Here is a 56,586-nt window from a genome sequence, read left to right as displayed (position 1 = left end):
TGCTATATGGTCCTTTTTTACGTTGATACTTTTTAACACGAGGATCAGAAAGAATATTTTTTTCTAAGAAGTCTCGTTCGTATGGGATAATTTCTTTTAAATCATCCAAGTCAATAAATAGTTTTTTTAGTTTTAAAGACTCTCTAATAAATCCCTCTGCTTTTTCCTCCATCATTTCTTTTGTGATTCCAGACATTTCTAAAAAAGTTTGAAAAACTGCTTTTTCTGATGGTTGTTGTTGAATCATAAAAGTCCTCCTTATTAAGGCTGTTTGACTAACAGCCTTATAAATTTCTATTTTAGCAATTATTCAGCTAAAAAAATCCTCAATATTACATTCTAAAGACTTGGCTAATTGAGGTAGTTGCTCTGCTTTAAAAGAGTAAGTACCATTTTCATATTTCATATATGTCGAAGCGTTTTTCATTCCTATTTCTACCGCCACTTCTTGCAGGGTTTTATTAAGTTTTTGTCTTTGTTCTTTAATATAACCTAAATTTAATACCTTCAAATAAATCCCCCTTTCAAAATTTCTATTTTAGCAACACCTTAAATATAATATATCATTGCTATTTTAGAAATTCAAGCATATTTTTTCTATTTTAGAAATTTTTTTATTTCTAAAATGGAAACATGATATATTAGAAATGATATCACTGAAAGTGGTGAGCGTTTAATGGACATTGGTAAAAGAATCGTTTCATTACGAGAAAAAAAAGGTTGGACTCAGAAAGAATTAGCTAACCGAATAAAGATAAATGTTAGTGTTATGAATCGAATTGAATCTAATGATAGACCTGTAAAGGATAATGAATTGATTGCTTTGGCAAATGCTTTAGATTGTACAACCGACTTCTTACTCGGTCGCACTGAAAATCCAGAATTTACAAAAAAACCACAAGATGATGAAATAGAATTTCAAGCATTCATTAATGATCCAGAGTTAGGAATATGGTACAAAGAACTTCCGAAATCAGATGAAGATGAACTTCGGAAGCTTCGAATGATTTGGGAAATGATTAAAAATGAACATAAAAAATAGGACATGTCTTATGGCATGTCCTTTTAATCAAATATAAGGTGTAAAAATTAAACATAATTGGATTAAATACCTTTAATTATATATTTAGAAAAAGAAAGTATCCATAAATTATAACATTAAAAATGGATTGTGAATTGTGGATAAGGCTTGCAAATTGAGATGAAATTTCAGTTTAAATACATTCATTTAAGAGCTGAAGTTTTACATATAATACATTAACTATTTGGCTCATACCTAAAAAACAGTAAATACTTAGAAATCACATTACTTTATTGTAACAATATTCAGGAGGAAACTATGGCAAAAAAACAAACCGTAAATGTGTATGCTTATAAAATATCTACACCTGCAATCGATACTGCTAGAAATGTAGCAACTGATGGATATTATAATCATCAATTATTTGAAGGGTTTTTAAATGAAATAATTTCAAATTCAAGAAATAAAATTTTAGAATCTGGGAAATACATTCATTTAATAGGAATTAAACAATCCTCTGATGCTGATGTGCTAGAAGGATTATTTCACACTACTAGATATGGTACTAAAAGTGATATAATTGATGTTTCCAATGATAAAGTAGTAAGTCAGCTAGAACCAATGCATGGAGTAAAAAATATTGTTAATTTTGTAATCCACCGAAAATCTGGTATTCTCCTAATTCAAAATGATCCTTTTAAACTTATCCAAAGAAATAATCTTATTGATTTTCTTGAACGAAATGTAGAATTAGGAAAAAAGCATGTTACAAAATTTAACATTGATTTTAAACCCTTGTTAGTATCAAATTCTAATTTCTATACAATCCAAACGATTTACGATGAAGATTTTTATCAACAGCTTGCCAAAATTGCGAATATTAAAGCAGTTTCGATTAATACTAAAGTACAAAAAGAGAGTGTAAATACGGCTCTTTCAAAATTTACACATAGTGGAGTATCTAGTGACGATTACCTAGATGATGTTACAGATGTTACATATACTTTTAAAAATTCAAGAAGAAATAATGGCGTTAAACACGTAAAAAACTTTATTAAGAACGCATTAGATTTAGAAAAAATTGATACAATTATTGCTCATGGTTCAAACAAAGAAAAAGTGGAATTCAATAAGATTAAACCAAGGAAATATCAAATCACGACAACAATTAATGATAGTAAAGTATTAGACCAATCAAAAATTATCGAAGGCATGATAAAAATAGTAAAAGAGTTTAAAGAATAAAGGAGGTTTTTCAATGGCTAATCATAATGTAATTGTTGATCGTAAAAAAGACAATAAAACTGGTTTTATTACAAATAATATTAAGAATTACATTATGCACTCTACACCAAGAGAACTACTTTTCGATATTGCAACACCTGTAGCTTTATCCTTCATTCTAATTTTTTTACTATATACTATAATGCCATCAGCTAGAGATTTATTAAATAGTATCCATAACATAAATAATACAGTAATAACTATTATTGCTATCTTAGCTGGATTTAACTCAGCAAGCTTAGCAATTATAGCTGCAAGCTCTAAATTAATTAATACCAAATTATTCGATACAAAAGAGGTTAATTCAGTCAAAGAAACCTTTATGCAAAAAATTAAAACTCTTTTATTCAATAACCCTTCTTATAAAGAACTCGAAGCAATTGTTTCATTTTTTGCATATGCAGTTATCTGTCAATTACTTATTCTCATTATCAGCCTATTTATTAATGTAACTTTAACAAGTATTACCCAAGTAAAGTTTGAAATCCTCAATTTAGATAAGAATATAGAGATTATTATTCTTTGTATAATTTCAGGGTTTTGGTTTACATTAGTTTTCCATTCAATATTCCTCTCCATTAGGAATATTGACATGATTGCTCATTTTATTAAATTTTCATCTAACGAGGATTAACCCCTACTTCCAAAAAGTAGGGTTTTGTTTTATACTAAAATAGAACATATGTTCTGTTTTTATTTCGAAGTATTGGAGATGGTAGTATGTATAGCACTAGTCATACTGAGGATTTTGTTAAAGAGTTGTATACAAGCGTTGGGATTTTAGATCCATTACAGCTTAATATTAAAATAATATCTTCAAAGCTTGAAATACGAGTATTCTACTGGCATGAACCTAGTCAGGCAATTTTCTTAAATAATTATCCTTACATTGTTTTAAATTCTCAACAATCCGATCAAGCTATGTGGCAAGACTTTTGTCACGAGTTATGTCATGTACTTTTCCATAGCGGAAATCAACGACGTATTAGAGAAAGTTTCAGGCAATATCAAGAAGCTAAAGCTAACCAATTTATGTATCACGCTTGTATTCCCTCTTTTATGTTGGATGAACTAAATATATTTGATACTACATATGAATCAATAAGAAAAGTATGCAAACTATTCAATGTTGAATATGAATTTGCATCTAAACGCTTAACTAAATATATATTCAACAAGTTATTATGCTAAATTTGCATGGTTAATAGTGTGAATCTTATTTATATTTACATTGAATTGCTAATAGAAAGAGGTGATGGAAGTGGCAAGACAACAATTAAACAAGACCAAAAAAGAACACATCTACTGGTACAAAGAAGGAAAACTAAAGAAATTTGCATATCGTTATCGTTTTTATGATTCGAATGGGAAACGAAGAGAAAAAACAAAAAAGGGTTATGAGACAGAGAAGGATGCTGAATTAGCGCTAATTGAATTAAAAGCAGAAATATTGAAAGGTAACTTACAGCAAGTAGATAATAACAATCTTACCATCCAACAATGGGTAAAGACTTGGTATGCTCGTAACGAATCGAAATGGAAAGTTAGTACCGTTGCTCAATATAAAAACGCAATTGAATATCATATAATTCCCGAGCTGGGGCAATTAAAGATTGCTAGGTTAACAAAATCGAGATATCAAGAATTTTTAGATTTATTGGCAAATAAATATTCAGTTTCTACTGTACGTACAATACATTCCGTTTTCAACAGTATTATTAATGCAGCTGTAGAAGATGAAATTATCCTAAGAAATAAAATATCAAAAGTTAATCTACCAAAATTTAAATCGAAACAGAAAGAGATTAATGAGAATGAAATTTTAAGTGAAATAGAAATTTCAAAATTAATCAAATATGTAAATGAAAATGAAAGTGTGACTCACCAAACTTTGGTTCTCTTGTTAATTTCAACTGGTATGCGTAAAGGTGAAGCTTTAGCATTACGCTGGCATGACATTGATTTAGAAAACAAAGTAATTACAATCATGCGTACACGAGATCATTTAGGCGAACGTTCTGCTAAAACAGAAAATAGTATTAGAAAAATTGATGTAAGTTCTTCTCTGCTTAGCCATTTAAAAAAATATAAGCGATGGGCTAAAGAGAAGAAACTTAGTTTAGGGTTAAAATTAGAAGAAATGGATTATGTACTAATCAACCCTTCTACTGCAGAACCAATCTCTCGTTCACTTCCAAATTACCTGATGGAAAGAGCTTTCGAATTTGGTGCTATTAAACGTGTAACACCTCATGCATTACGACATACTTATGCATCGTTATTAATTTCTAAGGGAATACCGGTAACTACTGTGGCTAAGTTGATAGGCGATACGGTAGAAATGGTGTTAAAAGTATATGCACATTCTCTAAGAAAAAAAGAAGAAGAAGCAATAAAAGTAATTGAGGAAACTATTAACTTTTAATTAATGGTGTGAACTGGGGTACAAATTGGGGTACATGTCTTCTGTACCCTCTCAAGTTACTGATATATATACAACTTTAGAGGGTATACGTCTTACGAAATTCTTAAGAAATTAATGTGTTTTAGTGAACTTTAATATGATCGCTGTAAAATACTTATTTTCGTATCTTACCATATTTTAACTTTGTTTTAGGATAGATTGTAGACTTTATATGGGATTACTATTTTTAGAGGGGATCTCTTTTAAAATCTTAAACAAAATAACCTCGTTCTTTTTTGGAACGGGGTTAAATATAGTTGTTTATGTAAGTTAAATCCTTAAACTCTTCTCATATAACCAATCAGCATAAAAAATTGATACTGCTCATTAATAATGAGATTACCTCAATTCTTTAACGTACGTTTCGTGACACAAAATAGCCCTAAACTTTTCACTTACGAAGCACAAATCGAATCACTATAATACTACTAGTACACAGAAAGGAGTGTTAACTTATGCCAACAACAAAAAAAGAAAGTTTCTATTTTGGATTAATTATGTGTTTTGGAATGGTACTTGTAATGACCATATATAATTTATACCTGAATGGGATGTTTGGGGAAATTACGTTCTTAGAAGGAATATCCGATTTTTTAATCGGGTTTACAATCGCCTTCATACTGGATCTATTTTTAGTAGGACCTTATGCAAAAAAAATCGCCTTGCGACTAACGGCAAATTCATCAAAAAAAGTCTATACTGTCCTTGCCATTTCAACTTGTATGGTGATTGGGATGGCGTTCTTCATGTCAATTTACGGATTAGTCACAACTTATATCCATAATGGTTTTACTAATAACTCAGTTATTACAGAGTATTTCGCTTTATTTGGAAAAAACTTTGTTATGGCATTGCCTTTACAAATTATCATTATGGGACCAGTAGTACGATTTATTTTCATGAAATTTATAAAGCCAAAAACTATTCAAAATAACCTAGTATAGAGATAAACAACGAACCAACTTATTAATCTCTATATTCCATAGTATAAGGAAGAAACCGTTTTGAAATTTTCCACAAACGGTTTCTTTTTATTGATTCAACATGCTGTTTTGCGTCGATACAATAAAAGTCTTGAGAGGCAAGTTCTCAAATATCTATCATATTAACTTGAACTATCAGAAGGAATTTCGAAGTAATCACCTATCTTCTGACCACTATTCGATTTCCTTCCCCCTACTGTTAATACAACAATTCCTCCTAGCAATAATATTACCCCAATCCAAGATGTCGGACTTAAATATTCATTTACTAGAAAAACACCAAGTAATGCTGCTGTTAAAGGCTCTGCTAAAGATAAGGTAACAGCAGAGGAGGAACTTATTTTTTCTAAACCTGCTAAAAATAAAATATAAGCGATACTCGTTGCCGCTAAGCCCATAAAGAGCATCGGTACTAAATTTTGTGACGAAAATACCCATTTGACGCCGTCTTGTGAAAAAGGAATTAACATTAAAGAACAGATCGTAAAAGTCATAGCAACAGCTGGGAGAGTCTCTTCCCGCTCTGTTAACTGCTTACTACAGTTCGTATAAAGGGCAAACATTAGACCGGCACATAACGCAAGTAAAATACCGACAGGATGTACGGTTGCTTCTCCTCTATTAACAAATAATAAAACACATCCTATTACAGCAAGGGATGTAGCGATTCCCCATAGTCTATTCGGTTTTCTTTTCCAAATCGCCCATTCTACTATACCTGAAAATACCGGTGAACTGCCTATTGTTATAACTGTTCCAAGAGCTACGCCAGTAAATCGAACCGATGTAAAAAATAACGATTGGAATAATGCAATGGTTAACGCAGCTAGAATGGTCCATTTCCAAGACCATTTTCGAAAATTTATTTTCCCCATGAACACAAGAATAATTAGCAATATTCCTCCACCAATTGCTGATCGTACAGATGCAACAGCAATGGAAGATATCCCCCCTTCAAGAAACGTTTGAGTCGTTCCTACTGTCCCCCAAAGCATTGCTGCTAGTAACACAAATATGTATGGTAAAATCTTCAAACATTACACCCCTTAAGTACATATTGATTAAACTATGCTATTCTTCCATCTTTCTTTAGGAATATATTTAAACTCTGTCCCTAAACAGTGCTTTCAATTAAAATTATATATAATACTATTAGAAGGAGGTCATCATACATGTATAAAACTGTTGCTGAAACAGCGAAAGACATCTCGATGCCAGAGGAACAAGTTCTTCGCTACATTTATGCTGGCCGAATAAAAGCGGTGCATGACGGAGAACAATTCCTCGTAAACAGCGCCCAGTTCGACACTTATTATGAGCAATTAGAACGTATTAAAGAAGAAATCGAAATTTGGCGAAATACCCCAATACCTGAAGATCCAGATATTAAAGATGAAGACTAATCGATAAACTTTATACAATTAAATAAATTGGAGATCGTTCCAATTTATATTAATAAAAAAACATCTTGAGGAGTTTCTAAACGCCTCAAGATGATTTTATATCGATACGACAAAACCTGCGCGTTTGCCAATAATTTCAGCATAATCTTCTACCATGACGCTTGCCGTCGGATACATACCTGCACCAGGTCCAATTAATGTCAACGTTCCAATGTAGTTCGTTTCCATCGTAACCGCATTAAAAACATCATCGATTGGATAAAGTGGATGCTCTTTATCTACTAACATCGGTGCAACTTTAGCATAAATCGTTCCATCCGGATGCTTTTCAACTTCTGCTACGTGGCGGTAACGAAGACCCTGTTCAGTTGCATCAGCAACTTGATTTGATGTAATACAATCGATTCCAATGACTTCTACATCTGCCCAATTTGGTTGCTCTCCAAAGGCTAAAGAACTTAAAATCATTAGTTTCTTAAAGGCATCTTGGCCAGAAATATCATTATATGGATCCGCTTCAGCATAGCCTAATGCTTGAGCTTCCCTTAAAGCGTCATCAAAGGATAAACCTTCTGAACGCATTTTCGTCAAAATAAAATTCGTCGTACCATTTAAAATACCTTGAATACTTGATACTTCATTGACTAATAAAATATTTTTCATCGTTTTAATAACTGGTACTCCGCCAGCAGTTGTCGCTTCATAACCGACAAATACACCGTTTTGTTTTGCTAATTCTTGCAATTCAAGTCCACGCTTAGCAAACATGACTTTATTGGCCGTAATAACATGACATTTGTTTTCAACAGCCTTTTTTAAATATGTAAATGAAGGTTCTTCATTCACAATCGCTTCAAATACGACTTGGAGTCCTTTAACAGAAAGAACATCGTCGATACTATCAGTTAAAAGGTGGGCTGTTCCTGGCACCCGTTCTTTTGATGGATCACGTACTAATATTTTTGCTACTTCTAATTCCAATCCTAATTTGTCACGAAGTTCTTCACGTTTTTCATTTAAAACATGAAATATTCCTTGACCTACTGTGCCAAAACCTAAGATGGCAGCCTTGATTGTTGCCATTCTATACTCGCCTCCATCTTCACTGTACATCTAAATCGTTGGCGTTTTTCGAGCTTAAAGATTACGGAAAAAGTTTTAATAAAATTTTAACCCTCGCTTTAAAATTACCCTACTTATCGCCCTAGATACGCAATTCGATAGTTTTTTATTGACTCTTCACACGAATGTTTCTTTAATTGTTAAAAACAAACAATTCGAAAAATTTAACATAAGAAAATTTTATCGTATATTGAAAAGGAACTCAAGAAAATTCTCCCCAAGATGGACATTTGTTTTTTTAAGAAGGTCAAACAATAAAAAATCCCCATTATGCAAACGGAATTTTTTCATAAGTATTATTCCAATTATAGGGAATTTCTAAGGATAAATAAATAGGTATCTCTTTCATTAGAGATACCTATTTATTATTATAACATAATTTTATTCTTCGACAATTTGGAACTCTTTCAACATATGATAAAATCTTGCCCCGTGTCCTTCAGAAGCTTCAAGAAAGTATTTTAAATCAAATACAAAACTGCCTTCCCGTCCGTTTGATATAATATATAGTTTATTCACTTTACTATCCCATTCATTACCATCGATAGCAGAAACTAAAAGTCCATTGACCGGCTCTGTGACTGATTCAATTTCTTTAACGGTTTCAAAGGAGCTTTTAAGTTGATCTGCATATTCATTTGCCAGTTGCTCAGGCGTTTTGTCTACAATTTGAGAAATCGTCATAGATACTTCTGGATATTTATCTTCTAAAGGTACTTTCGGAACAATTTTATCCACCCCCCCCTCTTGAACAAGTTGATACCTTTCTTCATCTATATAAATAATATAATCTACCCGTTCTTGAAGAATGACTTCACTTTGTTCTTGATCCCCTTCGATTTCCGTTATTACTTCTTTTTCAGGCACAAAATATTGTTTTATTTGTTCAACAAATGCCTGACCCGTATTCGTTGTGAACATACCAAAGACGAGGACAACTATCGCTGCCGCAACAACTAAACCAAACAAGCGTCGTGTTGATTTTTTTCGCTGTTTCACTTTTTTCTCCTCTTTCTTCTTTGTTGTAGGTATCAATTTGTTTTCTTGTAAATTTATTTGGGACTCGATATAGTTCCATATCTCTTCCCTTTCATTAACTACGTCATCTGTATGGCCTTTTAATGTTTTATATATATCCCGTTCCATTTTTTTATCATCCATTTTTATCCCCCTCCTTATCCGAGCTTAGGAAGCGTTTAAGTTTTTGTTTTCCTTTTAATAATCGAGATTTAATCGTGTTTATATTTTCGTCCATAATTTCAGCAATTTCTTGTTCTTTAAATCCATTTAAATATTTCAATATGATCGGTATCCGGTTATGGTAATCCAACTTCTGAATAGCATCATATAAGTTTTCATATTCAACATAACGACTCATTTCTTCCTTTAGATGACCCTCTTGCTCTAACATGCCGATGCGATCACCAATGCTAATGACATTAGAATTTCGTTTTAAAATTCGATTGCACTCATTCAAAAGAATTTTATAAAACCATGGTTTAAAAGGTTTAGATGGGTCATATAAATGAATATTTTGATAGACACGTATGAACGTTTCTTGTACAGCATCTTTCGCATAGAAATGATTGTTATTCATTACAATTGTGGCCGCCCGGATTGCATAATCAAAATAAAGATCATATAAATTCCGAAAGGCACTGGCGTCACCATTTTGAAATTGGTGAACAATTTCCGCTTCCTTCATTATTCACACCCTTTCTCTTCATTACTGAATGCATTCACTATATATACCCTTGAAACCTTCGAATAGTTTTCGATTATGAAAAGGATTTCTCTTTTATTAATAAAAGATTTGTTTCCCCATGAAAAAAACCTGCAACTTATCGTTACAGGCTTTCCATTTATTAATATTTAAATTGTTGTATAACTTTTTGTAAGTCTTCCTCCATGACGGACAATTCATCTGCAGATGCAGAAATTTCTTGCATGGACGCCAATTGTTCTTCTGTTGATGCAGAGATATTTTGGACACCGGCTAAATTTTCATTCGTTAAGTTTTGAACAATTGTTGTAGAAGCTGCTACAAGTTTTGATTGATTTGACATATGGTGTGTAGCTGTCGTAACTTCTTCCGTACCCGTTGCCATTGTTTTTATCGCTTCGTTTATTTCCTTTTGAATATGGCTAATAATATCCGCGATTTGATTCGTTGCATTTGCTGATTGTTCGGCTAATTTCCTTACTTCATCCGCTACAACTGCAAATCCTTTTCCTGCTTCGCCTGCTCTGGCAGCCTTAAATAAAAAAGCCAGCACAAATGTGCTGACTTCTTTATTGTTAAATGGGAAGATTAAGATACTTTTTTCAAAATGCTTTTAGGAAACTTATTCATAATGATATTCATAAGCAACTTTTCTTCAGCTGTAAAGGCTGGTAAACCGATTGTACGGTATACAAGTTGAAATTGACCATATTCTAAATACCACTCTTTTGCCGGCAACTCTATATGTTGCTGACCGTATTCTTTATACGTCTCATAAACCTCTTTTATTATATATGGATTTTCAATGAAATTCGCCTTTTCCTCCGAAAATGCACTATGCCCATAATGCTCATTCCACAATGACTCTACTTCAGCTAATAAATATTGCAATGCATCGGCATTAACAAACTGTTTTCTTTCATTTAATTCGTATATAAAAAAAGCTGCAACATTTTGAGCACTATAAATATTTCCCATTTAACAACACTCCTTGAATGAAAATTTACTAACCTCGTATAAGAAAACTAAAGTGGCAACGTGTATCGGTTCTTATTAAACCAAGTATAATAAGCAATCTTTATAATGTCAATAAAACAAATAAAATTACTAGGTTTTAAAAAATCAACAGCCCCATGAATGGCATAAATAGCGAAAACGACTTTCACCAATGAATGCTAATTGTCGTTTTCATCATCAACTTTTATAATGCAGCGTTTGTTTCCGTTACCCCTTCAACCGCTTTTGATAATGCTTGATCCAAATCTGCAATAATATCTTCAACAGCTTCTAGGCCGACTGATAGGCGAATGAGCTCTTCTGAAACGCCGGCAACCTTTAACTCTTCAGGTGATAATTGTTGATGAGTAGTTGATGCTGGATGGATAATTAATGATTTTGCATCCCCTACATTTGCCACGTGGGAAAATAATTGAACGTTATCGATTACTTTACTTCCCACTTCTCGTCCACCTTTAATGCCAAATGTAAGCATTGATCCGTAGCCGTTTTTCAAATATTTTTTCGCTAATGAATGCGATGGGAAATTTTCTTTCCTTGGATAGTTTACGTATTCCACGAATGGGTGGCTTTCAAGATATTCCGCAACTTTTAATGCATTTTCACCATGCTTTGTATAACGCAAATGAAGCGTTTCTAACCCTTGTAGGAAGTTAAATGCACTATCAGCACTTAATGTTGGACCAAAGTCACGTAATAATTGAACACGAAGCTTTGTGGCAAATGCAGCCGTAGCCGTGTCAATTCCATAACGTAAACCATGGTAAGACTCATCTGGCTCTGTGAATCCTGGGAATCGACCTTGTGTCCAATCGAATTTACCAGCATCAACAACAACGCCTCCGATTGTCGTTCCATGACCGCCAATCCATTTCGTTGCTGAATGGACAACAACATCCGCGCCAAACTCAATCGGGTTACATCCGTATGGGGATGGGAATGTATTATCGATGATTAACGGAAGACCATGCGCATGAGCAATTTCCGCTATTCTCTCAATATCTAAAATGTTTAAACTAGGGTTCCCAACTGTTTCTGCATAAATTGCCTTTGTCTTATCTGTAATAGCAGCCTCAAAGTTTACTGGGTCCCTTTCATCTACAAAGGTTGTTGTAATTCCATAACGCGGTAAAGTATTTGCGAATAAATTATACGTGCCGCCGTATAATGAACCAGCTGATACGATTTCATCTCCTGCACCAGCTATGTTTAAAATAGAAAAGGCAATGGCAGCAGCACCAGATGATAATGCAACAGCTGCAGTTCCCCCTTCTAGTAAAGCAACTCGTTGCTCAAAAACGTCTACAGTTGGATTCATGATGCGAGAATAAATGTTTCCTGGTTGTTCTAGTGCGAACAATTGGCGTGCATGCTCCGTATTTTCAAAAGCATAGGCCGTTGTTCGGTAAATTGGTACTGCAATTGCTCCTGTTACAGGGTCTGGTTTTTGACCGCCATGAAGCAATTGGGTTTCCGGACGTTGTTGTGACATGTTTCTTCCTCCTAATATAGTATCGATGGGCGATCTTAGTATGAGGAGGACCTTTTGGAAAAACAAAAAGCCCTCTTCTAAAGAAGAGGGCTGCAAGCTGCAATTTTTCCTCCCCTTATCTTTCAGATCTAATCAAAATCTGTAGGAATTAGCACCTTTGCGTATTCACGCTGGTTGCTGGGCATCATAGGGCCTAGTCCCTCCGCCTCTCTGGATAAAGGTATTTGATTCATGTTCCATCGTTGAATTCACTATAAATCATAGTGATTTACTTGTCAATAATCTTTTTTAATTTTTCGAAACTTCTTATAGAATCATAGAGTATACTATAAATACATCTTTATGGAAAGGAGCCTTTTGTTTTTGTTATATCCTATCATTCTCGTCCTTATATTCGGTTATTTCATTGGTTGTTTACATGGATCCAATGTGGCTAAACTTTTATCGGGCGTTAACTTAAAAGAAGTTGGCCATGGTAATGCAGGTGCATCAAACGCAACGTTATCCCTTGGATGGAAGTATGGGGTTCTTGTTGCTTTAATAGATATCGGAAAAGGTGTATTGGCAGTTGTTTTACTTCGAGTCATTTTAACGAATTTTACCAATTTTTCGAGTGGCCAAATTTCAATTTTACTTTATTTAATCGGAGCTGCCGTTATACTCGGGCACAACTTCCCGGTTCATATGAAATTTCGAGGCGGAAAAGGAACAGCATCTCTAATTGGCATTTTCATTGCACTCGATTGGAAATTCGGTTTAATGGCTGTTCTTGCCCTTGTTGTTACTTCCCTACTAACGAATTACCTAATTATTGGCGTATTTGTTTTGTATATCTTTTTTGGCGTAACTGCGCTACTAATCGAGCCAACGATTTGGCCATTTTTAATCGCCCTTACTCTATTCTTAATTGCTCTGTATCTCCATGTGGAAAATGTAAAGCGATTACGTATCGGGTCGGAACCAAAAATTACATCCGCCTTTAAGAAAAACTAAACAGATTCCCATTAGTAGTGAAGGTTCCCCTTTTGTAAATCATGTTAAAATATACTAATATAGCCCTAAAGAGTATTTTCTCTTTAGGGCTATATGTTATAAGAGGAAATACATATTTAAAAGGGGAGGAAAAGGAAATGTCAGCAAAGGATTTATTACGTAGTCATTCATCTGTTCGAAAATATACAGGTGAACAAATACCGAAAGAAACGGTAATCGACTTAATTCAAACTGCACAAATGGCTGCGAGCTCACATTTTGTACAAGCATATAGCGTCATTTGGGTGACAGATGAAGAAAAGAAACAAAAGCTTGGTGAGCTGTCTAATAATGAGTTCCAATTTAAAACAGCAGGCGCTGCATTTTTATTCTGCGTCGATTTTAAACGTCTACAAGTTGCTGGACAAAAACATGGAGTCGACATTGTGGCAGATAGTGCGGAAAATGTAATAGTCGGTGTGGCGGATGTTGGCATTTTTGCCCAAAATTTCGTTATTGCTGCTGAAGATGCTGGTTATGGCATTTGTTATATTGGTGGCGCTCGAAACAATCCAAAAGAAATTAGTGAACTATTAAATTTACCGGACTATGTTTTCCCATTGTTTGCTATGACGATCGGAACTCCGACAAAACGTAACGAAACAAAACCACGTCTTCCAGTTGAAGCGATTTTACATGAAAATGATTATAACGCGGAAAAATACGATACGTTACTAGATGAATACGATGCAACGATGGAAAACTATTATGCAAGCCGTAGTTCGAATCAAAAAATGTCTAATTGGACAAAACAAATGGCTGATTTCTTAGTTGAACAAAGAAGACCGTTCATTAAAGAATTTTTAGCTTCAAAAGGTTTCAATTGGAAATAAATAAACCTTTTTATTAACCAAATTAAAAACCTGACAGATCTAAAGAAATTTGTGGACTTACCCCTGTCAAGTAGACAACTTTAAAAAGACTAAGCAGCCATCTGGTGTCGATATTCTATCGGTGCCAGGTGGTTGAGTCTTTTTTGGAATCGTTGGAAGTTATAAAAGTAAATATATTGTTCAACAGCTTGTCTAATTTCTTCTTCGGAATTGTCGTTTAATAGATACAATCACTCGCTTTTAAATTGTGAGAAAAATGTTTCCATACAAGCATTGTCATGGCAGTTACCTTTGCGTGAATGGCTACCAATCATCCCGAGCTGTTCTACTTTTTGGTGATACTTAATAGATGTGTATTGGAAGCCTTGATCCGAGTGGATGATGCTACGATACACATTTCTTTTTGTCGTTAATTCATGTAATGTGTCCATTACTAATTCTAAATCGTTTCGCTCACCTATTTTCCATGCGACGATTTCGTTGTTATATAAATCTTGTACTGCTGATAGGTATAGAAAGCCACTTTTAGTAGGTAAATATGTAATATCCGTAACGAGTACCTCTTTTTCTGTACGTTCTTTAAATTTACGGTCTAACACATTATCGAATACACGTGAAATACGATTTCCTCACACACGACGTTTTTTACGGATAATCGATTGGATACCTAATTCACTCGATACACTTTTTTATGATTTACCTTGAAACCTTTATCGCGTAAAGCCATTTTCATACGAGGATAGCCGTACATTCTATGTGTTTGATGAATCGTTAAAATGTGCTCCTTTAATAACGCATCATCCTATTTACGTAACGATACCTTGCCGTTTTTCAACCATTTATAATACCCTGAACGTTGTACTTTCGCCATTTCAGTTAGCCACGTCATCGGATAACTGCTTTTCATTTCTTCAATAATTTGATAGCGATCTGGATAAGTGGGCATTCCTCCATTTACAGATTTGGATACTGCTTTTTTAAATATTCAACCTGCGCTTTGTAATAGTCACGTTCTTCTTCTACATTTTTAAAATGGACACGTTTGCCTTTTAACGGATTCTTCACACCCTTTGCCCCTGAACCTGTAGATGGAAGACGGTTAAATGCTTCAATCGATTCTACTTCTTTAAATTTCTTCACCCAAGCCTTTACCTGCGAAACATTGCGAATCTCGTATCTGTCCGCAATTTTTTGCATACTCTCTTCCCCGTTTAGATAGGCCTGTACGATTTCCAATTTCAGTTCATTTGAATACGTATTATTTTTTCTCGACATAGAAAAATCCCCTTTAAGTAAAATGTTATCTACAGCGTACTGTAGTTTTTTTAACATTGTCTACTTAAAGGGGATAATATCATCTGTCAGGTTTTTGTATTAAGGTGCCGCTATTCCTTCTATTACCATCTCTTTTACAGGAAGGAATAATTCACCCGTTGCGTAATAAGTAATCGCAACTTGATCCCCTTCTTGTAAATAAATAACTAAAGGAACATTTTGCGTGCTAACCGTAAAGTTTTGACCAGTATTTAATAAGAATGAAACGACCGTATAATCACCTACCCGTTCTTTATACACCCGTTCAACTTGCCCTGTAATGGTAGCCTCTTCGGAATTGGATGTTCCATCAACGGTACCTCCACCACGACTAAGGGCAGTTTTATACTGCTTTAAAGCATCATTTGGTGTCGTACCATAAGCTGAAATTTCAGGGTTTGCTGCTGATACGATAAAGTAGTTTTGTAAAAATCCATTCGAGTCTAAAACTGGAGCTAACCAGCTTGCTTCACCATAGAAGTTATATAAAATTGGCATTTCACCTTGCCATTCTTTTTCGATAAATTTCTTTTCAATGATATCTAGAGCTCCTTGGGAATCCATATATGATTCTTCCAGACTTCCTGTAAAGTAAGTCGATTCACCTGTACGGGCATTCGTTAATGAATATCCTAACATCGAATCTACCCCTTCTTTAGGGCTTGTAAAATCAGTGAAATAATACATTTCACCCTTTTCATTGAAAACTGGGCTTACATTAGCTTCTGTTCCTTCGTCAGAAGGTATCTTCACGTCTTTTTTACCGAATACGCTATTCCAGAAACCATGAACGTATTTACCAAAATAACTATTTTGAAGACTAACCGATTCAGGAGATACCGCTCCGTCAATAAATTCAGGTACTTCATCTAAAGTTAATACTTCTGAATCTCCTGTCTCTGCGTCAACCATAACAATCCCCTTAACATCAAATCCGTTGCGGGCCGTAACGAACTCACCGTAAGAGCGAATGTAATATGGTTTCCCATCATCATCTACTTCCAACTGAGGTTCTCCATAGAAAATTAAAGTTGGATTTTCAAGACGCATATGACGTTCTAAATTATGATTTAAAAAGGCAGACGGTACATAAGCCATTTCTGCTTCTACAAACTTCGGATTATCCGTCGAATCTGTAGCGCTCATCGTGAAATAACCAGGTGTCGTTTTACCGTTAAACCATTTGAAGAACCCAGAGAATTCAACAGGCGCAATATAAACATATTCATCGTTTACTTTTTGAATTTGTAAATTTCCTAACTGATAGTAACTAGTATTTGGTACTTGCCCAAAGGCTTTTTTCATTTTATTTTCCGCAAATCGTGGCGGTACGCTAGCAGGTGTTTGTGTTTCATCGAACGGTTCAATTTCAACCTGTTCATCCATTTTTGCAGATTCATATTTTTCATTTGCATTCCAAAGAGGAGCAGATAATAAATACCCTAATAAAATTAAGCTAGCTAAAAAAACAATTCCTTTAAAGGTTTGTTCAACTCCAGTAGATAAAACAGCACCTATTAATGCTAAAACTGGTAATATATAGACAAAGATAGTCCAGTGTAGATCAATTTTTGTTATATATAGTATTGCTAAACAAATAATAAAACTTGCTATTAGAACACTGATTAACGTTTTAACTAATTGCTGAGTCGTTAATTGCCCTTTATAAATCTTTTTGGAAAGTGGGACAATGAGAATCGTTGCAATCACAGCAGCTATTAGCGCCAAAATGAGAGTCTGTGTCAATAGAATCACCCTTTCTTATATCTCTTTTACGGAATAGCCCCTTAAATAGTTTCATAAATAATTAAAAAAGGAGTGTTCATTATCGTATTACACAAATGGATAATTGGTTTATTTATTGTTTTCGGGTTTTATTACGTCTTTTTATTAGACACCATTAGCGATCCGTATGTAATGGTATTTAAATTAATACCGATGGTTTTAGTCATTTTGTTAGCTTTTCTATTTAAAGTTGAGCATATTATCCCTTATAAAACATTAATGATTATTGCTCTTATATTTTGTGCCATCGGGGATTATACATTGCAATGGTTTATCATTGGGCTTATTAGTTTCCTAATCGGTCATATTTTTTATATTCGAGCTTTCCTATCAACGAAAGAACAGGCTACTCCTTTATGGGTAAAGGTTATCCTTATCGTATATGGAGTTATTATGTTAATTTGGATTGGCGGAACTTTAATTCAGAAAAATGAGCTTATTTTAGCATGTGCAGTTACGATTTATATGTTTGTCATATTAACGATGGGGTGGACCTCCTTTAGAGCAGGCTCTAAATATGCTGTAGCCGGGGCGATATTATTTATTATTTCCGATTCTATATTAGCTATTAACAAGTTTGTTATAAACGTAGAATTTTCCCATCAGCTTATTATGCTAACTTATTATAGTGCACAATTATTAATGGCTTTGAGTATTCCAAATTATTCCGCAATTCGAAGCAACGTGATACAATAGAAGCACTAAACAATGAGGGGGATTATCCATGAAAGAAACAGTCATTGAACGATTAATTCGCTACGCTAAAATTGATACACAATCAGATCCAGAAAGCTCTACAACACCTTCTACTGAAAAACAATTTGATTTATTAAATCTATTAAAAGATGAACTAGAAGAAATCGGGCTAACAGAGATCACATTAGACGAAAATGGATATTTATTTGCCACTTTACCAGCTAATACGGACAAAGACCTTCCAACAATCGGTTTCCTAGCACACGTTGATACGTCTCCCGACTTTTCTGGAACAAACGTAAATCCTCAACGTATCGATAATTATGATGGTGGAGATATTCGACTAAATGATGAACTTACAATGTCTCCTAGTTACTTCCCAAATTTAAAAAACTATGTCGGTCAAACACTAATTACGACGGACGGTACGACTCTGTTAGGAGCCGATGACAAAGCCGGTATTGTTGAAATAATGACTGCCATGGAATATTTAGTACAACATCCAGAGATTAAGCATGGCAAGATTCGTGTTGCGTTTACGCCTGATGAAGAAATCGGCCGTGGACCTCATAAATTTGATGTAAAAGCTTTTGGAGCGGATTATGCTTATACAATGGATGGCGGTCCACTAGGTGAACTGCAATATGAAAGTTTTAATGCTGCTGGCGTTAAAGTAACAACTCGTGGTACTAGTGTCCATCCGGGTTCAGCAAAAAATAAAATGGTAAATGCGATTACTTTAGCCATTCAATTCCAAAATTCTATGCCAAAGGAAAGCGTTCCTGAAAAAACAGAAGGCTATGAAGGTTTTATTCATTTAATGAACTTCAACGGTCATATTGAAGAAGCAAAACTTTCATATATTATTCGTGATCACGACCGTGAAAAATTCGAAGCGAAAAAGGCCCATTTCCTAGAAGTTGAACAAATGGTGAAAAACAAGTACGGCGAAGATGCGATTACTGTTGAAATTGAAGATCAATACTATAACATGCGTGAAAAAATCGAGCCCGTTAAAGAAATCGTTGACATCGCCTACAAAGCAATGGAAAATTTAAATATCGAACCAATCATTGAACCTGTTCGTGGAGGTACAGATGGTTCTCAACTATCCTTTATGGGTCTCCCAACTCCAAACATCTTTGCAGGTGGGGAGAACATGCATGGTAAATTTGAATTTGTATCTGCTGAAACAATGGAAAAAGCAACAAGAGTGATTTTAGAAATTATCCGATTGTACGAGGAACAAGCAAAATAATACATTTTACGAAGTAAGATTTGTTTTCTTACTTCGTATTTTTATCGATATAATAGTTGGAAAATTCAGTTTACATACTTCGTTAAATCTTGAATAGGAAGTAGGTTGTTTAATTGAAAGAGATTGCTTTAGGTATATTAGCCGCATTATTCTTCGCTGTCACATTTGTCTTAAATCATTCAATGGAATTGGAAGGTGGCAGCTGGCTTTGGAGTTCTTCATTACGTTACTTCTTCATGCTTCCTTTTCTATTAATTATCGTATTTTCACGAAAAGGATGGAAACCACTTACGTTTGAAATAAAGTCCCAACCAACTAAATGGTTACTTTGGAGTTTTGTAGGGTTTGGATTATTCTACGCCCCCCTTACCTATGCAGCTTCCTTTGGACCTGGTTGGCTCGTCTCTGGAACATGGCAATTTACTATTGTGGCTGGTGTTTTATTAGCTCCCCTATTTGTTACAGTTATAGATGGAGTAAATGTTCGTCAAAGAATACCCATTCTATCATTAATTATTTCTTTTGTAATATTAATAGGGATATTCCTAATTCAAATACCACAAGCACAAACTTTATCATTTAAAACGTTTATACTCGGTATTTTACCGGTTTTAATCGCTGCCTTTGCCTATCCGTTAGGAAATCGAAAAATGATGGAAGTATGTGGAGGACGACTCGATACGTATCAACGAGTTCTTGGTATGACTATCGCCTCTTTACCGATTTGGATTTGTCTTGCAATCTATGCCCTAATGACAGTCGGGCTCCCTTCTGGAAATCAAGTTTTTCAATCTTTTATAGTAGGAATTAGTTCAGGAGTTATTGCTACGACTTTGTTCTTTATTGCAACGGATCGTTCCCGTGAGGATCAAGGAAAATTAGCTGCCGTTGAAGCAACCCAATCAACCGAAGTTCTATTTGCCATTATGGGAGAAATGCTTTTATTAGGTATTCCTTTACCAACCCCAATTGCATTAATAGGAATCGTAGTTATTATTTTGGGCATGTTATTACATAGTTATCACACCATGCTCGTTGCAAAAAAATCGGTGCTAAAAGAAAAAGAGGCCGAGCTTCAAAGTTGAAGCCGGCCTTATAAAGTGTCCCAACGTTCAATTAGGGGGGAGAACGTTAGATTAGTATACTGGAGAAAAGCTTACTACATTTAAGTAATAAGTTTTTGTTTATACGATAATGATAATCATTTTCATTTAAAATGTCAACATTTTTACCAATTTTTTAATATTGTTATAACGATTCCCTTTAATATAGCCATTCAAATACTTAAAATTGGCATTTCCATACCGATTCCGTTACCTATATTTGAAAAAATCTCCCATTATCCCTTTTTTCTAATAGACGGGAAAAAGAACTTCTCTGTTCCATCATTTAAAATTGGTTCATGATCCCCCTTACTATGTGTTAAAACTTCATCAAAAAAGACGAAAATGTTATAGTTAATGTAAAAAAGAAGGTGAACGAAATGCCTGCCCTTACCTATGAACAAATACGTGTTTTAAACTCCTTTAGTATTTTTACAGAGGACCCTGAACGCCCATTATTTACATTAGAAAATTTACATAGAGATTTTTATTTAACCGATTTTAGAAATTTAATGATGGGGATCACGCAAGCAAATACAGAAGCTGCTGCCATTTCCCACTTTGGAAGACGGTTTGGAATGTTCATTGCTACCCAATTTCATATGCTAGCGATGTATGATGAAATATGGGATGGTAAAAGGGAAGATATTCGATATAGTCTGATTAATGAATTTGGTGTCAATACCCTCGGTACTTTCATCACACCTAACGATTTCCGTTATGTGGAAGATAATGAACGGGAATATGTCATTGGTAAATTATTATATCAATGCCATGAAGTCATTTTGCAATTACGAAAAACAACTTCCATCTCCCCTTTAACTTTATGGGAAAATATTTTTGGATATATGTTGTGGAATTATTATGAACTGCTGGAAAATCCATTACTTGCTGACCGCGCTTTTGAGGATCTAGAAATTTTAGAAGATACGAAAGTATGGCAACGTTTTTCAAATAAATCGTGGTTTTACCAATATACAGGGGGAAAAATTCCAGCCCAATTAGTAAATAAACCTTTACGGAAAAGTTGCTGTTTTTCAAAGGATGTTCCTGGCTTATTGCGATGTGAGTTTTGCCCGATGAAATAACGAATAAAAAACGCATGAGTGTTATTTTTTTTCAACATTCATGCGTTTTTTCTATAAATAATTATTACTGCTGCACTTTTTATCTTTTCTTCTTGTAAATAACTACCCAATCATTTTCTAACGATTTCATTGCAACCCCTATAAATCCTTCTTGTATAAGCCTTTGTTGAGTTTCTATATCGCCCATCGAAATCGTTACCGGTTCATCTTCATAGATTGGTTCTTCACGTAAGTCTAAAGCAAAAACATAACGTAATTTCCCACCATAAATATATTTTAAAGCAACTATATAAAACCCTTGGGCAAATTTATCTTTTAAACTCGCAATATTATAAGGCATGACGGTTGCCGCTAGATAATCATATTGATTCATATCGATTTGTCGCATAATCACCTTCGCTAATGTTTTTTGTAAACCATACCCTCGATAATCGGGATGGACGTTGGATATTTCTTGATAAAGAACTCGTTTCAAATCTGATTCATCTACTAATCCAATATCATATCCTAAATGTTTTTCATCGATTTTTGGAGCTACTACTGCACGGAATGCGATTAATGTCTCCCCAACAAATGCACCGATGATTAATCCACTACCTTCGAGCATAACTAAAAATTCTTCTTCAGATAACGGTTGTAGAATGTCTTTATTAGGCAAGGCATCATAAACAACCTCTTGCAAATCAAGTACTTTTGGCAAATGACTTTTATCGAGTACTTTCACAAAAAATGGTTGCTTGTCCAACAAGCCTTCATAAATTCTATTCACCCTACTCACCTACTTTGTCCGAATGTTGGGTAAGTTGGGTAAGTATTGCTTCATTCACCTCTACACCTAAACCAGGACGTTCATTTAATTGAATAAATGGAATGATATAGCTTTTCTTTAAATCTCCTAAATCTTGAGAGAACTTAACAGGACCAGTCAATTCCACACTTTTTATAATTTTCTTTGAGAAAGCTACATGGAAACCTGCTGCTGAGCCAATTGAAGATTCAACCATTGATCCAACTTGACATTCGATCCCTGCCATCTCAGCCATATTAGCAAGTTTCATTGCAGGGTATATACCACCGCACTTCATTAACTTAATATTGATTTTATCGGCCGCTCGTTTCGCAATAATTTCTCGCATGTCGTGCATATCACGAATTCCTTCATCAATCATAATTGGTACTGTAGATTTTGCCTTAATTTCCACCATAGCATCGATATCATCTTGTAATACCGGTTGCTCTAACCAATCAATTCCTAACCCTTCCAAATGACGTACAGCTTGAAGGGTATTGGCGCTATTCACCCAGCCTTGGTTCACATCTACGCGAATGGCGATTTCTTCTCCGACGCGTTCACGAACCGCTTTAATTCGCTTTACATCACCAGCAACATCCACACCGACTTTCATTTTAAATGACCGATAACCTTCATTCACCTTTTCTTCGGCTTCATCCGCCATTTTGTCTGGATCATCGATACTTAATACGTGGGTTACTGGGAATTTTTCATGATAACGTCCACCTAATAATTGATAAACAGGAACTCCTAATTTTTTTCCTACTACATCAAAACAAGCAATATCGATAGCTGCTTTAGCAGCAGGTGCTTTGTGTACCTTTTTATCCATCATTTCATGAATTTTTTCAAATTCCATTGGATTTTGACCAATGATAGATGGTGCCAACGTATACTTCAACATAGCATAAGTAGAGTCAGGTGTTTCCCCAGTAATATGTTCATCTGGAACACATTCTCCCCAACCTACAAGGCCACATTCGGTTGTCAATTTTACGATAATTGATTGAATATGAGGGTAAGTAGCGTAACTAATAATGAACGGTTTAATTAAAGGTAAATTTACTGCAAAAATTTCAATTTGTTTAATTTTCATTATTCTAAACTTCCTTTTATCTCTCTTTAGTCGTTATCCTTTTTGCTGCATTGCTTAGTAAAGTTGTTAATACATTTGCTCCTGTAATCAACGCCTCTTTATTGAACGTCATTTTAGGGTGGTGTAATCCAGGTGCTAAATCTGCCCCGATACCGATCATTGTCGCTTTTAAATGGGGACGTAAAACAGTATAGTAATGGAAATCATCGCTCCCTGGTGTGGAAATTGGTTGCTCTAAGCATTCCATCCCTAGCGACTCGATAATGGAAGCTTTCGCCATTTCCATTGCTTCCGCAGAAACTTCTGCTCCCGGCGTTTTATCAACCCAATCCCAACAAATCTTCACTCCAAACATGTCACCTATCGACTTAAACCCTCCCTCGATTCGTTGTTGAATTTCGTCCAAAACTGCATTCTTTTGGGCACGTACATCCATCGAGAAAGTCGCATTTCCAGGAATAATGTTTGTGCTTCCTCCATCCGCGACGATTTTTGTCAGCTTCGCACTATATACTTCAAAAGGATTAATATAAATATTCTTTAACATCTGTTGGATTGCAAAAATAACATCTATTGCATTTTTTCCTTGGTGCGGTCTGGCACCATGGGCATCTATCCCATGAATGGAACCATTCAAAAATAACGCTGCCCCATGGTGAATAGCAGGGGTAATTTTCCCAAGAGGTAATTCTTCTATTGGACGTAAATGAACTCCGAACAAGTGCGATACATCATCTACAACTCCACGTTTGACCATTTCAATTGCTCCACCGCCTGTTTCTTCGGCCGGTTGAAAAATAAATCGAATTCGTTTATTTAAAGGTTGATCCTTTAACTGAAGGAGTGCACCTAAAACGATAGAAATATTCGCATCATGTCCACAAGAATGGTTCGCACGCATTTCTCCATCTACTTCTTGCCATAATGCATCAATATCTGCCCTTATTGCAATCACTTCTTTTCCTTGACCGATTTCAGCAACAAGACCCGTTAAATCAGAAAATAATTTATAATTGACTCCCATTTCATCTAAAATCGATGCAATTTTTTTAGTCGTCTCTACTTCTTTCCAACTAACTTCTGGATTTTCATGAAAATGCTCAAACCATCCATAGATAACTTCTTCGTATGTTCTAACCTGACCCATGTTTTCGCACCTCGATTTTCAATTCACTTATTCTATTATACATAACCACCTTATAAATATTAACCGCTTCTGCCTACCAATCAAAATTAAGAGAAAGGAAGGAGATGATATGTAATAAAAAAACGACAAATTCCTTAAAGGATTTGTCGCCGCCAACAGATTTTATAAATCGGAGAAGAACCCAGGTGGATATTCTTCGTAATGATTTGATTCCTCATCTATACTTTCTTCCATTTCGTCAAATTCTATTTCTAATTTCTCATCCAATAAATAAGTTTCAAACCTAGATAATAATAAATTATTCACCTTGTGCAACACTCCTTAGTTTGAATTTTCAGATATTTTATATCATACACAGTTTACCCTTCAAATACAACAAGATACTGTTAAATATGCAATAAAAGTATTAAAACAATCTCAATTTGCGATAAATGATTTCCACAATGATTTGAACGTAAAAAAATCCCCCTTTTATAGAGGGACTTCAACCATTCCTTTTTATGATTTACTTCCTATTAATTTATTTTTAATACGGATGGAAATGAACTCTAAAATAAGCGCAATAAGTAATGCGAAATAAGTAATCATCCCTACTTCATGTAAATCATAATAGAAGCTTGATGCCATAAACAACTCAAATCCAATACCACCTGCAGCCGCAGCCGCTCCCATCGCGATTGCTACACCATAGTTTGTTTCAAAGCGAAGGAATGTCCAGGACACCATATAAGACGAAGTTTGGGGTAACACAACATGTACGATAATGTGCCACCATTTTGCTCCAGTCGCACGTAATGCTTCAATCATTCCTTGATCAATCTCTTCAAAGGACTCGGCATAGGCTTTTGTTAAATAGGCAATGGTATGTAACGTCATCCCTAAGATTGCCGCCACACTACCTAGCCCCGCTACGATAGCAAAGATTAATACCCATAATACGGTAGGTACCGCGCGAATAAAGGAGTTAAAAGCAATAATGATATTCGAAATGTAGGAAGGCATTAAATTTTTTGCACTTAGTATCGCTAAGAAAAAGGAAATTACTGCACCAATTAATGTAGATAAAAAGGCCAATGCTAACGTAATTAAAATTTGATATAACGCTGCACTTATCGTAACTTGACTTAAAGCTGGCTGTAAAAACATCATTTTTAAATTGTCTAAAGTATAGAAAATAGCCGTTTGTATATCAATCGCGCCATATTCTAAAAAAAATGGTGCTACAATCGTAAATAGAACGAGAAAGCTTAAAATAGAGTGCAACACAAAATTTGAACGATTAAACGTCTTTATTTGAATCTTGCCATTTCGCACCTTAATATTACTCTGCATGGATGAGGTAGCCTGCATTATAAAATGAGCCTCCTAACTTTATTTGAAATAAATTCAATAGTAATAACGACCACAATGATACAAATGGTAATTAAACCTACTGTTTCATAATCGAGTCGTTTATAATACAAATCGAACAAATAACCTATCCCAGTACCCGTTAATAACCCAACAAGGGTAGCACTTCTAATATTTGTATCAATCATGAAAAATAACCAACTGACCATTTGCGGCAAACTTTCAGGAAGTACCCCTCGGAAAACCATTTGGAAATATGTAGCCCCTGTCGCGTTCAATGCTTCAACAGATTCCATACTTGCTTCGTCTATAGTTTCGATAAACGCACGAACTAAAAAACCAAAAGTAGTAAAGAATAGCGCAAAATAACCTGTTACAACATTATGACCGAAGGAAATGACGAGCACTAATGCCCATGCCACGACCGGAATGTTTCGGAATACAGATGCAATAAATCGTGAAAATACTGCAAGGGGTTGATTTACTTTCGTTGTTTTCGATCCAAATAAAGCGAAGAACAGTGCAAACAAACCAGCTGTTGTTGTTGAAATAATTGATAATACAATCGTTTCCCATAGTTTCGCTAATACTTTAGAGAAATTTTCCATCGCTTCAGCACCAGGAATTAAATTCGCGGCCATCCAAGCAATCGTTCCAGGTATAGATTGAAATCCTTCAACAAAATTAAAATCGGTTATCATCGAAGTCCCCATCGTAATGAGTAACATGATGAGTAACACTAAGGTCATATGAATTTTCTTTTTTTTAATTACATCAAGACGATTTTCCATTACTTTTGCACCGTCCTATTCCAAAATCAAATCTTCAATTTCTGATCCATAAATGTCACGGATAGCAGCGTTCGAAAGCTTTTCAGGTATACCATCGTAGACAATTTTCCCTTTATTTAACCCAATTACTCGATCAGAATATTTCAACGCTACATCGACTTGATGAAGATTGACTAATACGGTAATCCCCATCGTTTCACAAATATCCTTTAAATGATCCATGATGACCTTTGAAGCATTCGGATCGAGGGAAGCAATCGGTTCATCGCAAAGCAGTAGCTTTGGTTGTTGTACTAATGCTCTTGCAATTCCGACACGTTGCTTTTGCCCACCACTTAATTGATCGCATCGTTTATAGGCAAATTCTTTCATACCGAGTTTGTCCAAAATCGTTAATGCTAGCTCCTTTTCCTCTTCTGAAAAAAGACTAAACACACCTTGTATGGTCGATTTATAACCGAATCTCCCATGTAACACGTTCTCAAAAACAGTTAATCGTGATACTAAATTATAATGTTGAAACACCATGCCGATTTTCGAACGTTGTTTTCGTAAATCTGCCTTTTTTAAAGAGGTCATCTCAGTATTATCAAACACAATACTTCCACTTGTTGGGTCAATCATTCGATTAATGCATCTTAGAAAAGTTGATTTCCCAGCACCAGATGGGCCAATGATTGAAATAAACTCCCCTTGTTTTAATTCCATTTGAATATCTTGAAGAACAGGTGTGCCGCGATTATAACTTTTAAATAAATCTTGGACTTTTAAAATGACTTCGCCCTTCTGGACTTTTTTTGAAATCTCGGCTTTCGAAATGATTGGCTCCTTATTCAAAACCTGTTGCATTGTGACAACTCCTTTTTATTAACTCAAGCTTCTTTTAAACATCATAATAATTTTTAAAAAGAGAACTTATAAAGGTTTATAAGCTCTCTCTTTTCTTCTCAAAAATTATTTTGATAATTCACGGATTGGATCGAACCAATCGTCTTCAGCAGTTACAAATCGTTCATTTCCACCTTCAGATTTTTCGAATAAACCAGGTGTTTCAGATCCTTCTGGAACAAAAATTTCCTCATTGTTTGTAGTTTCATCAGAAGTAAATGCTTCTTCTAATGCCGTAATTTCCTCTGGGGAAAGTACAGACTCATTTACTACGAACGGAGCGTTTAATACTGGTGTTACAGAAATTAATGTAAATTCTTTACCAGTTAAATTGTTGAATGGAGCTGCTGCATCATCTTTTACTTTATAAACAGCACCTGGTGTATTAGCTTCCCCTTCTACTAATTCCACATAGTTTGATACACATGTATCACAGAAAGCAGAAACGTCAGAACGTTCCATTAACATGTTGACAGCGGAACCTTGGTGTGAATCACCAAATAATACTTCTGGGAATAAATCGTTCGATTCTGCTAAATCTTCTGCCGTTAAATCTTTGTACTCTTCTTGCTCTCCAAAGTGACTAATGATCGCTTCGGAAGGTACTTTAAATCCTGATGTTGATGAAGCTGATACGAACGAGAAACGTTTACCAGCAATTTTATTTATATCGAATTCGCCATTTGTTTTATATTCTTCGGCTTTATCTTTTGGTACTGCTAACCAGCTATAATATACTGCGTCATCAAGAGTTCCAGATGCACCAGATGGAACGACTAAAGGTTGTACGTCTGAACTTTTTTCATTTGCTTCGATATAACCTTGAGCTCCCATAAAGGCAACATGAGCATTGCCGTTTGCAATCGTTTCAATTGCAATCGCATAGTCTGTAGTTAATTTATGTTCTACTTCACGGCCTGTAGCTTCAGAAATTAATGAACCTAATGCATCACGGGCTGCTTTTAATTCGTTGCCCGACTCATTTGGATACCAAACAACCGTTAAGGGTTCGTCACTTTTTGAAGTTTCTTCGTTACTTGCATTTTCTTGATTACTTGATGTTTCATCATTTGCATTAGCATTGTCAGTATTTGCAGCCTCGGAGTTACAACCAACTAAGGCTAAAACTGCTAAAATACTCATGAAAATAATAGCAACAAACTTTTTCTTCATTTTAATCTCCCTTTAATTTCATAGTTTTTTGTAGATTGTATTCTACACAAATTATTAAAACACATATTTATCGGTTGAAAAGCAGTCTCCAAAACACTTAACAATTATTAACATCTATTTAATAAACGGGACATGCTCTATACTTTCCACTATATAATTTTCGCTATTTAAAACCGCGCCGTAACGCCCATGGTCATCAGAACCGCCCGTTAAAAATAGATTGTAATCTCGTGCAATTTTTACAATTCTATTAACTTGTTCTTCATTATGATCTGGATGAATAGATTCCACCCCTTTTAATCCATAGGGTACTAGTTCCTCTGCTATATCATAAGAATTCAATTGGCCTGGGTGAGCGACAACTGCGTACCCACCATCTGCTCCAATTGCTTTAACTGCTTCAAAGGCATCTAAATAGTCTATATCCCCGGAAGCTACCCCATTTCCTTTAAACAACGATTTATATAATGTCTGGTACTGTTTGGAAGTATATGGGCTATTTGTAAGAGCGTTCATAATATGTTGTTTATAAAGTACGCCTCCCTCTTTAACATAGGCCATAACCTGTTCTTCCGTAATATCGTATCCAGCAGATATAATTTGCTTTAACTGCCATAACGAATGCTCATGTCGTCTTTGCAAAAGTCGATCACACAACGCTTTAATATGATGATTTTGTTTGAAATCGTAGCCTAATATATGAACCTTTCGTTTTCTTTTGAAATCATAGGCTGAGATTTCAATACCCGGAATAAATTGAATATCATATTCTTTTGAAACCTTAAAGGCTTGTTCAATATGATCAGTCGTATCATGATCCACAATACTAATATGCGTTAAACCTTTATCCCTCGCCTTTTGAAATAACTCTTCAATCGTATCCGCACCATCTGAATAGGTGCTATGCATATGAAGGTCAATTTTCAACTGCATTCACCACCGCTTTTTGCATTGTAAATACTTCATCACATAAGCCGTCCATAAATTCTAAATCGTGGAAAATTCCGATTAACGTTGTTCCTTGTTGCTTTAATTTTTCGATTGATTCCCTTACCTTTAACTTTGAAACATCGTCTAGACTGGCTGTCGGTTCATCTAACAATAATAAACGGGGCTTTTTTATAACAGCTCTCGCGATATTGAGACGTAATTTTTCCCCACCTGAAAAGTAATTCGGGTAATTATTCCATAATGATTCATCTAAATCGAAATGTTTTAATGTTGCTTTTGCTTCTTTTATCGCCTGTTCGCTGTTCATTCCTGCTTCTAACGCAGATTGCTCGACCAGTTCAAATGCTGTTGTTCTCGGCATGACGGATAAAAATTGGGAAACGTATCCAATTTCATATTTTCGTAAATGAATCATTTCCCGAGGGGTAGCAGTTAAGATATTCATTTTCCCAAACTCTTCCGACTCATAATAAATAGCACCTGCCTGGGGCTGATACGTGCCGTATATACTTTTAAGAATTGTTGATTTCCCACTTCCACTTTTACCAACGATTCCTAGAAAGTGACCTTTTTTCACCGTAAACGAAATATCTTCAATTGCATGTAACCTTTTATTTAAATGATGAATTGTAAAATACTTTTGTAAACTCTCGACTTGTATCATAAACAACCCTCCCTTTTAACGATAATTTGTTTGCATAATCACTTTTCCATCAACCATTGTCGTTGTAATGGTCGGATATCCGTCGTCCAATTGCTCAATAATCAATAAATCCGCCTTCTTATTTTCTTCAATCGATCCAATTAAATGTCCTAAATTAACTGCACGGGCCGGATTGATCGTTACTAATTGGAATAGATAATGTAAATCTTCTTCGTACTTTTTGTTCATTTCAAAAATGCTGTGGAGCATTGCCGGAGGATAGTAGTCACTGCAAATAATATCGATTACCCTTGCTTGAATCGCCTCTGCTGCACTTAAATTTCCTGAATGGGAACCGCCAAGTAAAATATTTGGCGCACCAGCTATTGTTTGAAGTCCTATTGTCTTTGCTGCCTTTGCCACATCCAACGTAATAGGAAACTCACTTATCGTCGTTCCATAGGATTTAACAAGTTTTAATTTTTCAACTTCATCATCATCATGGGAAGCAACCGCAATATTTCTTTCTAACGCTAACTTACAAATTTCCTCTATTTGATCTAACGTTATTTTTTCTTTTTCAATTTGGCTTTCGATTAACGTATCCGCCTCTTGCTCCGTCATATTTCGATAACCGCGCATAATTTGTTTATAGATTTCAAGATTACGATATTGCCCTTGCCCTGGAGTGTGGTCCATAAATGATAAAAGATGTACTTTATCGTCTTGAATATTTTCAATCAACACCGGTAATTGATCTAAACAATCAATTTCAAAACGTGCATGTAAACGGTGACGAATTAAATGCTGACTTTGGTGGGAGTCATTGATGGCATTAACACATTTTTGAACATTTTCTGGATTTCGAATCGCTTTATGGGAGTATTTATCATCACCGTAATAGGATAAAGAGTGGAAAATCGTCGTAATCCCATGGGTCATTAAAATACGTTCACTTTCCCGCAACCCTAATGTCATATCCATCATCGAATTAGGGCGAGGTGATACAATTGTTTCAATATAATCAGAATGAATGTCCACAAAGCCTGGGGAAATGTATCCTCCGTTGGCATTCATTACAACGGCATCCGGATATTGCTCGACTTCTTTTTCATGAATAATTTTCGAGATGATATCATTTTCCACAACGATTGCATGATGCTTTAACATCTCTTTTTCAGTAACGATCGTGCCATTGGTTAATATGAACATAACGACGCCTCCTAAAGTAATGAGTAAACAAGTTGCTGTGTATAAGCATGTTGTGGGTCTTCTAAAATTTGATCTGTTAAGCCTTCTTCAATGATTTGTCCATTTAACATAACGACCGTTCGATCTGCTAGCATACGAATGACTGCTAAATCATGGGATACGACAATCATTGAGATTTGCATTACTCGTTGTATCGTTTTAATCAAATCTAGAACAGCTGCTTGAACCGATAAATCCAAGCCCGTTGTCACTTCATCTAGCAAAAGAATTGGTGGATTACTAGATAATGCCTTTGCGATTTGGACCCGTTGTTGCATACCGCCAGAGAAATTTTTAGGTGGTTCTTTACTTCTCTTAATCAAAATATTTACTTTGTCTAATAACTCATTACTTCGATCTACCATTTGTTCTACATTGCGATTGCCCGCTGCTATTTGTTTTTCTGCAATATTGCTAATAGATGAAAAGTCCATCTTTAAGCCTAGCATCGGATTTTGATAAACCATTCCTAATAATGAGTTGCGAATAAATCTTTTCTGCTGCCCAGACTGGGTAAAAATATTTTCTTTCCCGTTAAAATAATCCGTTAAATAGCCTTCCCCAGTTGTTATTTCTTCATCGAAGTATAAACATTTCATCAATGTAGACTTACCACTACCACTTTCACCAACAATCCCTAAAATTTCACCCCGGTGTAGATCGATGGAAATATTTTTACATGCATAGACCGTTTTACAAACCGGACAGAAGTTTCTTTCTAACTTTGCATCTTCTTGTTGGCAATAAGAACACCCTTCACCGTATTGCTTCGATAAATTTTTTATTTGTAAAATTGGTTTATCGAACATGAACAGTCCCCCGCTTCTCTAAATATTCCTGCATAAAGCTCGTATCATTACATAAATAATACGTTTCTCCCGTTTGCTCATCGGTTAATTCATCTAGGAATACATCGGTTAATCCAGTAACTTTACATGCCTTCCCTTCAAATTTTTCAATTTCAAAAGGATAATCATCAAAGGCTAACGATTCTACCTTTGTATAAGGAGGTACTGCATAAATTTTCTTCTCTCGGCCTGCTCCAAAGAGAATGAGGGCGTCACTATTATGAATTTTTGGATTATCAAATCGGGGAATTGGACTCGGATTCATTACATAACGATCATGTACTAATACCGGATAATCCGCCCCTTGAGACGTTTGGTTATAGCGCATAATTTGCTCAAATAGTAACAACCACGCTCCACTATATTCCTTTTCCGCATGAAGCTGTTTTGTTTTGAACTCACTTCGCTCCACTGAACGAAGGGGTTCTGGCTCAGGAACTTGCAAAATCATAATTTGATCACTTCTTAATGGCACTTCCGGTATTCGGTGGCGGGACTGAATTAAAGTTGCTTCCTTTGTATGGATCGTTGTTTCAATTCCTGTTGTACCTTGCACTAATTTCTTTATATTAACGGCATTCACTGACTCATCAGAACCTTGGTCAATGACTTTTAACACATCACTTTGTCCAACTAGGGCAAGAGTAATTTGAAGTCCTCCCGTCCCCCATCCCCGACCAATAGGCATTTCCCTTGAAGCAAAAGGAACTTGATAACCAGGGATAGCCACTCCCTTTAAAACCGCTCGTCTTATTTCTTTTTTAGATTGCTCATCTAAAAATGCGAAAGGAAACTTATTCATTCGTGACACCTTCCCTTTTAATTTTCCGGATTTGCTCCAATTTCGATTGGAACGTTACATAATGAGGTAACTTCAAATGTGAGATAAATCCAGTTGATTCCACCGTATCCACGTGAAGGAGAACAAATTCCTCATCATGAATTGGCGTGTTTTCCGGGTTTTCTAATGCATGATCTAATATCGACATGGCAATTGCTTTCGTTTCGTTTTGACCAAAACAAGCACCGTAACCGATATCAAACTCTAAAACTTCTTTACCATCTTCACTGATATTAGCCGGAATGAACGACTCAACTTCCGTTAATTTAATTGAACCAATGTAATATTCATCTCCGTCTTCATCTAATGCAATATGAATCGGTTGATAACCTACCCGTACTTCCCCGACATTTGGATGGGAAGATCCGTAGCCTCGCAAACCAGCATAGCCAAGGGAAGTCACCGATCCAGTTTGACCACGAGTTAAAATTTGAAGACGTTCGCTTCGACTACTTGGAAAAGTTAAGCTTTCCTTCGTGATATCATCAGGTTCTTCGTCGTTTAAGGGAAATTCATTAATAAGTCCTTCTTTTCGTAAATAATCCATTACTTTAGGTAGTTTTTCTAAAGTTAACGAACTTTCCTCAGGTACTTCGATTGCCTCGAATTCTGCTTTTTTTCTTAAGACGTCTTGTTCTGTTTCCTCTACTAAAGAAAAATCTAGTAAGCGATGCAAATAGTCGTGGGATGCCCCTAGAATTTGACCTCCTGGTATATCTTTAAAACTCGCTGATATACGACGAATGACGAACATATCTCTAGCGTCCGTTACAGTAGAATAATATAGTCTTGGTAAAGTAGAGCGGTGGGCTCGTAACAAAAATACTGCCTCTTCTACATTACCTTCACTTTGTTTCATAGCTAATGCGGCAAGACGCTCACTATAAAGACTGCTTTCTGACATCACTTGATCTAAGAAACCTCGCATTGTTGCTTTAATCGATTCAACATCAATGAATTTCCCTTCTTTAATACGTTCATAGGTTAAATGTTGAAGGGAAGCCTCGATCGCTTCCTGTCCACCTGTTACTGCTACATACCCCATCTTTACTTCACCTCCGTTACCTTTGTCGTTCTTGGTAGTGCCATCCCATAGCCATTTCGGTCAATAAATAGAACATCAATACCAAGGGGATATTCAACATTTAATTCATCTCTTATTTTTAGAAAACCCTTAGAAATATCCGCATGAATGACCGTTTTATCTTTAATGCCTGGCCCCATTAATTCCAGCTGTATTCCATCCATTAAATTGTCGACTTCAAAAAATAACGTTGCTGACTTTTGCGGATCCAAAAGATTTCCTTTTTTCGCTACTTTTAGATGCGCAATCTCATCGGAACATACTGTATTCGGAATAATAATAAAATCTGCTTCTTCTACTTTTGCTTCGTGACTTCCTGTATAAGCTTGAATCGATTGACCAACCTTCTTTTCACCTATTACTGCATACGTTACTTCGCCATCTAAAAGGGTTTGGCAAACAAGTACTGTTTGCGAATATAAAGGAGATAGTTCATTCGGACTCTGTTCCAACTGAAGAATCTTCCCGGGAAAGGTCATGGCCTCCAAAATTTTTCGGAATGTACGTTGTGTACGATGTTCATCCATTTGTACTCCTCCTTAAATTTTCATTGTTTCGAAATTAACTTTTGTCCGCTCGATGGAACATTTTAATTGCTGTAATTGTTGTTGATATCGTTGTTGTAGCTTTTCAAACTCCCTTTGCCAATTTAGGGTCTCGGGTAAATTCTCTTTATAAGCCGCATCAACTATCGCTAATGCCCGGGATAATTCTTGATCCTCTTCCATCACAATGCCGATTCCAAAGCTTTCGTTAATTTTCACTTTTGTTTCTGTTACTAATACTTCTCCTATATAAAATAATGATTGTTGTGCCGATTCTCGCATCTTAATCATCGTTAAGCCTAATGTTGGTGCTTGAATTTCTTCCACTTGATACTTTGTTGAAATTTCTTTTGCAAATTGAATCGCTTCTTTTCTTCCTACTTCAATTAATAGTTTTGTTCTTAAAGCTCTTTTCATCTCTTGCACCCCTTTCAATGCAAATGTATCTTGTCGCCAAGTAGAAGACCATTAAGCTAGTGTGAAGTTTTTGTAAAAAGGGAAAAAGGATGCCTCTTTTAACAGAGACATCCTTTTTCTTTTCGAGTATTCGTTAATTGGAAGGAGAAGCGGTCGCTTCGATATAATATTTCCGTATATTCTAATTGAACATTTTCATCTTTATTCCAGTTGTCCGATTCAACTAAAATAATAGGAACTAAATTTTCACAGTGAAGCATCATTCGTTCATACTTACCTGGAAAAATAGTTGAAAGTCTTGTAAATGAACTTTCGAAGTTTTCGATACCGTGGGTTTTATAAAATTGGTAAATGGAGGATAATTGACTGCGTTCTTTTTTTATTTCAGGAAAAAGATCCGCGTTAACATAAGAACGGTGGATAGCAGCAGGTTCACCATCCACAAAACGTAATCTCTCAATAATATAAAGGGTTTTACAATGAGCAAATTCTATATGGGGATATTCCAAATTAGACATTTCAATTTGCTCCAGCCTTGTTAAAACAGACTTATAATCCTTCGTTTGCTGCTTCATTTTTTCACTAAAACTAACATCCCCAGTTAAAACGATATCTAGTAATTTTCGTTTCGGTTTAACAAAATGACCAATCCCTTGTTTGGATTCAATCATCCCCATTTGTTCTAAATCTAAGTATACGTCTCGGATTCTTTTACGGGGGATAGAAAATTTTGCAGCTAATTTGTTTTCACTCGGTAATTTAAGCCCTTCCTCGCAATGACAATTTTGAATTTTTTCTAATAAATAGTCCCGCACATCGATGTTATCCATAATTTCACCTCAATCTCTTCCTTCTAACCTACATGAATGGGATTAAAATTTGGTGAACAATGTCAATACTCTTTTATTGCTTTACTGGCAAAAATAATGTTCGAATTTCTTGCCAATTATGAACACGTTTAAATTCCGTGCAATATTCATTGTAGCTTTGAGAATATAAAATCCCTTCCCCTGTAAAGGATTGAAGTTGCTTTACATTGTCATCGATTAAATAATCTGCTATTACGACCTTTTTATCTCCACAGAATATAAAGTAGGCTGGGTCTAAAAACGGAAAATGTTCTAATAACCATTCATATTTAGCATTGAAGCAACCTGGCACATCCATAGCCGCTGTCGCAATATAAATTTCATAGTGTTCACTCAGTTCTTTTAATACAGGTACAGCGTCCTTATCTTCTAATTCGAAATCTCTGAAAAAATCAGGTTCATTGATCATTAAATAGAACTGATTAGCTAGTTCAGGATATTGGGCTTCGATTTTTGCTACGTCAAACTCTTCTTTAGAAACGGGAATATTAAAACGCTCTTGAAAAGCTTTTGTCGCTTTGCCTAGAAAATCCGCTATCACTTGATCCATATCAACTGCAATACTCTTCATAAATACCTCCAAATGTTCGTTTTAATCTTAGTGTAAAGTAAGCCGATGATGAAAAACAATGCAATCTCTATCTATTTACAGAAAAATAATTTCTTTTACATTCCATAAAAAAAGAGGCTGGGAAATGAAAAGCCGGTGAAATTTTACGATAAGTAAAATTTCACCGGCTTTGATTATTTTAAATAAAAAATAAGGACCACTTCTGATAAAATTAAGTCACCACAACAAAATTATACAGAAAGAAGGATCCTTATGTTTAAAGATTATAACATGAATCAACTCGTTTTGCCTTTAGATTTAGAAGTAAAATTACAAAATAATGATATTGCTTTCCATATCCATCATCTAGTTGAAAGTATCCCTCATGAAGCGTTCGAACCATTTCTACGAAATGAGGGGTGTCCTGCCTATCATCCACGTATGATGCTTAAAATTATCTTATGTGCCTATACACAATCTATCTTCTCAGGACGGAAAATTGAAGCCCTATTAAAAGACAGTATCCGAATGATGTGGCTAGCCCAAGGATATGAACCAAGCTACCGTACAATCAACCGATTCCGTATTCAACCAGAAGTGAAAGATTTAATTCGTCAATGTTTCGTTCAATTCCGTTGCCAATTGATTGAAGAAAAGCTTATTGATCAAGAAGCGATTTTTATCGATGGTACAAAAATTGAAGCAAATGCGAATAAATTTACGTTTGTTTGGAAGAAAACCATTGAAAAATATCACCAAAATTTAATTGAAAAGTCAAACCAGCTATACAATGAGCTACTAGAGAGTGAAATCATACCTGAAATTCAACGTGAAAGCGATAAACAGTTATCATTGGAAGAACTCGCTCAATTAGTTCAAAAAGTGGACGATGTCGTAACTGAATATGATAAACAAATTGAAACATCATCAGATGTTCTAGAACGAAAAGCCTTAAGAAATAAACGTAAATACCCGAAACAATTACGCAAGCAGTTGATTGATTTTGTCCTACGTAAACAAAAATACGAAAGAGACTTTGAAATCTTTGGTACACGCAATAGCTATTCTAAGACAGATTCAGATGCGACGTTTATGCGAATGAAAGATGATTATATGCAAAACGGACAATTAAAAGCTGGATATAATGTACAAATCGCAACGGAAGGTCAATATACGCTTGCCTATAGTATATATACAAATCCAACAGATACACGTACGTTAATTCCATTTCTAGATGAGATTGAGCAGCATTATTTTGAGTTACCAAAACACATTGTTGCAGATGCAGGTTACGGTAGTGAACAAAACTTTCATGATATCCTTTCGAATAGAAAACGAGAAGCACTTATTACGTATAGTATGTATTTGAAAGAACAAAAGAAAAAGTATAAACAAAACATATTTAATCCCGATAACTGGACGTATGATGAAGAAACCGATACATATACATGTCCTAATCAAAAACGTCTTGAATTTCAATATTATTCTGTCCGTAATGACCACACAGGCTTCCAACGGAAGCTCAAAATTTACGAGTGTGAAGACTGTTCGGGATGCCCATTCCGTTCATCGTGTACCAAAGCTAAAGAAGGCAACAATCGAAAATTAATGGTAAATGAAAAATGGGAACAGCAAAAAGAATATGTAAGAGCAAAGCTTTCAGAAGAGAAAACAAGTGCCATTTATCGAAGACGCAAAATCGATGTGGAACCAGTTTTTGGATTCTTGAAGGCTAATTTGCGTTTCACTCGATTTTCTGTACGAGGAAAATCGAAGGTAGAAAACGAAATGGGCCTCGCATTAATGGCTGTGAATTTAAGAAAATTCACGGCCATTAACTAAAGAAAAAAAGAATTTACATACAAAAATAGAGAAAGGTGAATTTGAGTTTCCTCAAATTCACCTTTCTCACTATTTGAAGCTAGTTATGTCCCAGCCTCTCTATTTTTTAATTTGTCGCTGTTCCTAATCGATCTGGTTTATTTCCTTTATTTTTTGTTGCTATTTGAATAAAGAACATAATACCGAATACGACTAATCCGATAATGTCAGACATTGATTCCGGATAAACCATCGCTAGTCCCGCGGCAATAATAATTAATCGTTCTAACAAATTAATAGAACGGTACCAATAGCCGATAACTCCCGCTCCTATTGCAATCATTCCAAGCATTGCTGTAATGACTAACCAAGCAACTTCCCAGAACGTCACATCGATCATTAGAAGAGATGGTGAGTAAACAATCATATATGGAATAATGAATGCCGCGATCGCTAGTTTTGCTGAGTGAACCCCTGTTTTAATTGGATCTCCACCTGATATACCCGATGCTGCAAAGGCCGCCAGTGCAACTGGTGGAGTAATGTCTGCAATAATACCAAAGTAGAATACAAAGAAATGAGCAGCTAATACTACTGTAATCGGCACTAATGCTTGAGAAACATCAGGTGCTAGAAGCGTAATAATCGCCGGTGCTGCAATCGTCGATGTAATAACATAGTTCGCTGTTGTTGGTGCACCCATCCCCAAAATAAGGGATGCAATCATAACAAAGAACAATGTTAAGAAAATACGTCCGCCTGCTAAATCTACTAAACTATTTGCTAAGCTTAAACCTAGACCAGTTTTAACAACTACCCCTACAATAATACCAGCACAAGCTGTTGCAGCGGCAACCGATAAAGCTGTGCGAGCTCCATCTACTAAAGCATCGATAATTTCGCGAATGCCAAACTTCACATCTTTGTTGAAGAAACCGACGATGATACACGCAATAATACCATATAACGCAGAATGGATTACTGGTACACCGAACATCATAATGACAACAATTAATGCAATCGGAATTAATAAATAAAGTTTTTTCCAAATCATTTTTCGATCTGGCATTTCATCATCTGTAAGACCACGTAAGCCAAGACGTTTAGCTTCGAAATGGGTCATAATCCAGATCCCTGCAAAATAAAGTATCGCTGGAATAATTGCGGCTTTTGCGATATCCCAATAAGTAATACCGCGTCCGATAAATTCAACCATTAAAAAGGCAGCAGCACCCATAATTGGAGGCATGATTTGCCCCCCTGTAGAAGAAGCTGCTTCTACGGCACCAGCAAAATCTTTTTTATATCCTAGTTTTTTCATTAGCGGAATCGTATAAGCACCTGAAGTAACAACGTTTGCTACCGAACTTCCTGAAATCGTCCCTTGCAAGGCAGATGAGAAAATAGCTACTTTTGCAGGTCCACCAATTAATTTCCCTGCTACCGCAATCGCTAAATCATTAAAGTACTCCCCTACCCCTGTTTTTACAAGGAAAGCACCAAAAAGTAAGAAGGCAAAAATATATGTTGCCGAAACACTAATCGGCGTACCTAAAATACCATCCGTTGAGTAGTACATTAAATTAACTAGTTGGTCTAATGATTGACCTCGATGGGCAAAAATATCTGGCATATATTGTCCATAAATTGCGTAGGCCAAAAATAAAACAGCAATAATCGCTATCGGTAATCCAACTGAACGTCTAGCAGCCTCTAATACTAATAAAATTACAATTAAACCGACGATAAAGTCCATTTGCGTAATTGTTCCAAGGCTTGTTACTAAACGGTCATAATTAATTGTCCAATAAGCTCCTGTTACAGCAGCTACTATAGCCAAGATATAATCATAAAATGGTATCGTATCTTTTCTTCCCTTTTTACGAGAAGGAAATAGTAAAAATACGAATGTTAAACCAAATCCTAAATGGATAGAACGTTGGATATAAGCAGTAAATTGCCCGAAAATAGCCGTATATAACTGGAATAGGGAGAAGGCAAGAAGCCCAATAAAAATAACCCATTTCATAATACCGGCAATTTTTCGCATATTCGCTTCTGTATCATACTTCTCAATCAACTCTTGTTGTTGTTCCTCTGATAATACATCGATATGCTCTGTGGCAAGCTGTTTATCTTTCAATGGGTCGATTGATTCACTAGTTGTTTGATGTTTTACATCACTTTTCATATACCATCACAGCTCCTCTCAGCTTGTCGAATAAAGATATTGTCTTCACTTCAAATAAATAAGAACTCCCTCGATGCAGCGATTTTTTCATGTTATACGTTTGTCCGTCGTAAACAAAATTTAAGTCCATATCGATGTCTCCAATATAAATCGTGAAATTATCTAATATTTTATTTTTGTATGCTAATTTGTATTTACCATTTTCATAACTTAACGTTTGATCTTCCTCTGCATGAGCCGGCATCCCAACGGCAACATCTTCATATTCCATTGAATGAAGTTTTATTTGATTGTTCTCCGTTATTTCATAAGATTCTAATACATCCGTTAAATGGATAGAATGAGTAAAACGAATATTAAACTTTTGTTCTTTGGAAACATTTATGTAATACACTTCTGGATTATTCGTCCGTGTTTCTTCAAAGGAAAACACAGGGTAAAGCGGTGAAAAGAAAAAAATAATCCCTATCACTAATACAATTAAGAATAGATGCGCCCGTTTCATTTAATCGCCTCAATTGAAAAGGACTTGAAGAAGTATGCCTTCAAGCCCTTCACTTTATTTCTTCTTAATTATTGTTCATCAAAGAATTTTTGAGCACCTGGATGAACATCGATACCAATACCAGTTAAAGCAGTTTCAGGACTAATAAATTCCCCTTTAGCATGGCTAATCTTATCTGTGTTTCCATAAATCGCTTTAGCAATTCCGTAGGCAACATCATCTGGTAAATCAGCTTTTACAGCCAACATTGCTAATACTGATACAGTAGGAACTTCCGTTTCTAAACCGTAAGTACCTGAAGGAATTGTATCTACTGCATAGTAAGGATATTTCTCGATTAATGCTTCTGCTTTATCAGCTTCTACAGGAACGATGACAACGTCTGTTGTAGCACCTAATGCTTCAACTGCAGCCGTTGGATAACCAGCAGTGATAAATGCCGCATCGATTTGACCAGTAGTTAAACCGTCTGTTGATTCACCAAAGTCTAAATTTTGCGGTTCGATGTCTTCCATCGTTAAACCATGAACTTCTAGCAATTGTTCAGCGTTCGCATAAGTACCCGATCCTGGTGCACCTACTGAAACTTTTTTACCTTTTAAATCTTCAAATGATTTAATACCTGAATTTGCAGTTGTTACTAAGTGAATTGTTTCAGGGTATAAACCGCCAATTGCCACTAAATCATCAAGTGGTTGACCGTCAAACATTAACTCACCATTTTTGGCATAGTAAGCGATATCCGTTTGCATGAAAGCAATTTCAGCATTTCCATCTTTCAATGCGCTTACGTTTGCCGTCGAAGCTTGTGAAACTTCAGCAGTTGTTTTAATACCAGTTTCTTCTGTTATTAAATCAGCAAATGTACCACCTAATGCGTAGTATGTACCTTGCGTACCACCTGTAGCTAAACTTAAAAATTTAATATCAGATGCTTTTTCATCAGAAGATCCCCCTGATGTTTCTTTGTCAGTTGTTTTTTCTTCACCACCACAAGCAGCTAAAACCATTAAAAGTAAAACACTTAATAGTGAAAGAAACATTAATTTACTTTTTTTCAATTGAACCCCTCCAAATAATTGTTACATTACAGTTCAATTTTACCTATTAATCTTAATATGTGTCAATCCTTTTAATATTCTGTTAATAGATTTATAGATTTATTTTAAGTATAAAAACGCTTTCTTTTAGAAAGTATAATATATATTAGAATAATAAAAAAATTTAAATTACTATTTAAATTGTTATACTACACAATACTCAAATACATTTCTCTAGTATCCCAAAACTAATAATCCCAATTATTGTAAATGGAAAAATGTTATATATAAAACATTTAATGGATATTTAAAAGACAAAAAGCTGTGTAATAAAATTATTACACAGCTTCATTCTTAGTTTTCGGATGTAATAACTCCACAGGCAATTCTCGCACCCGAGTTACCTGCAGGATCTGTTACATAATCATCTGCTTTTTCATGGATAACAATAGCACTACCATCAGCATCAAATAAAGAATTTTCCATACCCTTTTCTAACGTAATATTTTTCGCCACCAATTCAACTTGTACTGTTCCATCCTGCTCAGCAGTAATGTTTGGTAAATCTCCTAAATGTGGCCCCTTTGGATTATTAATACCGTGATGTTTGCCTAATGGATTAAAATGAGCTCCAGCAGATTCAAACGATGGTTTTTCACATTTACCGACTTCATGTATATGAATCCCATGCTCTCCTTCTGGTATTTCTGTAAGCCCTAGGGAGATAAGAACACCATCTGTCCCCTCCGTCATTTCCATATGTCCAATTTCTTTTCCTTCAGTATTTATTATTTTTGCATCTGCTTTTAACGCTTCAGGGGCTGCAACTGTGATTTTTTCTTGTTCAGCAAACAAGTTACACCCGCTTAAAAGTAACATTAAACTACTAAAAATCAATAATTTTTTCCACATTTTAGTTGTCCCTCCTCGAAAGGAGTATTGCCATATGTGTTTTGAAATATTCCGTAATTGTCGAAAGATGTCATTTTTCCTTTTCTTTAACTGTTTATTAAAGTCGTTATTTATTAAACCGATATGTAGATTAAGGAGGTGGAATCTTGGATATCAATTCAATCATGTCTGCCCAAGTTGCTCAACTTCAACAGACTGTCCAAATGAGTATTATGGATAAATCTTTAAACTTAGCGACAACAAGTACAGTTGAAATGCTTGAACAAATGACAGAACAAACTAACGCTACCCATCCATACAAAGGTACGGTTATTGACATTTCATTATAAAAAAGGAAGAGGCTGGGACATAACTAGCTTCAAATAGTGAGAAAGGTGAATTTGAGGAAACTCAAATTCACCTTTCTCTATTTTGGTGTGTAAATTCTTTTTTTTTTAGTTAATGGCCGTGAATTTTCTTAAATTCACAGCCATTAACGCGAGGCCCATTTCGTTTTCTACCTTCGATTTTCCTCGTACAGAAAATCGAGTGAAACGCAAATTAGCCTTCAAGAATCCAAAAACTGGTTCCACATCGATTTTGCGTCTTCGATAAATGGCACTTGTTTTCTCTTCTGAAAGCTTCGCTCTTACATATTCTTTTTGCTGTTCCCATTTTTCATTTACCATTAATTTTCGATTGTTGCCTTCTTTAGCTTTGGTACACGATGAACGGAATGGGCATCCCGAACAGTCTTCACACTCGTAAATTTTGAGCTTCCGTTGGAAGCCTGTGTGGTCATTACGGACAGAATAATATTGAAATTCAAGACGTTTTTGATTAGGACATGTATATGTATCGGTTTCTTCATCATACGTCCAGTTATCGGGATTAAATATGTTTTGTTTATACTTTTTCTTTTGTTCTTTCAAATACATACTATACGTAATAAGTGCTTCTCGTTTTCTATTCGAAAGGATATCATGAAAGTTTTGTTCACTACCGTAACCTGCATCTGCAACAATGTGTTTTGGTAACTCAAAATAATGTTGCTCAATCTCATCTAGAAATGGAATTAACGTACGTGTATCTGTTGGATTTGTATATATACTATAGGCAAGCGTATATTGACCTTCCGTTGCGATTTGTACATTATATCCAGCTTTTAATTGTCCGTTTTGCATATAATCATCTTTCATTCGCATAAACGTCGCATCTGAATCTGTCTTAGAATAGCTATTGCGTGTACCAAAGATTTCAAAGTCTCTTTCGTATTTTTGTTTACGTAGGACAAAATCAATCAACTGCTTGCGTAATTGTTTCGGGTATTTACGTTTATTTCTTAAGGCTTTTCGTTCTAGAACATCTGATGATGTTTCAATTTGTTTATCATATTCAGTTACGACATCGTCCACTTTTTGAACTAATTGAGCGAGTTCTTCCAATGATAACTGTTTATCGCTTTCACGTTGAATTTCAGGTATGATTTCACTCTCTAGTAGCTCATTGTATAGCTGGTTTGACTTTTCAATTAAATTTTGGTGATATTTTTCAATGGTTTTCTTCCAAACAAACGTAAATTTATTCGCATTTGCTTCAATTTTTGTACCATCGATAAAAATCGCTTCTTGATCAATAAGCTTTTCTTCAATCAATTGGCAACGGAATTGAACGAAACATTGACGAATTAAATCTTTCACTTCTGGTTGAATACGGAATCGGTTGATTGTACGGTAGCTTGGTTCATATCCTTGGGCTAGCCACATCATTCGGATACTGTCTTTTAATAGGGCTTCAATTTTCCGTCCTGAGAAGATAGATTGTGTATAGGCACATAAGATAATTTTAAGCATCATACGTGGATGATAGGCAGGACACCCCTCATTTCGTAGAAATGGTTCGAACGCTTCATGAGGGATACTTTCAACTAGATGATGGATATGGAAAGCAATATCATTATTTTGTAATTTTACTTCTAAATCTAAAGGCAAAATGAGTTGATTCATGTTATAATCTTTAAACATAAGGATCCTTCTTTCGATATGGTTTTGTGTGGTAACTTAATTTTATCAGAAGAGGTCCTTATTTTATTGTAAAAAATTCAAAGCCGGTGAAATTTTACTTTTCGTAAAATTTCACCGGCTTTTTTTATTTAGAGGAGGGTTTTGTCCCAGCCTCTTTTAAGTATTTTTGTTTAATTAGTTAAAAAACTGTTCTCTTATACCAAAATTGTGCATATTGTATAAATTAAACACTAAACGATTAAAAGTTTGTAAATGTACCTTTAAGTGTTTGTAAAATGTTTGAAACTCTATCCTTTATGGAAATAGATAGATGTAAGATGCAATTAAGGGCATCTATTATGCTCAATATAAATCGGGAGTGATTTTTATAGGTATTCATAAGTTTTTCACAAGTTTAAATGATTTAGAACGTATTTTCCGTGCACCTGGGCGTTTTAAGTTTGAAGAACATAACGTTGCAGCCCATTCTTGGAAAGTGTCTCAATATGCCATGTTTTTTGGTACTCTTGAAGAAATGAATGGAGCAACAATAGACTGGAAATCCCTTTATGAAAAAACCATCAACCATGACTTTGCTGAAGTTTTTATCGGCGACATTAAAACACCGGTCAAACATGCTAGCGTAGAACTAAAGCAAATGCTTGCCCATGTCGAGGAAAAAATGATGGAAAAATTTATTAGGGAAGAAATACCCCCAGATTTTCAAGCGGTATTCTTTGATCGAATGAAAGAAGGAAAAGATGCAACAATTGAAGGTCGACTTTTAGAATTTGCAGATAAGCTAGACCAGTTTTACGAGTCCTTTGCGGAATTAAAACGTGGTAATACGGATAAGGAATTTGTTATCATGTATCAACAGGCATTACAAAAAATATTGGCTATACCACTAGAAGTAAGTGTAAATTACTTCCGAAATGAAATCTTAAAGGATGTCATGAAAGAAGATACCCAAATTAATCTTGTTACCCTAACAAATGAGGTATTAAATAAAATAAAATGATAGCAAAAGTTTTCCAATGATGGAAAGCTTTTTAATTTGCCAAAAACATAAACTCCATTCTCCTACATACTATAAAAACCATAAATTTCTTCAATATTATAATGATAAATATTTGACATTTTTCATCATTCATACTTACTTGCGCAACAATTTATAATCGTATATTATAACAATAAAGCTGCGTTGTTCGTACAAATATTAAGTTTTAACCTTTGAACTGTAAAAGGGAGTTTTAATCGAATAGGGAATGGCGGGCGTCACACTCCGGTGAATGACGATATACAGGAACTATTCTGCGAGCACCCACCTGGTGGAGTCGTGGTTTTAAAACTTTCTATTAATAATTACGGCAAGGCGGCTTTGCCATACATAATGTGTATAGCAAGGCTTCTGGGCACTTTTACCTTCGTGTAAGAGTGCTTTTTTTATTCCCTAATTTTAGTTTTGGGGTTAAATTGGGGTTATAATTAAGGCTCTATAATATTTGTTGGGGTTTAAAAAAATTTCATAAATAAAAAAGCACGTAATCACCGATTTCTATATACTTGAATTGTCGAGAAACAAGCAATGAAAGGTGATACGTGCAAATGAATTTTAACATGAATATTCCAGGATTAAAAGGTGTAACTGTTCATAAGGTGGAGGAGATGGGGGAACGTATTGTTCTACACGTTTCCATACCAAAAAAAGAACATCAATGTCCAGCATGCAAGAATATAACATCAAAAGTCCATGATTATCGAATTCAAAAAATTAATCATTTAAAATGGTTTGAACGATTAACCGTCCTTTTTTATAAACGTCGTCGTTATGTATGCCAATGTGGGAAACGTTTTTCAGAAAAATCCCCTTTCGTGGATAAATATCAACGTTTCTCGAAAGAATGGAATCAAGTTGTACGAATCCGTTCAATAAAGGCAAAAACATTTAAAGAAGCAGCTGAAGTACTTGGTACATCAAGCTCAACAGTGATTCGTCGCTTTAAAGAAGTAGTAAAGGAACAATTAAATGAAGGGGTTCATTTACCAAAATGTATCGCGATTGATGAATATAAAGCAGATACCGATGCGGGAACTTATCAATTAATTATTGCCAATGCGGAAACACATGAACCAATTGATATTTTACCAAATCGTAGAAAAGAAACCATTAAGGATTACTTGATGAAATACGGTGCAGATGTAGAAATTGTGGTTATGGACATGAATCCAAGCTTTAAAGCAGCAGTTAGGAAGGCGTTAAATCGCCCGATTATTATTGCGGATCGCTTTCATTATTGTCGTTATATTTACTGGGCACTAGATGAAGTACGTCGAAATGTTCAAAAAGAATGGCATGCATATGATCGAAAGAAATGTAAGAAAATGCGTCATGTACTATATAAACGATTTGATAAGTTAACAGAAACGAATCGTTGGTACTTAAATCGTTACATAGGAATGTCGAAGGAACTAAAGCAAGCCTATGAATTAAAAGAAGCTTACTGCGAATGGTTTGATTGGGCAAAAACTTCAAATGATTTGATAGAAATAAAAAAAAGATTAGAAGCCTTTTACCGAAAGGTAGAAAAAGCAAATATTCCGGCATTTTTAAAGGCCATTCAAACGCTAAAAAATTGGCAAGTTGAAATTTTAAATAGTTTAAGTTTTGGATATTCAAATGGTTTTTTAGAAGGAATTAATAATAAATCAAAAGTTTTGAAGCGTAATGCTTATGGTTTTAGAAGCTATGAACACTTTAAAGCGAAAATTTTATTAAATAATTTATCTAAGAAAATTGGGATTCATTTAGGATAATCGGGGTGCCGTGTAATATCACTTCACCCCAACATTTGACATAGAACCATAATTAACGTAAATTACTAATAAATTTTACTAATATAAAACATATATGTATTATAGGTTGTTTGTTTTTATTATAGACTTTTGTAAGCATTTACCTTTATAGTAACTTTAAGGGGGTATACTTATGAAAAAAATATTACTTTTAATTGTAGCAACAGTATTACTTGCTGCTTGTGGTAATGATAAATCACAAAGTGCTGAAAAAGAAAAATTAAATGATACAGAAAACACTGTTCAAACAAAATCAAATAAAGATGATGTGACAAAGGAAGAAACTGACATGAATCAAGATAATTATGTCGATGAAGATGAACCGTTGACTAAAGTTGGGCAATGGACGAAATCAGAATTCGGTTCTATTATCACACTAAAAGCGATTTTTGAACCTGTCACTATTTACGATACAGAACTTTTTAAATTTAATATCGATTCGGTAAAGTTGCTTGAATACACAGACATTCAAAGTGGAGATTCTGATTTATTGGTAGGAAGTAAAGAAAGTGCATTAACATTACAATTCGCTTATTCCTTTACGAACAACACTGATAAAACAGTTATGTTTACTCCTATTGACACAATTACAACAAATAATCAAAAACAATATAATTTAGATAACTTAATAGGAAGTGACTACACTTATGAATTTAAACCGAATGTAACAGTGGATGGTTATTCTATATTTTTAATTGAGGATAACTTTGAAAATTTGAGCGACTTTACAATATATAGCGATCAATTGTATAGCGACGATCCTTTTACAGTGCATGTTGAGGAAATTAAACATACATTCGAAGTCAATAATTGAGTAATTTTTTATAAATGAAGGTATGAGCAATAATTAAATAGGAAACACTTGATTTACCTCAAACACTTATCCAAAAATGGAATTTGACTAAACATTCTTGGAATTTAGAAAGAGAAAATTCAAGAAGAAAGTCTAAACAATTTTTTGCCACTCACTGGAGTGGCTTTTTTTATTGCACATTCAATAATCTTTTTATCTCATCATCAACCTTATTTTTAAGTGCAATATTTAAGTATCTACGATTATGTTCGGTCCCCTTATCCATAATCACGTATTCCGTGATGTCTTTATCGATACGAATTTCTGCTTGAACTTTAATACCGTTCTTCCCTAATTGGGATTTAACATCTCTAAGTTCGTTTTGAACAGTTAATATTTGCTGTTCCATCCACAAAGCTAATGGGCGATTTATTTTAATATCATTTAAATGATTTAGATCACGTTCTAAAGTTCGTTTCGTTAAATCGAGGACTATGTTTCTATGGATGAGTTCAGCAGCATTAAAATCAATCAAATCACTTCACGCTCTTTTCGGATAACTGGTACCAATGCAAGAACATTATCAATACAAAATACTCGATTAGCGCGTTTTAAAAAGCAATAGGCATTAAATTTATCCTCTAATACTTTGGTTACTTTAATACGTCGCTTAGTGATTTCGCCATTTTTAGCAATGTACATCATCTCAACCAACTGATTGCGTTGCATTACTTTTAATAACTGTTCTTTCACCAATAATTCACCTCTCCAAAGGAAACGAACGTTCTTACTACAGTTAATTATAGAACATTTGTTCTCGTTTTGACAATAGAAAAACGCCCTCCATAATTTTGGAGGGGAAATTTTGGACCGTGAGAGTGATATAGTAGGATATCGGAGGGATTCAAATTAAGTTGAAATGTTATTAGTACAACTGTTATCTTTATGATCGTAACTACCGCCGATGTTACTATTTGACATCTATTTCTCCTCCATATCACTAATAATTTATGATGTACTTTAAACATGACTATGTACAAAAGTGGAATTATACAATAAACAAAGACGACCAGGCTCACAAATCATTAAATGTGTGGCCTGATCGTTTTAATTTGGTCGAAATATATACAAACTATTGACTTTTTAATCAAAACCTATTTAATAATCGAATTTGCAATATCAACCAAAAAATCGGGTGTTTTTGATTTAGCTAGCTCTTTTTGTTTATGAATACCAATTAAATATTGTAAACCATTGTTCTCAAAGACAAAAAAGTTGAAAATCTGATGTTCAAAATAAATCCCTTTTTCACCATCTAGAAGCTTATATTCATTACCTTCGAAGTTTTGTTTATTTTTTAATGGGCGAATTTCAATTTTAAAAATATTTTCTCTTACATCTTCGTTAACATACATAATTTCTAAATTATTATTCATATTATATTCCGTATCTTGAAAAAACCTTCCAAATTTATGAGTAAATGAAATAGAAGGTATAGTTGTTGGTAATTCCACTTCGCATTTACAAAATGTTTCAAATTCTTTTTCTGCTTCTTCAACAGTTTTATATCCAACTTCAGCAAATTTCTCCTCGAAAGTTGGTGGTTTAATTTTGGAATTTGCATATACATTCTCATCTATAAACATAAAAAAAATTGTACTGATACTAATACAAATAACTTTCTTTAACATTTTAAAACACTTCCCTAGCATTGAATTTTATATATCCTTAAAATGAAAGTTAACATTTATCCATTAAAACCCTCCTTATTTTTGTATTAGTATCTCAGTAAAGATAATAAATATGCAGTAAGAATAATTTTTTTAATACTAGTATTAAAAAAACTAAGTTCAGTAAAATTTGAACTTAGATCTTTTTTTATCATTATTAATTTTTAATTATTGAGAGACTGAACCCCTACCAGTACACCTCTCTTGGAGTGAGGTATCCTTACACGTCACTTTAACCCTATAATTACCTGCCTTTGGTACAGTTACATATACTGTATCTGTATACGCTACTAATGGACCAACTGCCTTTCCAGAAGAATCTACTAATTGAGTTACTAAATTAAAATCTCCTGTAGAACTATTATTTACTGCTAATTTTTGTCCGTATTGTGCATACACATAATCAGAAAGAGCCATTGCTGTACCATAACCTTTAAATTCAACACCCTTACATGAGATACCCGCATAAGTACAATCAAATTTTACATAATAAGCTGAGGCTTGCATTACGAAAGAAGACATAAGAAGAAAACATAAGAAAGTAGAAACTAGAACTTTCTTTTTCATATTTTTTCACTCCCTATTTTTTGATAATATATCAATTCGCCCTAGATATAATAATTTCATCCAATTATTATAAGTAAAACCAAAATTTAACTACTAAATTATAACTTTTCTATTAACATTATTTTTCTAATTGAATATCATAATTAAATCCTTTATCTTGTAACCACTGTTCTAACGCATATTTCCCTTTAGAGTCTTGTGGGTACCAATAGGATTCAAGCATGTATTTTCCGTTTGTGCAAGTGACTTTATAGTCTAATTTCTTACTATCTAAATACTTTTTCAAAGCTACCAATCCTGAATTTGTTGAGGATGGGAACCAATAAACACGGACATTATGACGTTTACGTTTAACTTTTTTCTTTAATTTCGCTTGTTTGGCCAATCCTGTAGCACTAGCTACCCCTATTGCTTTTAAGAATGCTTCATCTTTTAATAATGCATTCTCTTCTTTATCATCTATAAATAAATTTTCGATTAATACTGCAGGCATTTCCGTTTCTCTTAAAACAGACAAATTAGCCCGTTTTTTGCCTCGATCTTTTACACCAGGATAAAATTGCTTGATAGCTTTTAATACTTCATCATGCACTGCGTTTTGAAGTGCTTTCGTTTCTTTTTGAACAGGTCCATCATAAATAAAGGTTTCAAACCCTTCTCCACCCCCTGCATTTACATGATATGAAGCGAAGTAATCAGCTCCCCAGTTGTCAGCTAAATCATCACGTTTGCTTAAATCTACTGTGGTATCTGTTGTACGTGTTAGACGTACCTCTGCATTTTCATATTGCTCAAGTTCTGCTTTTGCATATTTTGCTACTTTTAAATTCACGTCACTTCTTGGAGTCCAAATTTTACGGCACCGGGGTCTATTCCACCATGTCCTGGATCGAGTTGAAATTTCACTACTTGTCCCATTATTTTTCACCTTCTTGTTTATTAGTTTTATCATTAAAAATGTCCAACGCTTTTTTAATTGGGCCGGGCATATCCAAACCTAATTTTCCACTGTTTTCACCTAAACTAATTAATTCGTTAATGATAAATAAAAGAGCTACACCATCAGGAATTACTTGCCCAATGGAATAGCCCATATCCTAATTACGGCAAGGCGGCTTTGCCATACATAATGATGTATAGCAAGGCTTAGAAAAATCTCTCATCACCAATTGATGAGAGATTTTTTATGGACTTATAAAGAATGGATTACCTTATTCAGTGTTCGGTAAAGGTTTTTCAGGTCGATTAATACAGTAGTTACAATTCGAATCACTACATTTTGTTTCAGTCCATCTGTTGCATTTTGGGCAAATATAAGCATCATAATCTTCATAATAAATTAAATTCATTTCGCAAATCATGCAGTTATTTTCTTCATCCACAAACCCAACAATTTCAAAGTTATTAAAAATGACTACTCCATTCCTTACTTCTATTTTCATAAACCCTCCTTAAGTTGGAAATATATGAATTAGTTTTTTATAGCAAATTTTATCGATATGTTGATTTTTTCCTTAAAAATGCCACTATTATCAAGCACCAATAATTTTTCAAATAAAGTACTATTTTCACCTAAAAAACGTCTTGAACCATAGGAAGTTGAATATAAGTTTCCAATTATAGCGTCTAATGTCCATATGTGTTCAAAAGGGGGAGTTCGTACATCTCTAATTTGAATTTAATTCAATATAATTTCTTCGTAGCTAACTGTCGGGTGAGAATAGGTTGTATTCCCCGCTCTTCTTTTCTTTCCATACCATTGTTCAACTACTTGCTGTATCTTTAATTGCCACGGTAAAAGTTCTTTATTGGCAGAATAATTATCAATAATAGCAATACCACCACCATGTGCAATCATTTCATATAACATATCAAGAATCTTTTCTCTATCCATCCAATGAAACGCCTTAGCAAGGGTGACAAATCGAAAAAGATGATTATTAAATTTCTTTCTAAACGATTCTAGATTTCCATTAAACCATTCCAAATTCTCTAATCTATATTCCTTTTCAAGACGAATTGCTTCTTGTATCATTTCTGGCTCAGTATCAATCCCAATTATTTTTTCAAACCAAACCGACAATCTGAATGCTAATTGTCCTGTACCACACCCTAAATCGAGCATTTGACCTTTACCATCAAATGAAAACTTATCGATTAAATATCTAATCATTGAAGCTGGATATAAAGGTCTATAACGAGAATAGTACCAAGCAGTACCTTTAAATAAGTCATTACCGTAATTAATCATTTCCTTACTCCTTTCCCAGTTAAATCAACACTCCTTATTTCTTAAATATATAAAAAAATAGATGATAAAAACGAAATGTTTTTATCATCTATTTTTAATTTGAGCCTATCTTTTTAGCTCATACTATGACCCGTACGGGATTCGAACCCGTGTTACCGCCGTGAAAGGGCGGTGTCTTAACCACTTGACCAACGGGCCGTGGCTCCGAAGGTAGGACTCGAACCTACGACCGATCGGTTAACAGCCGATTGCTCTACCACTGAGCTACTTCGGAATAATTATGTTTTATGGTGGGCCTAAATGGACTTGAACCATCGACCTCACGCTTATCAGGCGTGCGCTCTAACCAGCTGAGCTATAGGCCCCTATTGGAGCGGGTGATGAGAATCGAACTCACGACATCAGCTTGGAAGGCTGAGGTTTTACCATTAAACTACACCCGCATATATGGTGGGTCGGGACGGAATCGAACCGCCGACACTTAGAGCTTCAATCTAATGCTCTACCAACTGAGCTACCGACCCATATAATCAAATTTACTTAAAATAATGGCGGTCCCGACCGGGATCGAACCGGCGATCTCCTGCGTGACAGGCAGGCATGTTAACCGCTACACCACGGGACCATATGTATGTATAAATAGTAAAGAAAATGGCGGAGGCAGTAGGATTCGAACCCACGCGCGGTTTAACCCGCCTGTCGGTTTTCAAGACCGATCCCTTCAGCCAGACTTGGGTATGCCTCCGTATTATGAATAAATGGCGGCAGAGGGGATCGAACCCCCGACCTCACGGGTATGAACCGTACGCTCTAGCCAGCTGAGCTACGCCGCCATAATAGTATTAAATTGGTGGAGCCTAGCGGGATCGAACCGCTGACCTCCTGCGTGCAAGGCAGGCGCTCTCCCAGCTGAGCTAAGGCCCCAATTTATAAATAGTCAGTTTGTATTACATGGTCGGGAAGACAGGATTCGAACCTGCGACCCCTTGGTCCCAAACCAAGTGCTCTACCAAGCTGAGCTACTTCCCGTAAATATGGCGCGCCCGGCAGGAGTCGAACCCACAACCTTCTGATCCGTAGTCAGACGCTCTATCCAATTGAGCTACGGGCGCATATTAAAATGGTGCCGAGGACCGGAATCGAACCGGTACGGTAGTCACCTACCGCAGGATTTTAAGTCCTGTGCGTCTGCCAGTTCCGCCACCCCGGCACATTTGGAGCGGAAGACGGGGTTCGAACCCGCGACCCCCACCTTGGCAAGGTGGTGTTCTACCACTGAACTACTTCCGCATGTGCTTTATATTTATCTCTGGCAATAATTATTTTATTTATTATAAAAAACTGGTGAGCCATGAAGGACTTGAACCTTCGACCCTCTGATTAAAAGTCAGATGCTCTACCACTGAGCTAATGGCTCCCTATAAATGGTGGAGGGGGACGGATTCGAACCGCCGAACCCGAAGGAGCGGATTTACAGTCCGCCGCGTTTAGCCACTTCGCTACCCCTCCATGGGAATGGTGCCGGCGAAAGGACTTGAACCCTCAACCTACTGATTACAAGTCAGTTGCTCTACCAATTGAGCTACACCGGCTTAATATGGTGGAGGATGACGGGCTCGAACCGCCGACCCCCTGCTTGTAAGGCAGGTGCTCTCCCAGCTGAGCTAATCCTCCACATAAAAAATAAGCGAAGCGACGTCCTACTCTCACAGGGGGAAGCCCCCAACTACCATCGGCGCTAAAGAGCTTAACTTCCGTGTTCGGTATGGGAACGGGTGTGACCTCTTTGCCATCATCACTAGACTATTTAGTTGAGAGCTTGTTCTCTCAAAACTGGATAAAGACATTGAATGCATTCAAGATTTGGTTAAGTCCTCGATCGATTAGTATTCGTCAGCTCCATGTGTCACCACACTTCCACCTCGAACCTATCTACCTCATCGTCTTTGAGGGATCTTACTTACTTGCGTAATGGGAAATCTCATCTTGAGGGGGGCTTCATGCTTAGATGCTTTCAGCACTTATCCCGTCCACACATAGCTACCCAGCGATGCCTTTGGCAAGACAACTGGTACACCAGCGGTGTGTCCATCCCGGTCCTCTCGTACTAAGGACAGCTCCTCTCAAATTTCCTACGCCCACGACGGATAGGGACCGAACTGTCTCACGACGTTCTGAACCCAGCTCGCGTACCGCTTTAATGGGCGAACAGCCCAACCCTTGGGACCGACTACAGCCCCAGGATGCGATGAGCCGACATCGAGGTGCCAAACCTCCCCGTCGATGTGGACTCTTGGGGGAGATAAGCCTGTTATCCCCGGGGTAGCTTTTATCCGTTGAGCGATGGCCCTTCCATGCGGAACCACCGGATCACTAAGCCCGTCTTTCGACCCTGCTCGACTTGTAGGTCTCGCAGTCAAGCTCCCTTGTGCCTTTACACTCTACGAATGATTTCCAACCATTCTGAGGGAACCTTTGGGCGCCTCCGTTACCTTTTAGGAGGCGACCGCCCCAGTCAAACTGTCCACCTGACACTGTCTCCTACCCCGCTAAGGGGTATGGGTTAGAATTTCAACACAACCAGGGTAGTATCCCACCGACGCCTCCCTCGAAGCTGGCGCTCCGAGTTCTCTGGCTCCTACCTATCCTGTACAAGTTGTGCCAAAATTCAATATCAGGCTACAGTAAAGCTCCACGGGGTCTTTCCGTCCTGTCGCGGGTAACCTGCATCTTCACAGGTACTATAATTTCACCGAGTCTCTCGTTGAGACAGTGCCCAGATCGTTACGCCTTTCGTGCGGGTCGGAACTTACCCGACAAGGAATTTCGCTACCTTAGGACCGTTATAGTTACGGCCGCCGTTTACTGGGGCTTCAATTCAGAGCTTCGCTTACGCTAACCCCTCCTCTTAACCTTCCAGCACCGGGCAGGCGTCAGCCCCTATACGTCACCTTACGGTTTTGCAGAGACCTGTGTTTTTGCTAAACAGTCGCCTGGGCCTATTCACTGCGGCTCTCTCACGAGAGCACCCCTTCTCCCGAAGTTACGGGGTCATTTTGCCGAGTTCCTTAACGAGAGTTCTC

Annotated in this window: 64 protein-coding genes, 17 tRNA genes, 2 rRNA genes, 1 other RNA gene and 1 riboswitch (2 of these 85 only partly in view); of the genes, 19 read left to right on the top strand and 65 right to left on the bottom strand. The window is 35.6% G+C overall.

The window, feature by feature from the left end:
- Together MHH69_RS01060 and MHH69_RS01055 are read right to left on the bottom strand one after the other, a co-directional pair.
- Positions 1 to 247, bottom strand: the 5' portion of a protein-coding gene (locus MHH69_RS01060; protein ID WP_341361511.1) for a hypothetical protein. 71 nt of this gene lie to the left of the window's left edge; 247 of the gene's 318 nt are visible here — the first part of the coding sequence; the start codon lies at positions 245 to 247; its stop codon lies off the left edge, out of view.
- Between the two features lie 63 nt (positions 248 to 310).
- Positions 311 to 511 (bottom strand): helix-turn-helix domain-containing protein, encoded by a 201-nt coding sequence (locus MHH69_RS01055; protein ID WP_341361510.1) that lies wholly within the window; start codon positions 509 to 511, stop codon positions 311 to 313.
- A gap of 165 nt (positions 512 to 676) precedes the next feature.
- Here MHH69_RS01055 and MHH69_RS01050 point away from each other — a divergent pair, with 165 nt between their 5' ends.
- From MHH69_RS01050 to MHH69_RS01025, 6 genes are all read left to right on the top strand, one after another.
- Positions 677 to 1,042, top strand: a complete 366-nt coding sequence (locus tag MHH69_RS01050; RefSeq protein WP_341361509.1) for a helix-turn-helix domain-containing protein — start codon at positions 677 to 679, stop codon at positions 1,040 to 1,042.
- Positions 1,043 to 1,339: 297 nt separating this feature from the next.
- Complete coding sequence (locus MHH69_RS01045; RefSeq protein ID WP_341361508.1) at positions 1,340 to 2,266, top strand: hypothetical protein; 927 nt, start codon at positions 1,340 to 1,342, stop codon at positions 2,264 to 2,266.
- A 13-nt stretch (positions 2,267 to 2,279) separates the two neighbouring features.
- Positions 2,280 to 2,939: a hypothetical protein gene (locus tag MHH69_RS01040; RefSeq protein ID WP_341361507.1), complete on the top strand. Its 660-nt coding sequence runs from the start codon at positions 2,280 to 2,282 to the stop codon at positions 2,937 to 2,939.
- Between the two features lie 86 nt (positions 2,940 to 3,025).
- Complete coding sequence (locus MHH69_RS01035; protein ID WP_341361506.1) at positions 3,026 to 3,496, top strand: ImmA/IrrE family metallo-endopeptidase; 471 nt, start codon at positions 3,026 to 3,028, stop codon at positions 3,494 to 3,496.
- Positions 3,497 to 3,566: 70 nt separating this feature from the next.
- Positions 3,567 to 4,730 carry a site-specific integrase gene (locus MHH69_RS01030; RefSeq protein WP_341361505.1) on the top strand — a complete coding sequence of 388 codons (1,164 nt, stop codon included), beginning with the start codon at positions 3,567 to 3,569 and terminating at the stop codon, positions 4,728 to 4,730.
- Between the two features lie 494 nt (positions 4,731 to 5,224).
- On the top strand, positions 5,225 to 5,713 hold the full coding sequence (locus MHH69_RS01025) for a DUF2798 domain-containing protein (RefSeq protein WP_122971812.1): 489 nt from the start codon (positions 5,225 to 5,227) through the stop codon (positions 5,711 to 5,713).
- A 161-nt stretch (positions 5,714 to 5,874) separates the two neighbouring features.
- On the opposite strand, the gene MHH69_RS01020 is transcribed toward MHH69_RS01025, so the two are convergent.
- Positions 5,875 to 6,786 carry a DMT family transporter gene (locus tag MHH69_RS01020; RefSeq protein WP_341361504.1) on the bottom strand — a complete coding sequence of 304 codons (912 nt, stop codon included), beginning with the start codon at positions 6,784 to 6,786 and terminating at the stop codon, positions 5,875 to 5,877.
- 138 nt (positions 6,787 to 6,924) lie between these two features.
- Between MHH69_RS01020 and MHH69_RS01015 the strand changes: the two genes are divergently transcribed.
- Positions 6,925 to 7,155: a DNA-binding protein gene (locus MHH69_RS01015; protein WP_122971810.1), complete on the top strand. Its 231-nt coding sequence runs from the start codon at positions 6,925 to 6,927 to the stop codon at positions 7,153 to 7,155.
- Between the two features lie 96 nt (positions 7,156 to 7,251).
- On the opposite strand, the gene MHH69_RS01010 is transcribed toward MHH69_RS01015, so the two are convergent.
- The 6 genes from MHH69_RS01010 to MHH69_RS00985 form a co-directional block, all read right to left on the bottom strand.
- Entirely contained in the window at positions 7,252 to 8,238 is a 987-nt protein-coding gene (locus MHH69_RS01010; RefSeq protein ID WP_122971809.1) for a homoserine dehydrogenase, read from the bottom strand.
- 420 nt (positions 8,239 to 8,658) lie between these two features.
- On the bottom strand, positions 8,659 to 9,438 hold the full coding sequence (locus tag MHH69_RS01005) for a hypothetical protein (protein WP_341361503.1): 780 nt from the start codon (positions 9,436 to 9,438) through the stop codon (positions 8,659 to 8,661).
- The gene (locus tag MHH69_RS01000; RefSeq protein WP_122971807.1) at positions 9,431 to 9,982 is read right to left on the bottom strand and encodes an RNA polymerase sigma factor; all 552 of its coding nucleotides are present in this window, start codon (positions 9,980 to 9,982) and stop codon (positions 9,431 to 9,433) included. Before MHH69_RS01000 ends, MHH69_RS01005 begins: the two co-directional genes overlap by 8 nt.
- A 160-nt stretch (positions 9,983 to 10,142) precedes the next feature.
- Positions 10,143 to 10,553: a methyl-accepting chemotaxis protein gene (locus MHH69_RS00995; protein ID WP_341361502.1), complete on the bottom strand. Its 411-nt coding sequence runs from the start codon at positions 10,551 to 10,553 to the stop codon at positions 10,143 to 10,145.
- Positions 10,554 to 10,588: 35 nt separating this feature from the next.
- Positions 10,589 to 10,978, bottom strand: a complete 390-nt coding sequence (locus MHH69_RS00990; protein WP_122971805.1) for a hypothetical protein — start codon at positions 10,976 to 10,978, stop codon at positions 10,589 to 10,591.
- Positions 10,979 to 11,201: 223 nt separating this feature from the next.
- Positions 11,202 to 12,509 carry an O-acetylhomoserine aminocarboxypropyltransferase/cysteine synthase family protein gene (locus tag MHH69_RS00985; protein ID WP_341361501.1) on the bottom strand — a complete coding sequence of 436 codons (1,308 nt, stop codon included), beginning with the start codon at positions 12,507 to 12,509 and terminating at the stop codon, positions 11,202 to 11,204.
- Positions 12,510 to 12,621: 112 nt separating this feature from the next.
- Positions 12,622 to 12,730: riboswitch (SAM riboswitch) on the bottom strand.
- A gap of 142 nt (positions 12,731 to 12,872) precedes the next feature.
- Here MHH69_RS00985 and MHH69_RS00980 point away from each other — a divergent pair.
- Positions 12,873 to 13,502 (top strand): glycerol-3-phosphate acyltransferase, encoded by a 630-nt coding sequence (locus MHH69_RS00980; protein ID WP_122971803.1) that lies wholly within the window; start codon positions 12,873 to 12,875, stop codon positions 13,500 to 13,502.
- A gap of 137 nt (positions 13,503 to 13,639) precedes the next feature.
- Positions 13,640 to 14,374: an oxygen-insensitive NADPH nitroreductase gene (nfsA, locus tag MHH69_RS00975; RefSeq protein WP_341361500.1), complete on the top strand. Its 735-nt coding sequence runs from the start codon at positions 13,640 to 13,642 to the stop codon at positions 14,372 to 14,374.
- An 89-nt stretch (positions 14,375 to 14,463) separates the two neighbouring features.
- Here nfsA and MHH69_RS19280 read toward each other — a convergent pair whose 3' ends face one another.
- From MHH69_RS19280 to MHH69_RS00955, 6 genes are all read right to left on the bottom strand, one after another.
- The gene (locus MHH69_RS19280) at positions 14,464 to 14,604 is read right to left on the bottom strand and encodes an IS3 family transposase (RefSeq protein WP_122971801.1); all 141 of its coding nucleotides are present in this window, start codon (positions 14,602 to 14,604) and stop codon (positions 14,464 to 14,466) included.
- On the bottom strand, positions 14,605 to 14,973 hold the full coding sequence (locus tag MHH69_RS00970) for a DDE-type integrase/transposase/recombinase (protein WP_341361499.1): 369 nt from the start codon (positions 14,971 to 14,973) through the stop codon (positions 14,605 to 14,607).
- Positions 14,974 to 15,041: 68 nt separating this feature from the next.
- The gene (locus MHH69_RS19275) at positions 15,042 to 15,125 is read right to left on the bottom strand and encodes an IS3 family transposase (RefSeq protein ID WP_421930389.1); all 84 of its coding nucleotides are present in this window, start codon (positions 15,123 to 15,125) and stop codon (positions 15,042 to 15,044) included.
- Between the two features lie 51 nt (positions 15,126 to 15,176).
- Positions 15,177 to 15,320 (bottom strand): hypothetical protein, encoded by a 144-nt coding sequence (locus MHH69_RS00965; protein WP_158599687.1) that lies wholly within the window; start codon positions 15,318 to 15,320, stop codon positions 15,177 to 15,179.
- Positions 15,321 to 15,328: 8 nt separating this feature from the next.
- Positions 15,329 to 15,649, bottom strand: coding sequence for a helix-turn-helix domain-containing protein (locus tag MHH69_RS00960; RefSeq protein ID WP_122971798.1), 321 nt, complete (start codon positions 15,647 to 15,649; stop codon positions 15,329 to 15,331).
- 99 nt (positions 15,650 to 15,748) lie between these two features.
- A complete protein-coding gene (locus MHH69_RS00955) occupies positions 15,749 to 17,434 on the bottom strand; it encodes a hypothetical protein (RefSeq protein WP_122971797.1) in 1,686 nt (561 codons plus the stop codon).
- A gap of 171 nt (positions 17,435 to 17,605) precedes the next feature.
- Here MHH69_RS00955 and MHH69_RS00950 point away from each other — a divergent pair, with 171 nt between their 5' ends.
- The 4 genes from MHH69_RS00950 to MHH69_RS00935 all read left to right on the top strand — a co-directional run bounded on the left by MHH69_RS00950 (position 17,606) and on the right by MHH69_RS00935 (position 21,618).
- Entirely contained in the window at positions 17,606 to 18,169 is a 564-nt protein-coding gene (locus MHH69_RS00950) for a lysoplasmalogenase (RefSeq protein ID WP_122971835.1), read from the top strand.
- A 28-nt stretch (positions 18,170 to 18,197) separates the two neighbouring features.
- The gene (gene pepT, locus MHH69_RS00945) at positions 18,198 to 19,427 is read left to right on the top strand and encodes a peptidase T (protein WP_122971796.1); all 1,230 of its coding nucleotides are present in this window, start codon (positions 18,198 to 18,200) and stop codon (positions 19,425 to 19,427) included.
- A 113-nt stretch (positions 19,428 to 19,540) separates the two neighbouring features.
- Positions 19,541 to 20,512, top strand: a complete 972-nt coding sequence (locus MHH69_RS00940; RefSeq protein ID WP_122971795.1) for a DMT family transporter — start codon at positions 19,541 to 19,543, stop codon at positions 20,510 to 20,512.
- A 398-nt stretch (positions 20,513 to 20,910) separates the two neighbouring features.
- Entirely contained in the window at positions 20,911 to 21,618 is a 708-nt protein-coding gene (locus MHH69_RS00935; protein WP_122971794.1) for a Fe-S oxidoreductase, read from the top strand.
- A 79-nt stretch (positions 21,619 to 21,697) separates the two neighbouring features.
- On the opposite strand, the gene MHH69_RS00930 is transcribed toward MHH69_RS00935, so the two are convergent.
- The 18 genes from MHH69_RS00930 to MHH69_RS00845 form a co-directional block, all read right to left on the bottom strand.
- Entirely contained in the window at positions 21,698 to 22,387 is a 690-nt protein-coding gene (locus MHH69_RS00930) for a GNAT family N-acetyltransferase (protein WP_122971793.1), read from the bottom strand.
- A 1-nt stretch (position 22,388) separates the two neighbouring features.
- The gene (locus MHH69_RS00925) at positions 22,389 to 23,507 is read right to left on the bottom strand and encodes a mandelate racemase/muconate lactonizing enzyme family protein (protein ID WP_122971792.1); all 1,119 of its coding nucleotides are present in this window, start codon (positions 23,505 to 23,507) and stop codon (positions 22,389 to 22,391) included.
- Positions 23,508 to 23,523: 16 nt separating this feature from the next.
- The gene (locus tag MHH69_RS00920; protein WP_122971791.1) at positions 23,524 to 24,654 is read right to left on the bottom strand and encodes an amidohydrolase; all 1,131 of its coding nucleotides are present in this window, start codon (positions 24,652 to 24,654) and stop codon (positions 23,524 to 23,526) included.
- Between the two features lie 162 nt (positions 24,655 to 24,816).
- Complete coding sequence (locus tag MHH69_RS00915; protein ID WP_158599686.1) at positions 24,817 to 24,960, bottom strand: hypothetical protein; 144 nt, start codon at positions 24,958 to 24,960, stop codon at positions 24,817 to 24,819.
- Positions 24,961 to 25,152: 192 nt separating this feature from the next.
- Complete coding sequence (locus tag MHH69_RS00910) at positions 25,153 to 26,004, bottom strand: PhnE/PtxC family ABC transporter permease (RefSeq protein WP_241559303.1); 852 nt, start codon at positions 26,002 to 26,004, stop codon at positions 25,153 to 25,155.
- Positions 26,004 to 26,795: a PhnE/PtxC family ABC transporter permease gene (locus tag MHH69_RS00905; RefSeq protein ID WP_341361498.1), complete on the bottom strand. Its 792-nt coding sequence runs from the start codon at positions 26,793 to 26,795 to the stop codon at positions 26,004 to 26,006. Before MHH69_RS00905 ends, MHH69_RS00910 begins: the two co-directional genes overlap by 1 nt.
- Before the next feature lie 15 nt (positions 26,796 to 26,810).
- The gene (phnC, locus tag MHH69_RS00900; protein WP_341361497.1) at positions 26,811 to 27,644 is read right to left on the bottom strand and encodes a phosphonate ABC transporter ATP-binding protein; all 834 of its coding nucleotides are present in this window, start codon (positions 27,642 to 27,644) and stop codon (positions 26,811 to 26,813) included.
- Positions 27,645 to 27,749: 105 nt separating this feature from the next.
- On the bottom strand, positions 27,750 to 28,856 hold the full coding sequence (locus MHH69_RS00895; protein WP_122971788.1) for a PhnD/SsuA/transferrin family substrate-binding protein: 1,107 nt from the start codon (positions 28,854 to 28,856) through the stop codon (positions 27,750 to 27,752).
- A 114-nt stretch (positions 28,857 to 28,970) separates the two neighbouring features.
- Entirely contained in the window at positions 28,971 to 29,789 is an 819-nt protein-coding gene (locus MHH69_RS00890) for a PHP domain-containing protein (protein ID WP_338322895.1), read from the bottom strand.
- Positions 29,773 to 30,471: a phosphonate C-P lyase system protein PhnL gene (locus MHH69_RS00885; protein ID WP_122971786.1), complete on the bottom strand. Its 699-nt coding sequence runs from the start codon at positions 30,469 to 30,471 to the stop codon at positions 29,773 to 29,775. Before MHH69_RS00885 ends, MHH69_RS00890 begins: the two co-directional genes overlap by 17 nt.
- A 15-nt stretch (positions 30,472 to 30,486) precedes the next feature.
- On the bottom strand, positions 30,487 to 31,662 hold the full coding sequence (gene phnM, locus MHH69_RS00880; protein ID WP_122971785.1) for a phosphonate metabolism protein PhnM: 1,176 nt from the start codon (positions 31,660 to 31,662) through the stop codon (positions 30,487 to 30,489).
- A gap of 11 nt (positions 31,663 to 31,673) precedes the next feature.
- Positions 31,674 to 32,510 carry an ATP-binding cassette domain-containing protein gene (locus MHH69_RS00875; protein WP_445954556.1) on the bottom strand — a complete coding sequence of 279 codons (837 nt, stop codon included), beginning with the start codon at positions 32,508 to 32,510 and terminating at the stop codon, positions 31,674 to 31,676.
- Positions 32,500 to 33,351 (bottom strand): alpha-D-ribose 1-methylphosphonate 5-phosphate C-P-lyase PhnJ, encoded by an 852-nt coding sequence (locus MHH69_RS00870; RefSeq protein ID WP_122971783.1) that lies wholly within the window; start codon positions 33,349 to 33,351, stop codon positions 32,500 to 32,502. The genes MHH69_RS00875 and MHH69_RS00870 overlap by 11 nt, the downstream gene beginning before the upstream one ends.
- On the bottom strand, positions 33,344 to 34,435 hold the full coding sequence (locus MHH69_RS00865; protein ID WP_122971782.1) for a carbon-phosphorus lyase complex subunit PhnI: 1,092 nt from the start codon (positions 34,433 to 34,435) through the stop codon (positions 33,344 to 33,346). The genes MHH69_RS00870 and MHH69_RS00865 overlap by 8 nt, the downstream gene beginning before the upstream one ends.
- Positions 34,436 to 34,437: 2 nt before the next feature.
- The gene (phnH, locus tag MHH69_RS00860; RefSeq protein ID WP_122971781.1) at positions 34,438 to 35,001 is read right to left on the bottom strand and encodes a phosphonate C-P lyase system protein PhnH; all 564 of its coding nucleotides are present in this window, start codon (positions 34,999 to 35,001) and stop codon (positions 34,438 to 34,440) included.
- Positions 35,002 to 35,013: 12 nt separating this feature from the next.
- A complete protein-coding gene (phnG, locus tag MHH69_RS00855; protein WP_341361496.1) occupies positions 35,014 to 35,436 on the bottom strand; it encodes a phosphonate C-P lyase system protein PhnG in 423 nt (140 codons plus the stop codon).
- 98 nt (positions 35,437 to 35,534) lie between these two features.
- Positions 35,535 to 36,266 (bottom strand): GntR family transcriptional regulator, encoded by a 732-nt coding sequence (locus MHH69_RS00850; RefSeq protein ID WP_341361495.1) that lies wholly within the window; start codon positions 36,264 to 36,266, stop codon positions 35,535 to 35,537.
- A gap of 73 nt (positions 36,267 to 36,339) precedes the next feature.
- Entirely contained in the window at positions 36,340 to 36,876 is a 537-nt protein-coding gene (locus MHH69_RS00845) for a 5' nucleotidase, NT5C type (protein ID WP_341361494.1), read from the bottom strand.
- Between the two features lie 252 nt (positions 36,877 to 37,128).
- On the opposite strand from MHH69_RS00845, the gene MHH69_RS00840 reads away from it, so the two are divergent.
- The gene (locus tag MHH69_RS00840; protein WP_169187918.1) at positions 37,129 to 38,697 is read left to right on the top strand and encodes an IS1182 family transposase; all 1,569 of its coding nucleotides are present in this window, start codon (positions 37,129 to 37,131) and stop codon (positions 38,695 to 38,697) included.
- A gap of 106 nt (positions 38,698 to 38,803) precedes the next feature.
- Here MHH69_RS00840 and MHH69_RS00835 read toward each other — a convergent pair whose 3' ends face one another.
- From MHH69_RS00835 to MHH69_RS00820, 4 genes are all read right to left on the bottom strand, one after another.
- A complete protein-coding gene (locus MHH69_RS00835) occupies positions 38,804 to 40,867 on the bottom strand; it encodes a TRAP transporter permease (protein ID WP_341361493.1) in 2,064 nt (687 codons plus the stop codon).
- Positions 40,857 to 41,372: a DUF1850 domain-containing protein gene (locus tag MHH69_RS00830; RefSeq protein ID WP_341361492.1), complete on the bottom strand. Its 516-nt coding sequence runs from the start codon at positions 41,370 to 41,372 to the stop codon at positions 40,857 to 40,859. Before MHH69_RS00830 ends, MHH69_RS00835 begins: the two co-directional genes overlap by 11 nt.
- A 68-nt stretch (positions 41,373 to 41,440) precedes the next feature.
- The gene (locus MHH69_RS00825) at positions 41,441 to 42,433 is read right to left on the bottom strand and encodes a TAXI family TRAP transporter solute-binding subunit (RefSeq protein ID WP_225230168.1); all 993 of its coding nucleotides are present in this window, start codon (positions 42,431 to 42,433) and stop codon (positions 41,441 to 41,443) included.
- A 333-nt stretch (positions 42,434 to 42,766) separates the two neighbouring features.
- On the bottom strand, positions 42,767 to 43,324 hold the full coding sequence (locus MHH69_RS00820) for a superoxide dismutase family protein (RefSeq protein ID WP_191707441.1): 558 nt from the start codon (positions 43,322 to 43,324) through the stop codon (positions 42,767 to 42,769).
- A 146-nt stretch (positions 43,325 to 43,470) separates the two neighbouring features.
- Here MHH69_RS00820 and MHH69_RS00815 point away from each other — a divergent pair, with 146 nt between their 5' ends.
- The gene (locus tag MHH69_RS00815; protein WP_341361491.1) at positions 43,471 to 43,653 is read left to right on the top strand and encodes a putative motility protein; all 183 of its coding nucleotides are present in this window, start codon (positions 43,471 to 43,473) and stop codon (positions 43,651 to 43,653) included.
- 105 nt (positions 43,654 to 43,758) lie between these two features.
- Here MHH69_RS00815 and MHH69_RS00810 read toward each other — a convergent pair whose 3' ends face one another.
- A complete protein-coding gene (locus tag MHH69_RS00810) occupies positions 43,759 to 45,327 on the bottom strand; it encodes an IS1182 family transposase (RefSeq protein WP_341361490.1) in 1,569 nt (522 codons plus the stop codon).
- 358 nt (positions 45,328 to 45,685) lie between these two features.
- On the opposite strand from MHH69_RS00810, the gene MHH69_RS00805 reads away from it, so the two are divergent.
- The 4 genes from MHH69_RS00805 (at position 45,686) to MHH69_RS00790 (ending at position 48,976) form a co-directional block, all read left to right on the top strand.
- Complete coding sequence (locus MHH69_RS00805) at positions 45,686 to 46,327, top strand: YfbR-like 5'-deoxynucleotidase (RefSeq protein ID WP_191707439.1); 642 nt, start codon at positions 45,686 to 45,688, stop codon at positions 46,325 to 46,327.
- Positions 46,328 to 46,499: 172 nt separating this feature from the next.
- A non-coding RNA gene (gene ssrS / locus MHH69_RS00800) (6S RNA) lies at positions 46,500 to 46,692 on the top strand.
- Positions 46,693 to 46,908: 216 nt separating this feature from the next.
- Positions 46,909 to 48,123, top strand: a complete 1,215-nt coding sequence (locus MHH69_RS00795; protein ID WP_136292374.1) for an ISL3 family transposase — start codon at positions 46,909 to 46,911, stop codon at positions 48,121 to 48,123.
- A gap of 172 nt (positions 48,124 to 48,295) precedes the next feature.
- On the top strand, positions 48,296 to 48,976 hold the full coding sequence (locus MHH69_RS00790) for a membrane lipoprotein lipid attachment site-containing protein (protein WP_341361489.1): 681 nt from the start codon (positions 48,296 to 48,298) through the stop codon (positions 48,974 to 48,976).
- Positions 48,977 to 49,145: 169 nt separating this feature from the next.
- Here MHH69_RS00790 and MHH69_RS00785 read toward each other — a convergent pair whose 3' ends face one another.
- The 27 genes from MHH69_RS00785 to MHH69_RS00655 form a co-directional block, all read right to left on the bottom strand.
- Positions 49,146 to 49,490: a hypothetical protein gene (locus MHH69_RS00785; RefSeq protein WP_341361488.1), complete on the bottom strand. Its 345-nt coding sequence runs from the start codon at positions 49,488 to 49,490 to the stop codon at positions 49,146 to 49,148.
- Positions 49,487 to 49,708: a transcriptional regulator gene (locus tag MHH69_RS00780; RefSeq protein ID WP_341361487.1), complete on the bottom strand. Its 222-nt coding sequence runs from the start codon at positions 49,706 to 49,708 to the stop codon at positions 49,487 to 49,489. Before MHH69_RS00780 ends, MHH69_RS00785 begins: the two co-directional genes overlap by 4 nt.
- Before the next feature lie 401 nt (positions 49,709 to 50,109).
- Positions 50,110 to 50,646, bottom strand: a complete 537-nt coding sequence (locus tag MHH69_RS00775) for a carbon monoxide dehydrogenase (protein ID WP_341361486.1) — start codon at positions 50,644 to 50,646, stop codon at positions 50,110 to 50,112.
- A gap of 207 nt (positions 50,647 to 50,853) precedes the next feature.
- Positions 50,854 to 51,252 (bottom strand): hypothetical protein, encoded by a 399-nt coding sequence (locus MHH69_RS00770; protein ID WP_341361485.1) that lies wholly within the window; start codon positions 51,250 to 51,252, stop codon positions 50,854 to 50,856.
- A 118-nt stretch (positions 51,253 to 51,370) separates the two neighbouring features.
- Entirely contained in the window at positions 51,371 to 52,084 is a 714-nt protein-coding gene (locus MHH69_RS00765; protein WP_341361484.1) for an N-acetylmuramoyl-L-alanine amidase, read from the bottom strand.
- A gap of 85 nt (positions 52,085 to 52,169) precedes the next feature.
- A complete protein-coding gene (locus tag MHH69_RS00760) occupies positions 52,170 to 52,346 on the bottom strand; it encodes a phage holin family protein (protein WP_341361483.1) in 177 nt (58 codons plus the stop codon).
- Positions 52,347 to 52,463: 117 nt separating this feature from the next.
- A complete protein-coding gene (locus MHH69_RS00755) occupies positions 52,464 to 52,694 on the bottom strand; it encodes a hypothetical protein (RefSeq protein WP_341361482.1) in 231 nt (76 codons plus the stop codon).
- A 236-nt stretch (positions 52,695 to 52,930) separates the two neighbouring features.
- Entirely contained in the window at positions 52,931 to 53,503 is a 573-nt protein-coding gene (locus MHH69_RS00750) for a class I SAM-dependent methyltransferase (RefSeq protein ID WP_341361481.1), read from the bottom strand.
- Between the two features lie 126 nt (positions 53,504 to 53,629).
- A tRNA-Glu gene (locus MHH69_RS00745) sits at positions 53,630 to 53,701 on the bottom strand.
- Between the two features lies 1 nt (position 53,702).
- Positions 53,703 to 53,777 (bottom strand) — tRNA-Asn (locus MHH69_RS00740).
- A 14-nt stretch (positions 53,778 to 53,791) separates the two neighbouring features.
- Positions 53,792 to 53,868 (bottom strand) — tRNA-Ile (locus tag MHH69_RS00735).
- A gap of 4 nt (positions 53,869 to 53,872) precedes the next feature.
- Positions 53,873 to 53,946 (bottom strand) — tRNA-Gly (locus tag MHH69_RS00730).
- Positions 53,947 to 53,951: 5 nt separating this feature from the next.
- Positions 53,952 to 54,027: transfer RNA gene (locus MHH69_RS00725), tRNA-Phe, on the bottom strand.
- Positions 54,028 to 54,052: 25 nt separating this feature from the next.
- A tRNA-Asp gene (locus tag MHH69_RS00720) sits at positions 54,053 to 54,128 on the bottom strand.
- Between the two features lie 27 nt (positions 54,129 to 54,155).
- Positions 54,156 to 54,248: transfer RNA gene (locus MHH69_RS00715), tRNA-Ser, on the bottom strand.
- A gap of 14 nt (positions 54,249 to 54,262) precedes the next feature.
- Positions 54,263 to 54,336, bottom strand: a tRNA-Met gene (locus MHH69_RS00710).
- Between the two features lie 15 nt (positions 54,337 to 54,351).
- Positions 54,352 to 54,427: transfer RNA gene (locus MHH69_RS00705), tRNA-Ala, on the bottom strand.
- Positions 54,428 to 54,455: 28 nt separating this feature from the next.
- A tRNA-Pro gene (locus MHH69_RS00700) sits at positions 54,456 to 54,532 on the bottom strand.
- Between the two features lie 6 nt (positions 54,533 to 54,538).
- A tRNA-Arg gene (locus tag MHH69_RS00695) sits at positions 54,539 to 54,615 on the bottom strand.
- Between the two features lie 9 nt (positions 54,616 to 54,624).
- A tRNA-Leu gene (locus MHH69_RS00690) sits at positions 54,625 to 54,713 on the bottom strand.
- Positions 54,714 to 54,718: 5 nt separating this feature from the next.
- Positions 54,719 to 54,793, bottom strand: a tRNA-Gly gene (locus MHH69_RS00685).
- Between the two features lie 52 nt (positions 54,794 to 54,845).
- Positions 54,846 to 54,920, bottom strand: a tRNA-Lys gene (locus MHH69_RS00680).
- Positions 54,921 to 54,928: 8 nt separating this feature from the next.
- Positions 54,929 to 55,012 (bottom strand) — tRNA-Tyr (locus MHH69_RS00675).
- Between the two features lie 7 nt (positions 55,013 to 55,019).
- Positions 55,020 to 55,095: transfer RNA gene (locus MHH69_RS00670), tRNA-Thr, on the bottom strand.
- Between the two features lie 6 nt (positions 55,096 to 55,101).
- Positions 55,102 to 55,177: transfer RNA gene (locus tag MHH69_RS00665), tRNA-Val, on the bottom strand.
- 13 nt (positions 55,178 to 55,190) lie between these two features.
- A 5S ribosomal RNA gene (rrf, locus tag MHH69_RS00660) occupies positions 55,191 to 55,306 on the bottom strand.
- Positions 55,307 to 55,366: 60 nt separating this feature from the next.
- Positions 55,367 to 56,586, bottom strand: a 23S ribosomal RNA gene (locus MHH69_RS00655) (it continues 1,700 nt past the right edge of the window).

The organism is Ureibacillus sp. FSL E2-3493 (assembly GCF_038077515.1).
GTDB lineage: Bacteria > Bacillota > Bacilli > Bacillales_A > Planococcaceae > Ureibacillus > Ureibacillus halotolerans.
The sequence above is the reverse complement of the archived record's forward strand: the minus strand, read 5'-3'. Positions and strand labels throughout refer to the sequence as shown.

Bases quoted from the DNA above. Each gene is read 5' to 3' on its own strand.
- MHH69_RS01050 (WP_341361509.1), top strand. From the start codon at position 677: ATGGACATTGGTAAAAGAATCGTTTCATTACGAGAAAAAAAAGGTTGG.
- MHH69_RS01045 (WP_341361508.1), top strand. From the start codon at position 1,340: ATGGCAAAAAAACAAACCGTAAATGTGTATGCTTATAAAATATCTACA.
- MHH69_RS01040 (WP_341361507.1), top strand. From the start codon at position 2,280: ATGGCTAATCATAATGTAATTGTTGATCGTAAAAAAGACAATAAAACT.
- MHH69_RS01035 (WP_341361506.1), top strand. From the start codon at position 3,026: ATGTATAGCACTAGTCATACTGAGGATTTTGTTAAAGAGTTGTATACA.
- MHH69_RS01025 (WP_122971812.1), top strand. From the start codon at position 5,225: ATGCCAACAACAAAAAAAGAAAGTTTCTATTTTGGATTAATTATGTGT.
- MHH69_RS01015 (WP_122971810.1), top strand. From the start codon at position 6,925: ATGTATAAAACTGTTGCTGAAACAGCGAAAGACATCTCGATGCCAGAG.
- MHH69_RS01010 (WP_122971809.1), bottom strand. From the start codon at position 8,238: ATGGCAACAATCAAGGCTGCCATCTTAGGTTTTGGCACAGTAGGTCAA.
- MHH69_RS01005 (WP_341361503.1), bottom strand. From the start codon at position 9,438: ATGGATGATAAAAAAATGGAACGGGATATATATAAAACATTAAAAGGC.
- MHH69_RS01000 (WP_122971807.1), bottom strand. From the start codon at position 9,982: ATGAAGGAAGCGGAAATTGTTCACCAATTTCAAAATGGTGACGCCAGT.
- MHH69_RS00990 (WP_122971805.1), bottom strand. From the start codon at position 10,978: ATGGGAAATATTTATAGTGCTCAAAATGTTGCAGCTTTTTTTATATAC.
- MHH69_RS00985 (WP_341361501.1), bottom strand. From the start codon at position 12,509: ATGTCACAACAACGTCCGGAAACCCAATTGCTTCATGGCGGTCAAAAA.
- nfsA (WP_341361500.1), top strand. From the start codon at position 13,640: ATGTCAGCAAAGGATTTATTACGTAGTCATTCATCTGTTCGAAAATAT.
- MHH69_RS19275 (WP_421930389.1), bottom strand. From the start codon at position 15,125: ATGTACGGCTATCCTCGTATGAAAATGGCTTTACGCGATAAAGGTTTC.
- MHH69_RS00965 (WP_158599687.1), bottom strand. From the start codon at position 15,320: ATGCCCACTTATCCAGATCGCTATCAAATTATTGAAGAAATGAAAAGC.
- MHH69_RS00960 (WP_122971798.1), bottom strand. From the start codon at position 15,649: ATGTCGAGAAAAAATAATACGTATTCAAATGAACTGAAATTGGAAATC.
- MHH69_RS00950 (WP_122971835.1), top strand. From the start codon at position 17,606: ATGGTATTTAAATTAATACCGATGGTTTTAGTCATTTTGTTAGCTTTT.
- pepT (WP_122971796.1), top strand. From the start codon at position 18,198: ATGAAAGAAACAGTCATTGAACGATTAATTCGCTACGCTAAAATTGAT.
- MHH69_RS00935 (WP_122971794.1), top strand. From the start codon at position 20,911: ATGCCTGCCCTTACCTATGAACAAATACGTGTTTTAAACTCCTTTAGT.
- MHH69_RS00925 (WP_122971792.1), bottom strand. From the start codon at position 23,507: ATGAAAATTAAACAAATTGAAATTTTTGCAGTAAATTTACCTTTAATT.
- MHH69_RS00920 (WP_122971791.1), bottom strand. From the start codon at position 24,654: ATGGGTCAGGTTAGAACATACGAAGAAGTTATCTATGGATGGTTTGAG.
- MHH69_RS00910 (WP_241559303.1), bottom strand. From the start codon at position 26,004: ATGCAGGCTACCTCATCCATGCAGAGTAATATTAAGGTGCGAAATGGC.
- MHH69_RS00905 (WP_341361498.1), bottom strand. From the start codon at position 26,795: ATGGAAAATCGTCTTGATGTAATTAAAAAAAAGAAAATTCATATGACC.
- phnC (WP_341361497.1), bottom strand. From the start codon at position 27,644: ATGCAACAGGTTTTGAATAAGGAGCCAATCATTTCGAAAGCCGAGATT.
- MHH69_RS00895 (WP_122971788.1), bottom strand. From the start codon at position 28,856: ATGAAGAAAAAGTTTGTTGCTATTATTTTCATGAGTATTTTAGCAGTT.
- MHH69_RS00890 (WP_338322895.1), bottom strand. From the start codon at position 29,789: ATGCAGTTGAAAATTGACCTTCATATGCATAGCACCTATTCAGATGGT.
- MHH69_RS00885 (WP_122971786.1), bottom strand. From the start codon at position 30,471: ATGATACAAGTCGAGAGTTTACAAAAGTATTTTACAATTCATCATTTA.
- phnM (WP_122971785.1), bottom strand. From the start codon at position 31,662: ATGTTCATATTAACCAATGGCACGATCGTTACTGAAAAAGAGATGTTA.
- MHH69_RS00875 (WP_445954556.1), bottom strand. From the start codon at position 32,510: ATGTTCGATAAACCAATTTTACAAATAAAAAATTTATCGAAGCAATAC.
- MHH69_RS00870 (WP_122971783.1), bottom strand. From the start codon at position 33,351: ATGAATAAGTTTCCTTTCGCATTTTTAGATGAGCAATCTAAAAAAGAA.
- MHH69_RS00865 (WP_122971782.1), bottom strand. From the start codon at position 34,435: ATGGGGTATGTAGCAGTAACAGGTGGACAGGAAGCGATCGAGGCTTCC.
- phnH (WP_122971781.1), bottom strand. From the start codon at position 35,001: ATGGATGAACATCGTACACAACGTACATTCCGAAAAATTTTGGAGGCC.
- phnG (WP_341361496.1), bottom strand. From the start codon at position 35,436: ATGAAAAGAGCTTTAAGAACAAAACTATTAATTGAAGTAGGAAGAAAA.
- MHH69_RS00850 (WP_341361495.1), bottom strand. From the start codon at position 36,266: ATGGATAACATCGATGTGCGGGACTATTTATTAGAAAAAATTCAAAAT.
- MHH69_RS00845 (WP_341361494.1), bottom strand. From the start codon at position 36,876: ATGAAGAGTATTGCAGTTGATATGGATCAAGTGATAGCGGATTTTCTA.
- MHH69_RS00840 (WP_169187918.1), top strand. From the start codon at position 37,129: ATGTTTAAAGATTATAACATGAATCAACTCGTTTTGCCTTTAGATTTA.
- MHH69_RS00835 (WP_341361493.1), bottom strand. From the start codon at position 40,867: ATGAAAAGTGATGTAAAACATCAAACAACTAGTGAATCAATCGACCCA.
- MHH69_RS00830 (WP_341361492.1), bottom strand. From the start codon at position 41,372: ATGAAACGGGCGCATCTATTCTTAATTGTATTAGTGATAGGGATTATT.
- MHH69_RS00820 (WP_191707441.1), bottom strand. From the start codon at position 43,324: ATGTGGAAAAAATTATTGATTTTTAGTAGTTTAATGTTACTTTTAAGC.
- MHH69_RS00810 (WP_341361490.1), bottom strand. From the start codon at position 45,327: ATGTTTAAAGATTATAACATGAATCAACTCATTTTGCCTTTAGATTTA.
- MHH69_RS00790 (WP_341361489.1), top strand. From the start codon at position 48,296: ATGAAAAAAATATTACTTTTAATTGTAGCAACAGTATTACTTGCTGCT.
- MHH69_RS00775 (WP_341361486.1), bottom strand. From the start codon at position 50,646: ATGTTAAAGAAAGTTATTTGTATTAGTATCAGTACAATTTTTTTTATG.
- MHH69_RS00770 (WP_341361485.1), bottom strand. From the start codon at position 51,252: ATGAAAAAGAAAGTTCTAGTTTCTACTTTCTTATGTTTTCTTCTTATG.
- MHH69_RS00760 (WP_341361483.1), bottom strand. From the start codon at position 52,346: ATGGGCTATTCCATTGGGCAAGTAATTCCTGATGGTGTAGCTCTTTTA.
- MHH69_RS00755 (WP_341361482.1), bottom strand. From the start codon at position 52,694: ATGAAAATAGAAGTAAGGAATGGAGTAGTCATTTTTAATAACTTTGAA.
- MHH69_RS00750 (WP_341361481.1), bottom strand. From the start codon at position 53,503: ATGATTAATTACGGTAATGACTTATTTAAAGGTACTGCTTGGTACTAT.